General features: G+C 63.2%; 48 protein-coding genes (1 of these 48 running past the window's edge). 37 read left to right on the forward strand and 11 right to left on the reverse strand.

Annotation, left to right across the window (positions count from 1 at the left end):
* The 12 genes from NZ993_07035 to NZ993_07090 all read left to right on the forward strand — a co-directional run.
* The coding region (locus NZ993_07035; protein ID MCS7155543.1) for a hypothetical protein at nt 1-952 on the forward strand (952 nt) is incomplete at its 5' end.
* Between the two features lie 231 nt (nt 953-1,183).
* On the forward strand, nt 1,184-2,650 hold the full coding sequence (locus NZ993_07040; GenBank protein MCS7155544.1) for an NADP-dependent isocitrate dehydrogenase: 1,467 nt from the start codon (nt 1,184-1,186) through the stop codon (nt 2,648-2,650).
* 17 nt (nt 2,651-2,667) lie between these two features.
* Entirely contained in the window at nt 2,668-3,216 is a 549-nt protein-coding gene (locus NZ993_07045) for a hypothetical protein (GenBank protein MCS7155545.1), read from the forward strand.
* Between the two features lie 131 nt (nt 3,217-3,347).
* The gene (locus tag NZ993_07050; protein ID MCS7155546.1) at nt 3,348-4,925 is read left to right on the forward strand and encodes an acyl-CoA carboxylase subunit beta; all 1,578 of its coding nucleotides are present in this window, start codon (nt 3,348-3,350) and stop codon (nt 4,923-4,925) included.
* Nucleotides 4,926-5,012: 87 nt separating this feature from the next.
* Nucleotides 5,013-5,492, forward strand: a complete 480-nt coding sequence (locus tag NZ993_07055) for an NUDIX domain-containing protein (protein ID MCS7155547.1) — start codon at nt 5,013-5,015, stop codon at nt 5,490-5,492.
* 81 nt (nt 5,493-5,573) lie between these two features.
* Nucleotides 5,574-5,963, forward strand: a complete 390-nt coding sequence (locus NZ993_07060; GenBank protein MCS7155548.1) for a 6-carboxytetrahydropterin synthase — start codon at nt 5,574-5,576, stop codon at nt 5,961-5,963.
* Nucleotides 5,950-6,594 (forward strand): 7-carboxy-7-deazaguanine synthase QueE, encoded by a 645-nt coding sequence (locus NZ993_07065; GenBank protein MCS7155549.1) that lies wholly within the window; start codon nt 5,950-5,952, stop codon nt 6,592-6,594. The genes NZ993_07060 and NZ993_07065 overlap by 14 nt, the downstream gene beginning before the upstream one ends.
* A 4-nt stretch (nt 6,595-6,598) precedes the next feature.
* Nucleotides 6,599-7,630, forward strand: a complete 1,032-nt coding sequence (locus tag NZ993_07070; GenBank protein MCS7155550.1) for an acyl transferase — start codon at nt 6,599-6,601, stop codon at nt 7,628-7,630.
* Complete coding sequence (locus NZ993_07075) at nt 7,627-8,697, forward strand: hypothetical protein (protein MCS7155551.1); 1,071 nt, start codon at nt 7,627-7,629, stop codon at nt 8,695-8,697. Before NZ993_07070 ends, NZ993_07075 begins: the two co-directional genes overlap by 4 nt.
* A gap of 17 nt (nt 8,698-8,714) precedes the next feature.
* Nucleotides 8,715-9,530 carry a DUF547 domain-containing protein gene (locus NZ993_07080; GenBank protein ID MCS7155552.1) on the forward strand — a complete coding sequence of 272 codons (816 nt, stop codon included), beginning with the start codon at nt 8,715-8,717 and terminating at the stop codon, nt 9,528-9,530.
* Entirely contained in the window at nt 9,493-9,951 is a 459-nt protein-coding gene (gene bcp / locus NZ993_07085; GenBank protein MCS7155553.1) for a thioredoxin-dependent thiol peroxidase, read from the forward strand. Before NZ993_07080 ends, bcp begins: the two co-directional genes overlap by 38 nt.
* A complete protein-coding gene (locus tag NZ993_07090) occupies nt 9,948-10,568 on the forward strand; it encodes a 4'-phosphopantetheinyl transferase superfamily protein (protein MCS7155554.1) in 621 nt (206 codons plus the stop codon). The genes bcp and NZ993_07090 overlap by 4 nt, the downstream gene beginning before the upstream one ends.
* A gap of 84 nt (nt 10,569-10,652) precedes the next feature.
* On the opposite strand, the gene NZ993_07095 is transcribed toward NZ993_07090, so the two are convergent.
* A complete protein-coding gene (locus tag NZ993_07095) occupies nt 10,653-10,904 on the reverse strand; it encodes a hypothetical protein (GenBank protein MCS7155555.1) in 252 nt (83 codons plus the stop codon).
* A gap of 603 nt (nt 10,905-11,507) precedes the next feature.
* Here NZ993_07095 and NZ993_07100 point away from each other — a divergent pair.
* Genes NZ993_07100 through NZ993_07120 form a run of 5 tightly spaced genes read left to right on the forward strand, consistent with a single transcriptional unit; the run spans nt 11,508 to nt 17,438 of the window.
* Nucleotides 11,508-12,209, forward strand: a complete 702-nt coding sequence (locus NZ993_07100; GenBank protein ID MCS7155556.1) for a ribonuclease H-like domain-containing protein — start codon at nt 11,508-11,510, stop codon at nt 12,207-12,209.
* Between the two features lie 30 nt (nt 12,210-12,239).
* The gene (gene thiL, locus NZ993_07105; GenBank protein MCS7155557.1) at nt 12,240-13,295 is read left to right on the forward strand and encodes a thiamine-phosphate kinase; all 1,056 of its coding nucleotides are present in this window, start codon (nt 12,240-12,242) and stop codon (nt 13,293-13,295) included.
* Nucleotides 13,271-14,299 carry a DMT family transporter gene (locus NZ993_07110; protein MCS7155558.1) on the forward strand — a complete coding sequence of 343 codons (1,029 nt, stop codon included), beginning with the start codon at nt 13,271-13,273 and terminating at the stop codon, nt 14,297-14,299. The genes thiL and NZ993_07110 overlap by 25 nt, the downstream gene beginning before the upstream one ends.
* Nucleotides 14,300-14,356: 57 nt before the next feature.
* Nucleotides 14,357-16,393: an ATP-dependent zinc metalloprotease FtsH gene (gene ftsH / locus NZ993_07115; protein ID MCS7155559.1), complete on the forward strand. Its 2,037-nt coding sequence runs from the start codon at nt 14,357-14,359 to the stop codon at nt 16,391-16,393.
* 7 nt (nt 16,394-16,400) lie between these two features.
* Complete coding sequence (locus NZ993_07120) at nt 16,401-17,438, forward strand: endonuclease/exonuclease/phosphatase family protein (GenBank protein MCS7155560.1); 1,038 nt, start codon at nt 16,401-16,403, stop codon at nt 17,436-17,438.
* Nucleotides 17,439-17,474: 36 nt separating this feature from the next.
* Here NZ993_07120 and menC read toward each other — a convergent pair whose 3' ends face one another.
* The gene (menC, locus tag NZ993_07125) at nt 17,475-18,584 is read right to left on the reverse strand and encodes an o-succinylbenzoate synthase (protein MCS7155561.1); all 1,110 of its coding nucleotides are present in this window, start codon (nt 18,582-18,584) and stop codon (nt 17,475-17,477) included.
* A complete protein-coding gene (locus NZ993_07130) occupies nt 18,538-19,476 on the reverse strand; it encodes a hypothetical protein (GenBank protein MCS7155562.1) in 939 nt (312 codons plus the stop codon). Before NZ993_07130 ends, menC begins: the two co-directional genes overlap by 47 nt.
* Nucleotides 19,477-19,504: 28 nt before the next feature.
* Here NZ993_07130 and NZ993_07135 point away from each other — a divergent pair, with 28 nt between their 5' ends.
* A complete protein-coding gene (locus NZ993_07135; protein ID MCS7155563.1) occupies nt 19,505-20,200 on the forward strand; it encodes a TonB family protein in 696 nt (231 codons plus the stop codon).
* Here NZ993_07135 and NZ993_07140 read toward each other — a convergent pair.
* From NZ993_07140 to NZ993_07155, 4 genes are all read right to left on the reverse strand, one after another.
* Complete coding sequence (locus tag NZ993_07140; GenBank protein ID MCS7155564.1) at nt 20,173-23,010, reverse strand: hypothetical protein; 2,838 nt, start codon at nt 23,008-23,010, stop codon at nt 20,173-20,175. The genes NZ993_07135 and NZ993_07140 overlap by 28 nt on opposite strands.
* Nucleotides 23,011-23,012: 2 nt before the next feature.
* Nucleotides 23,013-24,929 (reverse strand): phosphoenolpyruvate carboxykinase (GTP), encoded by a 1,917-nt coding sequence (locus tag NZ993_07145; protein MCS7155565.1) that lies wholly within the window; start codon nt 24,927-24,929, stop codon nt 23,013-23,015.
* A gap of 118 nt (nt 24,930-25,047) precedes the next feature.
* Entirely contained in the window at nt 25,048-25,437 is a 390-nt protein-coding gene (locus NZ993_07150) for a hypothetical protein (protein MCS7155566.1), read from the reverse strand.
* Nucleotides 25,434-27,950, reverse strand: coding sequence for a carbohydrate binding family 9 domain-containing protein (locus NZ993_07155; GenBank protein ID MCS7155567.1), 2,517 nt, complete (start codon nt 27,948-27,950; stop codon nt 25,434-25,436). The genes NZ993_07150 and NZ993_07155 overlap by 4 nt, the downstream gene beginning before the upstream one ends.
* Nucleotides 27,951-28,189: 239 nt before the next feature.
* Here NZ993_07155 and NZ993_07160 point away from each other — a divergent pair, with 239 nt between their 5' ends.
* The 10 genes from NZ993_07160 to NZ993_07205 all read left to right on the forward strand — a co-directional run bounded on the left by NZ993_07160 (nt 28,190) and on the right by NZ993_07205 (nt 39,483).
* Nucleotides 28,190-31,390, forward strand: coding sequence for a SusC/RagA family TonB-linked outer membrane protein (locus NZ993_07160; GenBank protein MCS7155568.1), 3,201 nt, complete (start codon nt 28,190-28,192; stop codon nt 31,388-31,390).
* A gap of 17 nt (nt 31,391-31,407) precedes the next feature.
* Nucleotides 31,408-32,685 carry a hypothetical protein gene (locus NZ993_07165; protein ID MCS7155569.1) on the forward strand — a complete coding sequence of 426 codons (1,278 nt, stop codon included), beginning with the start codon at nt 31,408-31,410 and terminating at the stop codon, nt 32,683-32,685.
* A 105-nt stretch (nt 32,686-32,790) separates the two neighbouring features.
* The gene (locus tag NZ993_07170; protein MCS7155570.1) at nt 32,791-33,126 is read left to right on the forward strand and encodes a tRNA-binding protein; all 336 of its coding nucleotides are present in this window, start codon (nt 32,791-32,793) and stop codon (nt 33,124-33,126) included.
* Between the two features lie 67 nt (nt 33,127-33,193).
* Nucleotides 33,194-33,931: a glycosyltransferase gene (locus NZ993_07175; protein ID MCS7155571.1), complete on the forward strand. Its 738-nt coding sequence runs from the start codon at nt 33,194-33,196 to the stop codon at nt 33,929-33,931.
* A 105-nt stretch (nt 33,932-34,036) separates the two neighbouring features.
* Nucleotides 34,037-35,698: a S41 family peptidase gene (locus tag NZ993_07180; protein ID MCS7155572.1), complete on the forward strand. Its 1,662-nt coding sequence runs from the start codon at nt 34,037-34,039 to the stop codon at nt 35,696-35,698.
* Nucleotides 35,699-36,021: 323 nt separating this feature from the next.
* Nucleotides 36,022-36,720, forward strand: a complete 699-nt coding sequence (locus NZ993_07185; protein MCS7155573.1) for a MotA/TolQ/ExbB proton channel family protein — start codon at nt 36,022-36,024, stop codon at nt 36,718-36,720.
* 12 nt (nt 36,721-36,732) lie between these two features.
* The gene (locus NZ993_07190) at nt 36,733-36,993 is read left to right on the forward strand and encodes a hypothetical protein (GenBank protein ID MCS7155574.1); all 261 of its coding nucleotides are present in this window, start codon (nt 36,733-36,735) and stop codon (nt 36,991-36,993) included.
* A 21-nt stretch (nt 36,994-37,014) separates the two neighbouring features.
* Entirely contained in the window at nt 37,015-37,593 is a 579-nt protein-coding gene (locus NZ993_07195) for a biopolymer transporter ExbD (GenBank protein MCS7155575.1), read from the forward strand.
* Nucleotides 37,594-37,602: 9 nt separating this feature from the next.
* Nucleotides 37,603-38,037: a biopolymer transporter ExbD gene (locus NZ993_07200; protein MCS7155576.1), complete on the forward strand. Its 435-nt coding sequence runs from the start codon at nt 37,603-37,605 to the stop codon at nt 38,035-38,037.
* A gap of 75 nt (nt 38,038-38,112) precedes the next feature.
* A complete protein-coding gene (locus NZ993_07205; GenBank protein ID MCS7155577.1) occupies nt 38,113-39,483 on the forward strand; it encodes an aminotransferase class V-fold PLP-dependent enzyme in 1,371 nt (456 codons plus the stop codon).
* Here NZ993_07205 and NZ993_07210 read toward each other — a convergent pair.
* Nucleotides 39,480-39,914, reverse strand: coding sequence for a peptidylprolyl isomerase (locus tag NZ993_07210; protein ID MCS7155578.1), 435 nt, complete (start codon nt 39,912-39,914; stop codon nt 39,480-39,482). The two genes, NZ993_07205 and NZ993_07210, sit on opposite strands and share 4 nt — an antisense overlap.
* A gap of 183 nt (nt 39,915-40,097) precedes the next feature.
* Between NZ993_07210 and NZ993_07215 the strand changes: the two genes are divergently transcribed.
* The 9 genes from NZ993_07215 to coaE all read left to right on the forward strand — a co-directional run bounded on the left by NZ993_07215 (nt 40,098) and on the right by coaE (nt 53,563).
* Nucleotides 40,098-41,942, forward strand: coding sequence for a LysM peptidoglycan-binding domain-containing protein (locus NZ993_07215; GenBank protein MCS7155579.1), 1,845 nt, complete (start codon nt 40,098-40,100; stop codon nt 41,940-41,942).
* A gap of 111 nt (nt 41,943-42,053) precedes the next feature.
* Nucleotides 42,054-43,337 (forward strand): tetratricopeptide repeat protein, encoded by a 1,284-nt coding sequence (locus NZ993_07220; protein MCS7155580.1) that lies wholly within the window; start codon nt 42,054-42,056, stop codon nt 43,335-43,337.
* A 148-nt stretch (nt 43,338-43,485) separates the two neighbouring features.
* Nucleotides 43,486-44,631: a cystathionine gamma-synthase gene (locus NZ993_07225; GenBank protein MCS7155581.1), complete on the forward strand. Its 1,146-nt coding sequence runs from the start codon at nt 43,486-43,488 to the stop codon at nt 44,629-44,631.
* Nucleotides 44,632-44,634: 3 nt separating this feature from the next.
* Nucleotides 44,635-46,191: an ABC transporter ATP-binding protein gene (locus tag NZ993_07230; protein ID MCS7155582.1), complete on the forward strand. Its 1,557-nt coding sequence runs from the start codon at nt 44,635-44,637 to the stop codon at nt 46,189-46,191.
* 102 nt (nt 46,192-46,293) lie between these two features.
* A complete protein-coding gene (locus tag NZ993_07235; GenBank protein ID MCS7155583.1) occupies nt 46,294-48,960 on the forward strand; it encodes a valine--tRNA ligase in 2,667 nt (888 codons plus the stop codon).
* A 61-nt stretch (nt 48,961-49,021) separates the two neighbouring features.
* On the forward strand, nt 49,022-50,524 hold the full coding sequence (gene guaB / locus NZ993_07240) for an IMP dehydrogenase (GenBank protein ID MCS7155584.1): 1,503 nt from the start codon (nt 49,022-49,024) through the stop codon (nt 50,522-50,524).
* Between the two features lie 12 nt (nt 50,525-50,536).
* Nucleotides 50,537-51,613, forward strand: a complete 1,077-nt coding sequence (locus tag NZ993_07245) for a Xaa-Pro peptidase family protein (protein ID MCS7155585.1) — start codon at nt 50,537-50,539, stop codon at nt 51,611-51,613.
* Nucleotides 51,610-52,935, forward strand: coding sequence for a glycosyl transferase family 1 (locus NZ993_07250; protein MCS7155586.1), 1,326 nt, complete (start codon nt 51,610-51,612; stop codon nt 52,933-52,935). Before NZ993_07245 ends, NZ993_07250 begins: the two co-directional genes overlap by 4 nt.
* Entirely contained in the window at nt 52,928-53,563 is a 636-nt protein-coding gene (coaE, locus tag NZ993_07255; protein MCS7155587.1) for a dephospho-CoA kinase, read from the forward strand. The genes NZ993_07250 and coaE overlap by 8 nt, the downstream gene beginning before the upstream one ends.
* Here the strand turns inward: coaE and nhaA are convergent.
* The 3 genes in view from nhaA to NZ993_07270 are tightly spaced (at most 16 nt apart) and all read right to left on the reverse strand, a layout consistent with a single transcriptional unit that may run on beyond the window.
* Nucleotides 53,530-54,897 (reverse strand): Na+/H+ antiporter NhaA, encoded by a 1,368-nt coding sequence (nhaA, locus tag NZ993_07260; GenBank protein ID MCS7155588.1) that lies wholly within the window; start codon nt 54,895-54,897, stop codon nt 53,530-53,532. The two genes, coaE and nhaA, sit on opposite strands and share 34 nt — an antisense overlap.
* Before the next feature lie 16 nt (nt 54,898-54,913).
* Nucleotides 54,914-56,230 (reverse strand): MFS transporter, encoded by a 1,317-nt coding sequence (locus tag NZ993_07265; GenBank protein ID MCS7155589.1) that lies wholly within the window; start codon nt 56,228-56,230, stop codon nt 54,914-54,916.
* Nucleotides 56,231-56,233: 3 nt separating this feature from the next.
* Nucleotides 56,234-57,671, reverse strand: the 3' portion of a protein-coding gene (locus NZ993_07270; GenBank protein MCS7155590.1) for a S9 family peptidase. 599 nt of this gene lie beyond the right edge of the window; 1,438 of the gene's 2,037 nt are visible here — the last part of the coding sequence; its start codon lies beyond the right edge, outside the window; the stop codon is at nt 56,234-56,236.

The following is a 57,671-nucleotide window of genomic DNA, read 5'->3' on the forward strand; positions in this document are numbered from 1 at the left end:
GACGAATCGGGATCTGGCGGCTTTGTGTTATGCGTTTTTGGCCCGTTATGAGGCCGCGGTGGCGCGTTCGCCGCAGGAGCGGGCGCAAGTCAACTGGAACCAGATCCTGCAGTGGATCTCCCGAGCCGTGACGCGGGACTATTTCATCCAAGGCGATAATCAGCTTTGGTGGGCCGCTCTGCCCTTTTACGCGCCCCGAGAGCGCACAGCTCGCGTGGACTACAAGGTCATAGGTCCCACCGACGGGTCAACGGGTTACTTAGATTGGCTGAGCAAGCCCGTAGAGCAGCGCACCGAATTCATCTTGCAGCCCGTAGATCGCCGCGTGGGCACCGCGCTTAACGCCCGAGGAGGCCGGATCCAGTTCACCCTCGTGGGGCCCAGTCAGTGGCCCGCCGCGCGCGGCACCTACAAGATGTCCCGCTACATTCACTCTCGCTACTTCTACTTTTTGCAGAACGGGGGGATCGGTCCCATGCCTTTCGTAACCGCGCGCGAGATGCGGCTGTTGCGGGCTGAGGGGCTGTTGCGGCTCAACCAGCGGCTTGAAGAGGTGGTGCAGATCATCAACGAGACGCGCGTCGAAAACGGCGGACTGGCCCCCGCCGCGCTAAGCGATGGGGTGGGCACGCCAGCCGATGGCAATCCGCACAACATCGAACATGTGCGCCGAGGCCAAGTGCGCGATGGCTCCCTGTGGGCTAAGCTCAAGTACGAATGGCGCCTAGAGAATTTTGTCGTAACCTCCGGGCTGGCCTACTTTACGCGGCGCGGCTGGGGTGAGCTCGTATCCGGTACGCCGCTCCATTACCCCGTTCCCGCCAACGAGCTGGAGACGCTCAGGCTCGAGGTCTACACACACGGGGGCAATATCGGTGACGTGGCTCCGCGCGTGCAGGCCAACGTGCCGTATGAGCCCGATCGGATGCGAGGTCCGATTTCCCATCAGTAGAAGTTCAAGCCCTCTGTCCAAGAGCCCCCTGGAAAGGGGGCTTTTTTCGTTTTGGGGAGGTCGGCTATCGGAAGGGGGTGCGACGCGGAATGCGCCATCCAGCCCCTTTCGGCTTGACTAGCCCCCAAAGGCCTCCGTATACTCGCCGGGCTCATCCACCGAGGCTTTGCCCCTCGGATGCTGAGAGATCCTCTGCAATATGCCGACAAGCCTCTGAAGGAGATAGGATCTATGCCGTATGTCACCACAGAATCCGGCAAGAAGCTCATTACCGTCATACCGGGCGACGGCGTCGGGCCCGAATGCATAGAGTCCGCTTTGCGCATCCTCGAGGCCGTCGGTGCTCCGATCGCCTGGGAGGTGCGCGAAGCGGGGGCGAGCGTATTCCGTAGGGGCCTGGAGTCCGGCGTGCCGCCTGAGACCATCGAGTCCATCCGCAAAACGCGCGTTGTGCTCAAAGGGCCCTTGGAGACGCCTGTCGGATACGGGGAGAAAAGCGCCAACGTGACGTTGCGCAAGCTCTTTGAGACGTACGCCAACGTGCGCCCTGTGCGGGAGTTTCCCAACGTGCCAACCCCGTACAGCGGCCGGGGCATCGACCTAGTGGTCGTGCGCGAAAACGTAGAAGACCTCTACGCGGGCATCGAGCACATGCAGACCCCGGGGGTGGCGCAGACGCTAAAACTCATCTCCCGCAAGGGTTCGGAGAAGATCGTCCGCTTTGCCTTCGAACTCGCCCGTGCCGAGGGGCGCAAGCGCGTGCACTGCGCCACCAAGTCGAACATCATGAAACTCGCCGAGGGGATGCTCAAGCGCGTCTTCGAAGAGGTCGCGGCCGAGTATCCGGACATCGAGGCGCATCACATCATCGTGGACAATTGCGCGCATCAGCTCGTAAAGCGTCCGGAGCAGTTCGAGGTCATCGTGACCACGAACATGAATGGGGACATCCTTTCGGATCTAACCTCCGCCCTGGTCGGCGGATTGGGCTTTGCCCCCTCGGCCAACATCGGTAATGAGGTTGCCATCTTCGAGGCCGTACACGGCTCAGCGCCCAAGTACGCGGGGCAGAACGTGATCAACCCGACGGCCGTGATCCTGTCTATGGTCATGATGCTGCGCTACCTGGAGGAGTTCGAGGCCGCCGCGACGATCGAAAACGCCGTCCTGTACACGCTCGAGGAGGGCAAAGTGCGCACGGGAGACGTGGTGGGCTACGATAAGGGGGCGAAAACGACCGAGTACACCGAGGCCATCATCGCCAACTTGGGCAGGCGGCCCCGCACGGCCCGCGTCCGAGAGTACCGGTCCATTCGGCTGCCCCAAGTCCCGGCCGATCCCGTGTCCGTGCGGCCCCGCACGCGCCGCGTCGTGGGCGTGGACGTGTTCGTGGAGACGGAGCTGTTGCCCGAGCCCCTGGGACAGCTCTTGGAGCAAGTGCTCGAAGGCTCGCCCTTCCGACTCAAGATGATATCCAACCGCGGCACCAAGGTCTATCCCCCCACGGGAGCCATCACGGACGTGGTGGACCACTACCGATGCCGGTTTCTGTTGCGCGACGGCTCCCAAGAGGTCACCGACTCGCAGATTCTGGAGCTTTTGGGGCGCATCGGCGGCCGGCTTCGCTGGATGCACCTGGAAAAACTACAGGAATTCGACGGTTCGCCTGCCTTCACCAAGGCGCAGGGAGAGGATTAAGGCGCAAACCGACCACTATGCGGCGAAGTTGGCTTTGGCTCTGCGTTGGGCTCTGGGCGGGCTGTGGGACCCCCCACCTGCTCGAGGTGGATCGCTACGGGCCTCTACATCGGGACGTGACGCTGCGCGCGCGGCGCCAGGAGGCGCAAGTGCGCTTTGCAGACGGACGCCAATGGCGCCTTCGAGGCTTTCAGCTAACAGCCGATTCGCTTAAGCTACCCGACGGGCGCGCATATGCGCTGCGGGAGCTGGACTGGATCCGGTTTCGTAACGCGGCCCGGGGCTTCTGGAAGGGAGCCGCCGCAGGCGCCGGCGTGGGCTTGCTTCCCGCGATGGCTTTACTGGCGCAACTGGCCCGCGACGGAAGCTGCGATGGCCCGGCTTGCGCCCTCCTGGCGCCGGCCGTCATAGTGGTGATCTTCGGAGGAGCCGCCCTGTCGATCGGAGGCGGCGCCCTGCTGGGGGGCTTTATCGGAGCCTGGATCGGAGACCCCGACACGTACTACGTGCGTTCACCGGGGCTAGAAGCCCCGCCCCGTGGGGTTCCCCCTCGGCAGGTTCCATAGAGGGAGCTCTACCCCTTTGCGCCTCTTTTTCGTTGCAAAGGCGGGGTAGAAGTATGTCCGCTTTAGGAACCGAGCTCAAACGCGATCTGGAGGTGGAGATCCGCTTCGATCACCACCGCAACCGCTGGCGTATGCTGCAGGCGATCGCAGAACGCATCCGTCAAGGCGGCGGACAGAGGGCTATCGACCGCGAGCATGCCCGAGGCAAGCTCACGGCTCGAGAGCGCATCCAACGCCTTATCGATCCGGGCACCTGGTTTATGGAGCTGGGCCTGTGGGCGGGATACGGCATGTACGAGGATGAGGGCGGCTGCCCAGCGGGCGGCACCATCGTGGGGATCGGGCGCGTTTGCGGGCGTCTTTGCGTGATCGTGGCCAACGACGCCACCGTGAAGGCCGGGGCCTGGTTTCCGATCACGGCCAAAAAAAACCTGCGCGCCCAAGAGATCGCCATGGAAAACCGGCTGCCCATCATTTATCTGGTGGACTCCGCGGGCGTGTACCTGCCCATGCAGGATGAGGTTTTTCCCGATAAGGAGCACTTTGGGCGCATCTTCCGCAACAACGCCATTATGTCCAGCATGGGTATCCCGCAGATCGCGGCCATCATGGGGCCCTGCGTGGCCGGAGGGGCGTATCTGCCGATCATGAGCGACGAGGCCCTGATCGTAGACGGCACCGGCAGCGTCTTTTTAGCCGGACCGTATTTGGTAAAAGCCGCCATCGGAGAGGAGGTCGACGTCGAAACCCTGGGAGGCGCCACAACGCACTCCGAGATCAGCGGGGTAACGGACTACAGGGTGTCCAATGACGAGGCCTGCATCGCGCAGATCCGACGTCTCATCGACAAGCTAGGCCCCTTCCCTCGAGCGGGCCTCAATAGGACCGAGCCCCGACCCCCCCGGTACGCGCCCGAGGAGATCGAGGGGCTTTTGCCTAAGGACCCCGCCCAGCCATACGATATGTACCAGGTGCTGGCCCGCATTTTGGATGACTCGGAGCTGGAGGAGTACAAAGCCGGATACGGCAAGACGATCATCTGCGGATACGGCCGCATTGACGGATGGGCCGTGGGGATCGTGGCCAACCAGCGCGCGATCGTGCGCAACCGAAAGGGCGAAATGCAGATCGGCGGGGTGATCTACTCGGATTCGGCCGATAAGGCGGCCCGCTTCATTTTAAACTGCAACCAGAAGCGCGTCCCGATTGTGTTCTTTCAGGATGTGACGGGCTTTATGGTTGGAACGCGCGCCGAACATGGGGGCATCATCAAGGACGGGGCCAAGATGGTCAACGCCGTGGCCAACTCGACCGTGCCCAAGTTCACGGTTATCGTGGGCAACTCCTTCGGCGCTGGCAACTACGCCATGTGCGGAAGGGCTTACGATCCCAGGCTTATTTTCGCCTGGCCCACGGCGCAGATCGCCGTCATGGGAGGGGCGCAGGCGGCCAAGACGCTGCTGCAAATTCAGGTCTCCAAGCTGGAGCGGCAAGGACGCCTGTTAAGCGAGGCCGAGCGGGCGGAGCTGCTGCGTCAGATTCAGGAGCGCTACGAGCAGCAGATGCAGCCCACGTACGCGGCGGCGCGACTATGGGTAGATGAGCTGATCTCGCCAGCCCAAACCCGCCAGTACCTGTCGCTCGGCGTCGAAATGGCCGATCACAATCCGGAGATGCCGCGCTTTAATCCCGGGGTGATCCAAACTTAAGGGCGACCTGGGGCGGCGGGATGCCCTTGCGCCTAGGCTTTCCATGGCCCTAAACTCCGGTGCGCGCAACGAGCAGAGGGTCTATCGATGGCGCAAGTTGTGCTGCGCGTAGTGGACGTGTACGTATACCGGATTCCGGATTCCGAACCGGAATACCTGCTGCTCAAGCGGGCCCCTGATCGTCCGTATGCAGGCACCTGGCGCATGATCGGAGGCAAGATCCGGGAGGGCGAATCCGCATGGCGCGCAGCGCTTCGGGAGCTAGCTGAGGAGACGGCTCTAGAGCCACGCCGGTTCTGGAGCGTGCCCTCGGTGAACGCCTTCTACGAATGGGCTGAAGATCGGCTGAATCTTATCCCCGTATTCGCCGCTGAGGTGGCCCCCGAAGCCCGCGTGCGGCTCTCTTCGGAGCATGTCGACGCCCGCTGGTTTCGGCTTGAGGAGGCCGTGCGGCTCTTGGTATGGCCCGAACAGCGTCGGCTCATCCGGCTTGTTCACGAGCTCTTTGCCACCGGAGGGGCTCCAGAGGAGCTCTTCGAAATCCCCCTGGCCCTGGCCCTGGGCTGATTTGCCGATCGGTCTCGGGCTTTTCTGTGCGGCACAAGAGTCCTGTTTGTGCGTAATTTTGCGTAAAGCCCCGAGTATGCTATGCCCCGTTGGCGTCTCTATACAGAGTTCACCATAGAGGCCGCTCACAGCTTGCCGCAATACGAGGGGCCCTGTCGGCGGGTGCATGGGCATACGTATCGGGTGCGCATCGTGGCCGAGTCGGACCGCCTGCACCCGAGCCGATACCTGCCCACGCCGGACATGGTATGCGACTTTCGCGAGCTGCGCTGGGCCAAAGCCGACGTTGAGGCCGGAGGTCTGGATCACGCCTATCTGAACGATATCCTAGAGGCCCCGCCCACGGCGGAGCGGATCGCCGAGTACTTGCATCGGGAGACGAAAAAACGTCTGCCTACGGGCGTTAAGCTCACGGTCACCGTTTGGGAGACGCCCACCAGCTGGTGCGAATACACCGATGAGGAGTCTTGAAGCGCCCGATCTTCTGGAGCCCGCCTTGGCATTAGAGGTCCGCTACTCTGTGGTGGAGCATTTTTACTCCCTTCAGGGGGAGGGCGCTTGGACGGGGCATGCGGCCTACTTTATTCGGCTGGCGGGCTGCGACGTGGGCTGCTGGTGGTGCGATACAAAGGCCTCCTGGGATGCGTCAGCGCATCCGACCGCGTCGGTCTCGGAACTGGTGGAGGCCGCCCAGAGGGCACCTACTCCGATTGTGGTGCTTACGGGCGGGGAGCCGCTCATGCACGATCTGGGCCCGCTTACACGCGCGCTGCGGGCCTCCGGAAAGCGCGTGCATCTGGAGACAAGCGGGGCTTATCCGCTTTCCGGTCACGTCGACTGGTTGACGCTCTCCCCCAAGAAGCGCAAGCCCCCTGTGCCGGAGATTTATCCACATGTGCGCGAACTCAAGGTGGTGGTGGTGAACGCAAGCGATTTTCGATGGGCCGAGGCCCATGCGGCCCGCTGTCCAGAGGGGACGCTGCTGTTTTTGCAGCCCGAGTGGGGCTCTCCGCACATGATCGAGCCGATCCTGCGCTATATCCAAGCCCACCCCCGGTGGCGTCTGAGCCTGCAAGTGCACAAGTATCTGAACATCCCATAAAGTCGTGATCTGGCCCAAACCTGAGCTGCAAGAGGCGGCCGAGCGCTTTTGGGCTCGCTTTACTGACCCGGAGGCCGACTTCGAGGGTCTGGCCCTGGAGGCGTTTCGCCTGCAGGCCCAGGAAAACCCTGTGTACCGAGCGTATCTGAACGCCTTGGGGGTGCGGCCCAACCTCATCACCAGCTGGCGGCAAATCCCGCCCCTTCCTGTGGAAGCTTTTCGTCATGCTCCCGTCTGCATAGGCCCACCTGAGCGGGCCCAAGCGGTCTTCCAGAGTAGCGGCACCACCGCATCCGGTCGCAGCCGGCACTACGTGCAAGATCTGCGCTTCTACGATCGCTCCGCTTTGACGCACTTCGCTCAAGCCGTGGGCTCAGGACCCCTGGTGCTCGCCGCCTGGCTTCCCGGCTACGCGGAGCGCCCCGATGCCTCGTTGCTGTACATGGTCCGGCGCCTCATAGAGGCCTTCGGCCGGCAGGGCTCCGGCTTTGCGTATCCGAGCCTGGATCGACTCCGAGGCGCCATCGAGGAAGCCGACCGCAGCGGGAGTTTGTTCGTGCTCTTCGGGGCGGCCTTTGGGCTGCTGGAGCTTTTGGAAACCCATGGGCCCGTTCCCCTTCCCCCCAAGAGCCTTGTTATCGAGACCGGCGGTATGAAGGGCCGCAGGCGGGAGCTGGAGCGAGGCGAGCTGCACGAGCTACTGGCCCGAGGTTTCGGGCTTGCGCGCCAGCAGGTGCTCTCTGAGTACGGCATGACGGAGCTGCTCAGCCAGGCTTATAGCCGCGGCGGGGAGGTCTTCTATCCTCCCAGCTGGATGCGCTTTCGGGTTGTCAGCCCCGAAGATCCCCTTGGTCCGGAGCTGCCCGAGGGCGAACCCGGAGCCCTGGTGCTGGTGGACCTGGCCAATTACTGGAGCGTATGCGCGATCCAGACCCAGGACCTGGCCGTGCGCCGGGCTGAGGGCTTCGAGGTGATCGGGCGCTTAGAGGGCGCCCCCCTGCGAGGCTGTAACCTGTTGTTGGAGCGCGACCTGTGAGCGGAGCCCTCTGGGAGGCGCTTCTGGAGACGGTTCGCCTATGGCGCAACTCCTCCTATCCCGTGCGCCGCGCCGCCGAGGAGGCGGCCCTCCGAGAAAACCCGTTCTTTAGCCCGGAGACGATCCGCTACAGGTTGGATACGCGCCTGCATGATCTCGAACTTGAGGCGCTCCGGCGCTGGCTGGGACCTGAACTCGTTTCGGATCCCGCTCGGGTGCTGCTGTTGCATCCGGGCAACCTGCCCATGGTGGGACTGGAGGATCTGCTGGCCACGCTGCTTGTGGGTCATGAGGCCTGGTCGCGTCCTTCACGGCGGGATCGAGCCCTGCTTGTGGCCTTCTGCGAGGACTGGCGCCGGCGCTTTCCGGAGCTTCCGCTGCGCTGGGTCGAGGAGCTTGAGCCCGCAATGTCGTCGGTCGACGGCCTTATCGCCTCCGGATCCGATCAGACGGCCTCCTGGGTGCGCGCTCTCGCTCGGCGCGCGGGGCTTTCCCCCGAGCGTCTGCTTGTGCGCGGGCATCGGTTCGGCGTGGCCTGGTCTACGTCCGACTGGGATGAGGCGGATTTTCTCGGGCTGGCCCACGACGTCTGGCTATATGAAGGGCACGGCTGCAGAAGCGTCTCTCTTGTTTGGGCTCCGGCCGGGCTGGATCCCGAGCGGCTGTGGCGGGCTTACGCGGAGTTCCGACGCCGGTTCCCCCCCTCAGAAGCGCTTCTGAAGGAGCTGCGCTCGGAGCGGGCCCTGTACGAGGCGCTCAGGCCTTGGCTCGGTAAATCGTGGTCCGATCCGGGCGGGGTGCTATCCGTAGGTCCTCCGGAGCCGCTTAGGCCCGGGCACTTGCGCTGGGCGGTATACGAGAGCCCGCAAGAGGTGCTCGACTGGCTTGAGTGCCATCGGAGTCGTCTACAGGTGGTGATCGCCCGTTCGGAGCCGCCCCCGGGCTGGGAGGGCCTCTGGGCCCGACCCGGAGAGGCGCAATGCCCGGCCCTGGACTGGCGCCCAGACGGACGAGATACCGTGGCGTTTCTGCGGATGCTACGACCTCGCGCCCAACAGGCGGCCTAAGCTGGGGGCTCAGGCGCATGCGGAGGAGAGCGCTAAGCTGGTGTGCCCTGCTGGTCTTGGGAGGCTTCGCTCAGCCCGGGGCGGCTCAGGGGGCGCACCAGGTCTGGGATCGGCTGCTTAGGCTTTACGTGCGCTCCGATGGAGCGGTGGATTACGAGGCCTTCCGAGCCGATACGGCCCTCCTGCGTCGCTACCTGGATCGGCTAGATCGCTTCTCCTTAAGTCGGGCCTCAACCGCGCAGCGGGCGGCCTATTGGATCAACTTCTGGAATGCGGCCACGGTTTACGCCGTGCTTTTGGATGCGCCCCGACGGTCAGTGCTGGAAGGCCACGGCCTACTGGGGTTGCACATACCCGGGTGGCGCTCCTTTTGGGATGCGCCCCGATTCAAGCGGCTGGGGCGACCCATATCCCTTCGGTCCATCTACGATAGCTTGCGGGCCCTAGAGCGGGATCCGCGCTGGCTGTTTGCCCTGTATCGACCCGCCCGGGGAGGGCCGCCCCTCAGGCCCGAAGCCTATCGGGCTGAGCGCCTAGAGGAGCAGCTGGAGGACCAGGTGCGGCTTTTTTTGCGCCGCTACAACCGCATCCCGGATTCGCCCCGCACGATTCGGCTCTCGCGCCTTTTCGAATGGCACGCGGGGCTCTTCGCCCGGCAGGCGGGGTCCGTACAGCGCTGGCTTGCGCCGTATTTTGAGGGTTCTGTCGCCGCTCGACTGGCTTACGACGGCTACCGGATTCGCTACCTGCCTTACGATTGGAGTCTAGACCAACCCACCAGCCGGAGGGTTTCACATGACGCTGCGCGTAGGAGATCAGGCCCCCGACTTTGAGGCCTATGATCAGCACGGCCGCCCGGTGCGGCTGTCGGACTTTCGGGGCCGTAAAGTGGTTCTGTATTTCTACCCCAAGGACGGCACCCCGGGCTGCACCCAGGAGGCCTGCAGCCTGCGAGATCACCACGAGGAGCTTTTGCGCCGAGGCCTTGTGGTAATCGGGGTAAGCCCCGACGGGGTGGAAAGCCATCGCCGCTTTGCCGAAAAGCACGGGCTTCCCTTTTTGCTCTTATCTGATCCCGAAGGGAAAATCGCGCAACAGTACGGCGTCTGGGGGGAACGCTCCTTATATGGGCGCACGTTCATAGGGGTGCGGCGCACCACGTTCCTGATCGATGAGGAGGGCCGCATAGCGCACATCTTTCAGAAGGTGCGCACAAGTGCGCACGCCGAGCAGATCCTGGCCGTTTTGCCATGAACGCCGAGCGCCTGGGCCCCGCGTGGGTGCTGTGGATGCCCCTTGAGGAGGCCTCCGCGGGGTGGGGGGAGCTCTCGGAGCGCGAGCGTTTGCTATGCGGCGCGATCCGGCATCCGGATCGCGCCCGACAGTTCTGGGCCGGCCGATGCGTGGTGCGTCGGCTTTGGAGCTGGCTGGGCGGCCGCGATTCCATCGAGGTACTGGCGGATGCCGACGGGCGTCCGGTGCTTGTCTGCGCAGGCGATGCCCTTCAAGAATGGACCCTGAGCATCGCGCACACAAAGGGGCTTGTGGTGGCGGCCCTGCGTCGGGGCGGCTCGGTGGGCGTAGATGTGGAGGCCGACCGACCGGTGCCCCTTGAGCTGATGCGGCGGATCGCAGACGAAGCCGAGGCGGCGATTGCGCGCCGGTGGGCCCCCGAGGCGCCGGCTTTGGCCGTTTGGGTTCTGAAAGAGGCCGGTCTTAAGGCGCTCGGATCGGGTCTGCGCCGATCTCCGCGCAAGCTGCGCCTGCTTGAGGAAGCAGGCGCGCTTTTTCTGCACGGCTACGGGGTGCGCTTAAAGGCCCTGTTGCGGCGCCTGCCGGATCGATTTTGGTTGGCGCTGTCCTGGGATTAGGCCTTCGGACGGGCCTAAAGCCGCTGGCGCCCTCGTAAGCCTTGATTCCATTGCTATAGGAAGCTCAGAGGGTAACGTTCTTCCTCAGGAAAGTTCGGATACGGGCACCACAGGAGATCCCGGAAGGTCGATCATAAGACGCCGAGGATCACGGGTATCCCGCAGCGCAGGGCGATATCGGTCCTTTGGCCCGAGCTCTGCTTTTTGGTGGAGGGCGATGCGGCGCCGTCTGAAGCACAGCGCGGTGTCGGTGGCGGCCCACAGGTATCGGCTGCGCACAAGCACAAGCAGACCGGTTCGCTTCCGCAGCCCACTAGCGTAGGAAGGCGACCTCAAGCCCCGCTTTCGCCAGAGTGGGCTGATCGCAGAGGGCAAGCCGCCGAGCCTAAAGGGTCGACTTTCGGTTTCGGGTTTCGGCCACAGCAACCGAACGCCTCTTGCAGAGCAGCTAACGTGTGCGAGTGCCACAGCGCGGATGAACGCAAAGAACGTAGGCCTTCATATGCAAGGCCGAAGTGCGCCGCTCCCGTTCGGGCATGCTCTGTTAAGTAGAGCCTGCGGCTGGCTTTTGAGCTCCTCCTAACCCCTGCTCCAATTTCCTGGGGGTATGGGCTTACCGGGCGCAAGGGTCGACTTTTGGGGCCGGCGCTATCCCTGAAGGCGGGACCCGTAATGCGCACCCCTCTTCGTGCAAGGTTTCAGAGCTTCCCAGTACCGCATCCTGCATCCACGGAGCGCGATCCCCTAAAGAGAGGGTCATCCGCCTGCCCCCTCATGGCTCTGTTCAAGAAGCCGCTCCCTCGTAGGCTCTGCAGGGTATGCTCTCCGCTGCCGAGAGGGCGGCGCGCCAACAGATGCGCCCGTAGATAAAGCGGAAACATCCGGGCTCAAAGTGCCCCGGTCTGGCGCTCCGGTGCAAAGGCGTGTTAATTTACCCGGGTGCGAGCTTCGGTGACCTACATCGCCTGGGATCTTGAGACGTGTCCGCTTCCTGAGTCCCATCTCTCCGATCGTCATCTGGAGCGCCTGCGGCTTGAGATGCGCCGACACGGCCAGCGGGCTCCGGAGCTGGATGCAGACGCGTTGCGGCGCAGGGCGGCCAGCTTACATCCGCTGCTAGGTTGGATCGTGTGCATTTCGGTTATCCGCGCCCCTGATGACCCCGAAGCCCCCAACGAGCCGCGTTCGTATCTGGCCCCTCAGCCGGAGCTGGAGCGGGCGATGCTAGAGGCCTTCTGGGCGGATTTGGAGCGTTTTCCGGCGGATATGCCGATCCAATGGATCACGTTCAACGGCAAGCGTTTTGACGCGCCGTTTCTGCTGGCCCGTACCCTCTATCACGGCCTCAGGCCCACGCGGGCCGATCTGCTCACGAGGCACCGATACCGAAATCGCCCTCATTGCGACCTTTGGGCGCTGTTTGCGGATGCGTCCGTAAACGTAGACCTGGAGGATCTCTGCGCGCTTCTGGGCCTGCCTAGCCCCAAGGCCTATGGGCAGGGCGAGTCCGTCGAGGAGCTGCTGCGCACCGAGGGGATCGAGGCCGTACGGCGTTACTGCGAGGCCGACGTGCGGGCCACGCTGGCCTGCTTTGCTCGCATCCGGCGTTTGTACCCGAGCTTTGTGGAGGGCGGTGAGTAGCTGGATGGCCCCTTAACGGAAAGCATCGCGATGGCGGAAGGAAAGCGCTTCACCCCGATCGCCCAGATCGGGCTACCGGAGCTCATCGAGCGCTTGAAGAGGATGCTTCCGGCGGCAGAGGATCCGGTTCTGGTGCAAGGCATAGGTGACGACGCCGCTGTTTATCGCGTGCACCCGGGTCGGGTGCACCTGCTGAGCGCGGGGTTTTTGCTCGAAGGCGTGCACTTCGATCCGGCCCTTACACCTTTCGCGCACCTGGGGGCCAAGGTGATGGTTGGACCGGTAAGCAACGTAGTCGCTATGAACGGCCGGCCCAGGTACGCGCTCGTCGCCATCGCCGTGCCCAATCAAGTCTCGGTTGAGATGCTGGAGGAGCTTTACCGGGGGCTCCAGCGCGCATGCGCCCTTTATGGGTGCGCGCTCGTCGGTGGCCAGACCGTTCCCTCCCCCCGGGGTTTGGAGTTGGCCATAACCGTCGTAGGAGAGGCGGCGGAGTCGGCTGTAACGTATCGGCGCGGGGCCTGTCCGGGCGACCTGGTCTGCGTCTCCGGGGACTTGGGGGGCGCGTATGCGGGGTTGCAAATCTTGTTGCGAGAAAAAGACCGCTACGAGGCCCATCCGGAACTGGGGCTTCCCGATTTGAGCCCGTATCGGTATGTGGTGGAGCGCCAGCTGGTCCCCTTGGCGCGGCTGGACGTGGTGGTCGCCTTCGAGATGGCCGGCGTGCTTCCCCGAGCGATGACGGACATCTCCCAGGGGCTGGCCGCGGCCCTGCACGCCCTGTGTCGGGCCAGTGGCGTGGGGGCCCGAATTCGGGCCAGCGCCATACCGATTGATCTCGCCACGCGCGCCGTGGCTGAGGAGCTCGATGACGATCCGGAGGTGTACGCCCTGTACGGGGGGGAGGACTACGAGCTGCTCTTTGCGTTAGCGGAGTCGGATTGGCCTACCCTTGAGGCGGTCACACAGGCTGTGACCGTGATCGGCCGTTTCACGGAGGCCTCCGAGGGGATCCAAATCGAGTACCCCGACGGACGGCTTACGGCGTTGGAGGCGCACGGATGGAAAGGCCCGAGCTCGGCGTAGAGGCCGTTCGAGGGCGGCGCATCCGGACTGTGAGGGCTGAGTCGGTGTTGCTCGGCATGGCCGCCGTTTGGGGTACTACGTTCACGGCCGTCAAGGTGGGGCTTGCGTACGCTAGCCCACTTGTGTTTTTGGCTTTTCGCTTTCTCTTTGCCTTGGGGTTTCTTTCCCTCTGGGTACGCCCCTGGCGCATGCGTCTGGACCGCTCGGCCTGGGGCGCTGGGCTGCGGCTGGGCTTCTGGCTGGGCCTGGGCTTTGTGCTGCAAACAGCGGGGCTTTTGTGGACCACGGCTAGCATGTCCGCCTTCATCACGGGCACCTCGACCGCCTTTACGCCCCTGCTGGAGCACCTGCTTGGACGCGGCCTTCCGGGCCCGAGGGCTTTTCTCGGCGTGGGCATGGCCCTTGCGGGCCTATACTGCCTCTCCCTATCCACCTGGCATATGAGCGAACAAGCGCTTGGGGGTTTCGTTCTGATAGGGTTGGGCTTGCTCTGGTTGGCCCGGGTCCACAAGCTCCCTATGCTAGGTGCCCTTTTGGTGGGTCTGGGCCTATGGGCTGTGCTGCGGGCCGAAGCCGTCTCCTTCGGCATAGGGGAGGGGCTTACGCTCGCCGCCGCGTTTGTCTGGGCCGTGTATATTGTGGAGCTGGATCACTATAGCGCCCGCGCACCGGCCGGGGCGCTTACGTGGATGCAATTAGCCGTGGTCGGGGCGATGGCCCTGTTGCTGTTGCCCTGGTTTCCGATTCGCCTGTATCCTCATCCCGCTCTGTGGGGTGGGCTCCTTTATCTGGCCCTAGTGGCTACGGTGTTGACGACGTGGTTGCAGACGCGCTTTCAGCGACAGACCACCCCGACCCGTGCGGCGCTGATTTTCGCCACCGAGCCGCTTTTTGCCGCTCTGGTGGCTTTCCTGCTGCTCGGAGAACGCCTTGGATTGCATGCTTGGTTCGGTGGCGTGCTTATTGTTGGGGCCCTCATGGTTTCAGCCCGACCAGAGGCGTAGAACATTTGGCTGAAAACGCCGTTAAATCGGCGGACGAAGTCATCGGCGATACGATCCATGGCAAACGAGCCCCGCAACCCGTTTTCCTTTAACCGAGACCCTCGCTCCGATGAGCGGAGGCCGGGCAGGTTTCCGATCTGGATCTACGTGGCGATCTTCCTGGGCTTGCTCATCGCGCAGTTTTACTTTTTCACCCCCCGCGAACACAATACGATCCCCTATAGCCAATTCCGGGATTACGTGCGCAAGGGCTACGTAGAGCGCGTCGTGATCGTCAACGAGCGTATTGTGGAGGGACTCTTTACCGAAGCTGCCGTGCGGGAGGGGCTGGTGCGTCTGCCCAGCCCGCGATCTGGGCTTGTGCGGGAGACCGCCCAGCAGCGCCGCGCTTTCCGCACCACAAGGCTGCCGGACGACGACCTGACCCAGCTCCTAGATGAGCATAAAATCACCTACTCCGTTCGCTACGAAGACAATTGGATGACGGGCTTGCTAACCTGGATTCTGCCCCTGGTCATCTTGATCGCGCTATGGCTTTTCATCTTGCGCCGCATGAATCCGGGTCAGCAGGTGCTGAACATAGGCAAGAACAAGGCGATCCTCTTCGACCAAAACGCGGAAAACAAGGTCACCTTCAAGGATGTGGCCGGTCTGGATGAAGCCATCGAGGAGGTCAAGGAGATCGTTGAGTTTCTGAAAAACCCCAAAAAGTTCACCAAGCTGGGCGGCAAGCTCCCCAAGGGCGTTCTGCTCGTCGGCCCCCCTGGCACGGGCAAGACGCTGCTGGCCAAGGCCGTGGCCGGGGAGGCGAACGTGCCCTTCTTCAGCATCTCCGGCTCAGACTTTGTCGAGATGTTTGTAGGTGTCGGCGCGGCCCGGGTGCGGGATCTCTTCCGACAAGCAAAGGAGAAGGCCCCCTGTATCATTTTCATCGATGAGATCGACGCCATCGGACGCAGCCGAGGCCGAGGCATCTGGATCGGCGCCAACGATGAGCGCGAAAACACGCTCAACCAGCTCCTGGTCGAAATGGACGGCTTTCACACGGATAAAGGCGTCATCATCATGGCCGCCACGAACCGCCCGGACATTCTGGATCCGGCCCTGCTGCGTCCCGGGCGTTTCGACCGGCAGATTCTGATCGACAAACCTGACCTGAAGGGTCGATACGACATCTTCCGCGTGCATACCCGGGGCCTGATCCTGTCTCCGGAGGTCGACCTGTGGCGGCTGGCCGCGCAAACGCCGGGCTTCGCGGGGGCCGAGATCGCCAACGTCTGCAACGAGGCGGCCCTACTGGCCTCACGCCGCGGCAAGGAGGCCATCGAACAAGAGGACTTTCAGGATGCGATCGAACGCGTGATCGCGGGCCTGGAGAAGAAAAACAAGCTCATCAGCCCCGAGGAGCGCAAAATCGTCGCCTATCACGAAGCCGGGCATGCCGTTGTGAGCTGGTTCCTGGAGCACTCCGATCCGGTGCTCAAGGTCTCGATCGTCCCTCGAGGATTGGCCGCGCTGGGCTACACGCTGCAGACCCCTCTGGAGGATCGCTACCTCATGACCAAGGAGGAGCTCATGGATCGGATCTGCGCCCTGCTAGGCGGCCGCGTAGCCGAAGAGATCGTCTTCGGGCGCATCTCCACGGGCGCCTCCAATGACCTGGAGCGCATCACCAAAATGGCCTACGCCATGGTGACGGTCTACGGCATGAGCCAGGCCCTGGGGAACCTTTCGTTTATGGACTCCGAAAACCAAAACTTTCTCACGGGCCTGACGGTGGAGAGGCGCTACAGCGAAGAGACCGCCCGGCTCATCGATCAAGAGGTCAAGCGCATCGTCGATGAGGCCTATCGGCGCACGCGGGAGCTGCTGGAGGCGAAGCGCGAGCTGCTGGAGCGCCTGGCTCAGGAGCTGCTTCAGCGGGAGGTGCTCGTGCAGGAGGACATCGAAAAGCTGCTCGGTCCCCGTCCTCACGCCAAGGCCCGCTCCGCCAACAACGTTCCAGACGGCGCGGCTCAGCGGCAGGAGCCGATCCCCTCAGATGAGGGAGCCCACGTAGAACCCTCCACCGGAAGCCTGCCGGCCCAAGCCTAGTCTGCGCATGCGCATATTCCTGTACGGAGCCGCGCTCCTATGGGCAACCGGGGTGCTCGGGGCGTGGGCATCGCTTTACGTGCTGGATTCCCCCTCGTTTTGGGAAGCGCTCTGGGCGCTAAGCCTTCCCGCATGGGCCCTGTTGGGTTTGGGGCTCCTGCTGTGGGCCGCTCTGGCCCGTCGATGGGGGATAGCCGCGCTAGCGCTTCTCTGCGGCGCGGGCACTTTACTTCAGGCCGGTTGGCGACCTTGGGGACCGGAGGAGGTCCGCGATACCCAGGCCGCCTTTGGCGTGTTGAGCTGGAACGTCCACGGCGCTGCTTCAGGGTTTGCTCCTGTGCTGGAGGCGATTCTGCGAGATGAGCCCGATCTGGTCCTGCTACAGGAGGTGCAAAACAGCGGCCCCGCGCTTATCGCGCAAGATCCCATCCGTTACGGAGACTTTCGGCATGCGCTGCGTGCGCACGGCTACCATGTGGCCTTCGCACCGGATCGGCAAGAGGCTTGGGCTAGCTACGGGTTACTTGTGGCCTCGCGCTGGCCTTTTGTGCGGGTGCGCCGGCTGAATCTGGGGGGACGACCCGGCTCCGGGCTCATGGCCGATGTGGCCGTTCAAGGGCGCATCGTGCGCCTGATCACGGTGCACCTCTACACGACCGGCTCAGAAAAGCCCTGGCGAGGAGCTTTTTCCTGGGACCGCTGGCGCACTTGGCTGAGCCAAATGAGATATGGCTGGCGCGCGCGCGGCCGAGAGCTTGAGGAACTCTTGGCCATCGTCAACCGCTCCCCTTATCCGGTGCTGCTGGCCGGGGACTTCAACACCACTCCCTTTGACCGGTACTACGTGCGCCTGCGTCGGGTCTTGCGGGACGCGCATCGGACTGCGGGGTGGGGATGGGGAGGCACCTACAGCGCCGCAAAGCCCCTGTTGCGCATCGACTATCAGTGGTATACGGCGGGCCTTCGGCCCCTGACGCTGGAGGCGAAGCCCACCTGGGCCTCCGATCACCGGCCCCTGCTGGGAAAGTGGACGCTCTGGCCCTGATGCGCCCGATGGGGCACGGCCGTAGAAAGGCTCACCTTAACGCCTTAAGCGTTCTGCGCGCACCTGATAGCGTAACAGCCTGTCCAGACGCACCGAGACCCCCAATCCAGGCCCTTGGGGCAAGCGCATCGTGCCATCCGGCTCCAGCTCAAAGGGCTCCGCGATAAGGTCCTCCTCGTAATAGCGCGATGAGGCCGAAAGATCCCCAGGCAGCGTAAAGCCCGGTAGAGCCGCGAGCGCCAGATTGGCGGCGCGCCCGAGGCCGGTCTCCAGCATACCTCCGCACCAGACAGGCACCCCACGGGCGCGGGCCCAATCATGAATGCGGCGGGCCTCGGTTAGCCCCCCCACGCGGCCGGCCTTGATGTTGATCACCCGGCAGGAGCCGAGCTCTAGCGCCCAGCGCGCATGCCGGGCGCTTTTGATCGATTCATCTAAGCAAACGGGCGTGCGCAGGCGCGCTTGCAGCCGGGCGTGCTCCAGCAGATCGTCTTCATTTAGGGGTTGTTCGATCAGGAGCAGATTCAGCTCCTCCATGGCCTCAAAGACCGGCGCGTCCTCAAGGCTGTAGGCTGCGTTGGCGTCGACCTGAAGGGGCAGTTCGGGAAACGCTTCGCGCACGGCGCGCACCTCCTGCAGATCGCGGCCCGGCTTGATCTTGAGCTTTACGCGGCGGTAGCCCTGAGCGACGAAGTGCTCCACGGCCCGAAGCAGCGCCTCGGTATCCGCCTGAATTCCGATCGAGACCCCCACGGGTACGCGCTCGCGCTCCGCGCCCAGCAGGCTCGCCAGAGAGCGACCTTGCCGCTTTCCCCACAGATCCCAGAGCGCCATCTCCAGCCCCGCCTTGGCCATAGGATGGCCTCGGATCCAGCCAAAGAGCCCACTTGCCTCCTCAGGCCCCTTCCAATCGTGTCGCAACGAAGCCGGAATTAGAAAATCGCGCAGCACATGCCAGGCGGTGCCGATCGTTTCATGCGAATAATCCGGAGCGCTTCCGGCCACGCACTCGCCCCATCCCTCCAGAGAGTCTGATTCCACGCGCACCAGGATCGCCTCGCGCTCCAAGATCCGGCCCGTTGACGTCTCGAAGGCCGCCCTAAGGGGCATCCGGATGTGATAAAGCGTAATGGCGTCGAGGTACATCGAGCCGATCCTCGGGTTCCAAGATGTAGTAGCCCAGCGTTCTGTCAGGAGAGAGCACGTAATCCGTGATGGCCCATCCTCGGGCCAGGACCTCTTCGAAAACGGCGCGCAGGTGCATGCGCCAGGCCCGGTCCCGTCCCGGATCCTGACCCCGAAAATCCCGCATGCGGGCCGGCAGGCAAACGGATATCCGCTCCGCTCGCTCGGGCCAACGCCAAGCAACCGGTTGGGGGACGGGGTGCTGCGCATCGATCTGGTTGATCGGCGGCGGGAGTTTTGGCGGGGGATCTAGGCCGGAAAGGCGAGCCTGCACGCGGGGCTGAGTGATCCACCACTCCACTTCGAGCCGATCCGTGGGCAGGTCGTAGTTGAGCGCGTCCCGGAGCGGGCCGTAAAGGTTGCGCCGGTATCGCCGCACGATCCCCCCGAGCCGACGCAGGTTTAGATAGGCGTTGCGGCTCTCCAAGGGATCGAAGGTCCATGTGATCAGTTCTATACCCTGAGCGCGCACGAAGTCGCGTTGAAATCGTTTCAGCGCCAAGCCCACGTGCCCGTCTCGGTAGGCGGGAAGCACGCCGAGCATGTGGGAGCAGTGTTTAAGCCGCCATCCTCCCTCGGGCTTGGGCTCTAGGCCCGGAAAGCCGTAGACGAACCCAATGGGTTCTTGTCTTTCCGGCACAAAGGCCGCGGCCACGAGCCCTCCGTAGGCGGCCTGGATAAGCAGCACGTGTCGGGGCACCACATCCAGCGCGGAGCCGGGCCAGATTTCGGCCTGCAGGGCCTCAATCCAGGCCATCTCCTCCGGGGTCGACAGCGCCCGCAGCGTATAGGCCATGGCGCGAGCAAGTTGCGTTGGGCGCGTTTGGAACGCAAGCTCGGCGCGTTTGCGCATCTTGCGGAGAGCGCGTTTCTTACTGAACGTGGATCCGCGCACATACAGGCCCAGCACGACCCGCGATCTGGCCGCCTTGGCGCTTGTCTTGGCGCTTTTCTGGGCCATGGCGGAGCTGCCCAGCCCGCGGCGCACCTGGCAGCCGCCGCGCTGGATTCCCCCGCCGGGCTTTGAGGTGGTACCCGTTCCAGAGCCGCGTCCGATTCGAGTTTCCGCCTGGCCGCAGTTTGGGACCGAACCTCCGCCTCCAACCCGCTTCGAGCTCGTCCGGGAGCAAGACCAGGAGCCCCCCAGGCCCGCGCCCGAATCGCCCCAAGGGGATACGGTGTTCGTGGTGGAGGTGTCGCACGAAGAGCACGCCGCGACCGGCCCGCCTCAAGAGGTATTCGTGGTGGTCGAAGAGATGCCCGAGCCCATAGGGGGGCTAGAGGGGATTGCGCGGCGGATTCGATATCCGATCGAGGCCCTGCGGCGGGGCGTAGAGGGCGAGGTGGTGCTCACCTTCACGGTCACGCCCACGGGCCGCGTAGAAGACATCCAGGTGCTTAAAGGGCTGGGATATGGGTGTACAGAGGAGGCGATTCGGGTGATCCGGGAGACGTTTTTCCGACCCGGACGCCAGCGTGGTGTACCCGTTCCGGTTCGGGTGCAGCTGCCCGTTCGGTTCCGCATCACACCCGCCGATACGCTACCCGGCTACCACGGGGCGGACCAAATGGGGTAGCCGCCCTCCCAGCGGCCTGTTTTGTCGTAAAGACGGTATAAGTATCCCAGGCGAACCTCCACGGGAATCACCCAGAGCGTTGCGCGCAGCGCCGCATATAGGCCCAACGAAGTGCGGCCTTCTCGCCAGGAGCGCCCCAGATCCGCAGGCCACAGCCGTCCGCCGTGCTCCAGAAGGCCGTACAGGAAAACGCGATCTACGTAGATCGGAACCGTAAGCAGCCCGTTGTCTACGTACACAAGGGGCACGTAGTAGCGCAACCCGACTTTGTACAGGTGCCGCGCCCCGCGCACGTAATCGGTCCGGTATCCCAGGGGGATATACGGGGCCGCAGACCAAAAGAAGCGCCCCTCCTGCAGCAGCGCGCGCACGTAAAGCTGCGCTGTGTGATGTCGTCGCATCCAGACGGACAGGAACCGCCGTATCTCAACCGAGGCCCAGCGCCCTGTTCGGGTGCCGGCTAAGTCGGCCTCCCCCAATAGGCTCAGCGCCCAGCCCGCATTGGGCGTGATGTCTCGCGCCAAGGCGTGCACCCGATAGCGCGCCTCAACGCCCAGGCCCGCGGTAAGATAGGACCGCCAAGGCTCAGCCCGCTCCAGCGAGCGCACGCGCCGCCCGGCCAGGTAGGGCGCAAACGTCACTTGAGAGCTGTAAACCGTCTCAAGCCCCACCCGGGGCGCCAAGAAGCCCAGCCGGAAGCGCTCCTCCTGTTGCACCTCGCGCGTAGTCACAACGGGCAGGCTGGAGAGCTGGAGCTGCGGATACGGATACGGCCAGGCCAGGCCCATCCAGAACTCCCCCCAGGGCCGACCCCGCACGTAGCGCAGGTCCAGCGCATAAGCCCCCTGACGCAGGGGGTCGGCCCCCTCCAGGCGAAGCAGGCCCGTAAGGCCCAGGTTGACGTCGCGTACGAGGGCGGGCAGCAGTAAGCGGGGCCGCAGCCAATACGCCCAGGCTCGATAGGGGCGAGCCGGAGGCTCTGGGGGGGCCTCCGAGGCTCCGTCATCGGCGGTCGCCCCCGCGTAAGCGTGCGGATCATCCGATCGGGGGGTGAGCGCAAGAGGGTCTGGCGCGATGGGCTCCGCCTGCAGGCTGTCTATGGGCACCTCGGCCAGTTCAAAGCGACCGCGGCGGTAGTGCACGTACACCAGCCAGCGGCCGTCGGGGGATACGGCCGGCTCCATGGCCCCGTAGGCGGAGCGCGTTAGGCGCTCCAAACGCCGATCCGCGAGCCAGAGCCGGTACAGCTCCAGCTGCCCCTCTGGGTCGGCGGAAAAGTACAGCGCCCGTCCGTCCGGGGCCCAGGCCACGTCGTAGACGGCCCCTTGCGGAAAGCCTACAAGCCGCTCCAGTTGAGCCAGTTCCTCGCCACGCGGAACGGGGGCCCAGTACAGGTCCTGACGGCCCTCCTGATGAAGCACAACGGCCACCTGGCGACCTTCGGGGTCGGGCACAAGGCGTTTGAAAAGCCAGGCCCGTTGGGGGCTTCGGGGCCGCCTCTGGCCCGTTTGCAGATCCAGTTCCATCCAGCGGTTATAAGGACCGCGCCCTTCTAGGTACCATAGACGGCCCTCGGGGGCCGGGACGGGGGCGCTGGCGCGCGCATTCCACGAAAGGCGTCGCAGAAGGCCACGTTTAAGGTCCAGCGCAAACAGCTCTGAGCGAACCCGATCCGCTCCCATGGGATCCGGCACGTAAGCAGAGGCCCAAAGCAGGGAGCCGTCGGGGCTTAAGCTGAACAGGAAGTCCTCTGTGGGCCGGAACGTAAAGAGCCGTTGAAGCCGACCCGTGCGCCGGTTTAGGCGAAAAAGGCCGGGTCGGTCGTTTACGCTTCCCCGATAGACGATGAGCGTGGAGTCATCGTAAAAGACCGGGTTGCGGTAGGACGTGTGGGGTTCCGAGGCGAGCAGGCGCGGCTCCTGAAGGGGACCGGATCGCCGCCGAAGCGAGTCCGACCACGCCCGCACTTCCCGCACGAGGTCGCGGTATAGGGCCTCGGGCCAGCGACCGGTTCCGGCCCAGAGCGCAGGGCCGAAGCCTAGAAACGGCAGGGCGTTGTAGAGGCGGATCGTGCGCACCCATGCCCGAGCTCCGTGATGACGCAGCACGTAGTCGGCCAGCAAATACCCCCCCTGATAGGCCCGGTCAACAGGGGTGTAAGTCGAGCCCCGGCGCACCATCTGGGCGAGCGTCCAGGGCGGATCGTGGTCCATGAAAGCCCGATATTGCATACTAAAAAAACTATAGCGCCCTCTGCCCTCCGTGGGGGCCTGACCGGTTTCCACGCGCACGGCCATGCCCTCGGAGAAGCCGTCTGGCGTAGAGAGGTTCAGCAGCACGTTCAGGTCCGGGGTCAGCAGGCGCACTAGCCCACCTAGTCCGGGCAGGGTGGCTTGCTGCAGATGTATGGCGTGCAGCTGCTCGTGCTTGGCCAGTAGATGCAGCCAGGAGTCGTGACCAGGGGGCAGGGTTTTGCCCAGGAACGGGGAGGTGATGAGCTCCATCCGCAACGGGAAGGTGGCCACAAACCCGTTGCCCTGGTCGCTGTAGCCGTTTAGGATGACCGGGATCCGCTCCAGGCGCGGCCGGCCCAGCAGGGCCCAGGTGCTGTCGTGTTGCGCCTCAAGCAGGCGCATAAGGAAGCGGGCCTCGGCCTCAAGCCCCGCATGATAGATAAACCGGTAGCGCGGGGAATCCAGCGTCCACCACTTCAGCCCCGCCGGTCGGGGGGCTGGCCGGTAAAACCCCTGGGGCCAGGCGGCGGGGGAGGCCAGAAGGCCCAATGCAAGCAGCAGCGCGCAACGGCCCATCGTTACGAGTTATAGGCCCCCAAAGGCTCCCATTTTTCCGGGGAGCGCCACAGGCTTGAAAGCAGAAGCTCCCGGATCATGATGAGTTCTTTCGGCAGCCGGTCATAAAGGCGGATGAAGAGCTCCTCGATATGCAGCATCTCCTGCTTCCACTGCTCCCGGTCGATGCGCATAAGCTCGTAGAAGCGCTCCGGACTGAATGCGAGCTCGCGCCAGTCGAAGTCTTCATAACGGGGCATCCAGCCGACGGGGCTTTCGATGGCGTAAGCCCGACCGTGAACGCGCTCTACGATCCAGCGCAACACGCGCATGTTCTCTCCAAACCCCGGCCAAAGGAAGCGGCCTTGTTCGTCTTTGCGGAACCAGTTGACCCCGAAGATCCGGGGGGGATTGGGCAGTTTACGTCCGAGCTCGATCCAATGCGTGAAGTATTCGCCCATGTGATAGCCGCAGAAGGGGAGCATTGCAAAGGGGTCGCGGCGCACGATGCCGACTTGCCCCGCCGCGGCGGCTGTGGTCTCCGATCCCATCGTGGCCGCCAGAAAGACGCCAAAGTTCCAGTTAAAGGCCTGATAAACGAGCGGAACCGTATGAGAGCGCCGGCCGCCGAAGATGAAGGCGCTGATGGGCACGCCGTTGGGGTTTTCCCATTCCGGATCAACCGACGGGCATTGCCTAATGGGGGCTGTAAAGCGCGCATTCGGATGCGCGGCGGGCCGGCCGCAGTCGGGCGTCCAAGGCTGGCCCTGCCAGTCGATGAGCTCCGGGGGCGGCTCATCCGTCATGCCCTCCCACCAAACGTCGCCGTCGGGGGTGAGGGCGCAGTTGGTGAAGATCGTATTGGCCCGAATCGTCTCCATAGCGTTGGGGTTGGACTTATACGAAGTGCCAGGGGCCACGCCAAAGAACCCCGTCTCGGGGTTGATGGCGTACAGCCGGCCGTCGGGCCCGACGCGGATCCAGGCGATGTCGTCGCCGACCGTAGTCACCTTCCATCCCTCAAAGGCGGCAGGGGGGATGAGCATGGCGAAGTTCGTCTTGCCGCAGGCGCTGGGGAAGGCTGCGGCCACGTAGGTTTTTTCGCCTTGGGGGGACTCCACGCCCAAAATGAGCATGTGTTCGGCCAGCCAGCCTTCCTGACGCGCTAGATAAGAGGCGATGCGTAGCGAAAGGCACTTCTTACCCAGCAGCGCATTGCCGCCGTAGCCGCTTCCAAAGGACCAGATCGAGGGGTCCTCGGGGAAGTGCACGATGTACTTGTATTCCGGGTTGCAAGGCCAGGGCACGTCCCGCTGGCCCGGCTTCAGGGGCGCACCCACGGAATGCAGACAGGGCACAAAGAGACCCGTTTCGCCGAGCACCTCCAGCACGGCCCGTCCCATGCGGGTCATGATGCGCATGTTGACCACGACGTATTCGGAATCCGTAAGCTGAACGCCGATAAGCGAGAAGGGCGACCCAATAGGGCCCATGCTGAAGGGGATCACATAAAGGGTGCGCCCCCGCATTGCGCCGCGGAAGAGCTCCTGCAGGGTTTGTTTCATCTCGTCGGGAGGCATCCAGTTGTTTGTAGGACCGGCGTCCTCCCGACGGCGCGTGCAGATGAAGGTTCGGTCTTCGACGCGGGCCACATCGCTGGGATCGGAGCGGGCTAGAAAACTATTGGGGCGCTTTTCGGGGTTGAGCCGAATGAAAGTCCCTTTTTCCACCAAGCGCTCGCACATCCATTGGTATTCGACCTCGGAGCCATCGCACCAATAAATGCGCTCTGGTTGACAGAGCGCAGCCACCTCCTCGACCCAACCGATAAGACCCCGATGGCGCACATAATAAGGTATGCCGTCGTGCAGGCTACAGCGCCCATCTACTTGGACGAGATAGACGTGGCCCGTGGCCACGGTTTTATCGGCGGCTTGCATCGGATGCACTCCTTTTGGGTTCTGGGTCTGCTCCCTGAAAGCAGGCCAAAGTCCACCAGAAAAGTAACGGCTCTCTGCCCGAAAAGGGCAAACCGCGGGCTGGCCGTGCGGGCCGGCTTTAGCGGTTGCGGGTTCGCCGAGGGCGGGGTGTGGCGCTCATGAGTTCCTGGGTTTTCTGGCGGGGCACGGCCACGATGTGGTGAGAGCGCAGATGTTCAATCAGCAACAAAGGTGAGGGGATCTGCTGGCGGTCGTATTCCAGGGCCACGACCTGACGATCCCGACATACGTTTACCTTGTACACCCCGCGGTAGCTGAGCAGGATCTGCCGGATGCGGTCCCAGGTGTCGGGGCGATCCACGATGAGCACATCTAGCACGAGCACGGCGGTGGATTTGCGATCCAGGCGCCCTTCCTGCTGTTTTGGGCTCGCGGGCGCCACATGGGTCGAGTCCGCAGCCGCCAGGCCTGAAAAAAGAAGCGACAGCAGAAGCGCTCCGAAGTTCATCGCATGAACAGGTAGTTGAGTTTGACCATGAACAAGTTAGCGGGCTCAAGCTGGAAGGTGTCCTGTAGGCTACGCCAGTCGCTTACGAAAAACGTCTGGCCGTTACCCTGTCGCTGTTGAGTCCATACGATGTACAAAACCGAACCGGGCCGAAATTCCCAGCGCAATACAGCGTTCAAATTGAAGTTGCGCCGGTAGAAGTCCTCCACTATGGGATAGCCCGGTACGGGCGCAAAACGATCCGGATCGAGCAGCACGCGGAAGGCCTCGTATCGACCTCGAGCCGTGAAAAGTTGGCTGTATAGCTGCAGGCTGAGCTCCCGCGTCAGCAGCACGCTTCCGCGGAGGCTGATGTCCACCTGTCGGGTTGTGCGATCGCTAAAGGTGCTCAAGTAATAACGGCCGTTTTGCACCTGCGGGAGGGCGGCCCCCAGGGCGGCCCGAAAGATCTGTTCCTGCTCTGCATCGGGGAAGGAAAGCCTGTAGCGGGTGCGACCGCTTTCGATGTGCCAGCCCGAACTGGGCTCATACACATACGTGGCATTGCGCACCCAGGCCTCGACGCGATCAAGCCGGCCTAGCGACACCTCCGGTGAAAGCTCTAGGCGCGTGCCCAAGCGCAGGTTCAGATCCAGGCCCACTTCCCATTCCCGGCGCTGCTTCATGTCCCGGCCGTGTGCGGCGCTAAGCTCCAGCTGAATCGGACGTCGGGGGTCTGTTCGCACCTCCGTGCGGACGCTCCAGCTCATGGGGGGGCGGTAGAGCCCATTACCCCGGCTTTCCCGGTCGTCGTAGCCTCGAAAGAGGTTGTTCAGACTCAGGTTCAGGTTGGCGTTCCAATAGTTGTGAAATTCCCCGTTCAGGTTTGTGTTAAGGTTACTGCCCAGGGGCCGGCGCGCGAAGTTCCACGAATTCCAAAAGAAAGCGCGCATGCTGGCCCGACGGAAGGGGCCGAAGGGTTGGTTGTTGTTGACCAGATGGCCTAGACCCAGGCTCAGGTTGATCAGATCAGGCCGCCGCAGCCGGCCCAGGTCATTGGGGTTGAAGTCGGGGGAGTACATGCGAAACCCGGAGAAAAAGGTCCACACTCCGGAGCGTTTATCAAAACCCGTATGCAGGGCATAGCCGGTCCGGCGTCCGCTTCCCACCTGACGATCCGTAAACGCCGCAGCGCCCGTAAACTGATACCGGTTCTGCCAGAGCCGAAAATCCCAATCAAACCCACCCGCCACGTTATGTCGCCAGGATGCTCCCTGGCTTTGAGGCAGCTCAGCGTAGCTTGTGGCCATAACTCCCACATAGGCGTTTCCGAAGAGTTCTTGCTTGAGCCGAAGGGCGGCGTAGTTCTGAGCGGGCTTGAAGCGATTGCCTGTTACGGCTTCGATGAGGCCGAAGGAAAAACCACCGGCTGAACGGCCCGTGAGCTTAGCCGCCCCGATGATGGGGGCTTTGGAGCCGATGCGGCGCGTATACAACAGGGCGTCCCCCAACCCCCCGAAGGTGTAGTCGAAAATTTGCACCCCCTCCAGAAAGAAGGGGCGCCGCTCCGGAAAGAACGTTTCGAAGGTGGTCAGGTTCAGCTCGGCGGGATCGGATTCGACCTGGCCGAAATCGGGGTTGAGGGTCAGATCCAAGAGTATGTTGCTGGCCAAGCCCAGCTTCGCATCTACCCCTCCGTCGTAGCGCACATCCTGGGGCAGCCGGGTCGGGACGGCAGGCTGCGTCTGGAGTTTGGAAGAGGTATACGGCAGGAGCTGGGCGATGCCTCTCGGCTCAATCTGGCGGATCCCCTCCAGTAGGCCGAAGTGCGAGACGTATCCGCGGACCGTACGGGGGACCATCACCCATTCGGAAACCTCAGCCTTGCGGGGGATCTGGCGCCGGAAGTTGATCCCCCATGTATGCTGCGCTAGCTTTGGGAAACGCAGCTGGCTGTAGGGGATGCGCATTTCAACGGCCCAGCCCCATTCGTGTAAGGCTACCTCCGCCTCCCAGACCGCATTCCAGCTGCGATCCATGCTGCCGAATCCGCCCGGGCCACGTCCCCCGCCCTGGCCGTCGTTGGTGATGATCCCGTCGGCGAGCGTGCCCGCGGCGTTGACGCCGAACACGTAAGCGGTGCGGCGGTCCAGGTAGCTGTCGATGGCCACGTAGAACCAGTCGGCTTGCACCCAATCGTCGCGACGACCCAGCCGGCGCACGATGCGAGCCGGTTCCTGATCGTATAGCCAGGCCGCTATGTAAAGGTTGTTGTCGTCGTAGAGCAAACGCACTTCGGTCCGCTCCGTGGCCGGAGCGCCCTCTACAGGCTCGTATTGAATAAAATCCGTGGTTGGGGGAGCCTCTTGCCAGATGGGCTCCTCCGGTTTGCCGTCGATGCGAGGCGCCGTGGCCGTGCGCACCGCCTGCACGGTCCGTTGGGAGGAGGCGGAGGCGTTTTGCTTGATGCGGTCTGCCTCGCCTGTTAGCAGAAGGGACAGGATGATTCCGTAGATGCCTTGAATGCTCATCATAGGGATCGCGTAGCTAAAGGGTGCACAAAAGTACACGCGGAATTCGCCCCGTATACGCTCATCTTTTCGGGGGCGATCCCGAGTTACAACAAAATTGCAGCTCGAGCCTCAGAGGCGCAAAAAAGAGACTATAGCTACCGAGTCGTCTCTTGGTAAGCTTTTGCGAACAGCCTCCGTTGCGGAGGAGGCCATAAGGCCGTAGATTTTGCTTGGTGCGTAAGCGAGGAGGTTTTCCAGTCATGCTACGGGTTGGGGTTGTCCTGAGCCTGCTGGGCCTGGTCGTGTCGACGGCTTGGGCGCAGACGGGATCGATTCGAGGCCGCGTTGTGGATGCCACCACAGGTGAGCCGCTTCCGGGCGTAAACGTGCTCTTGCGCGGCCTCGGGATAGGCGCTGCCACCGACATCGAGGGCCGTTATAGCTTAGAACGCGTCCCCCCTGGAGAACAGACGCTGGAAGTGCGCTATGTGGGATACCGGACGCAGACGCGCACGCTGCGCGTCGCGGCCGGGCAAGTGATAACGGCTGATTTTCGGCTTGAGCCCACGGCCTTGGAGCTAGGCGAAATCGTCGTAACCGGCGCTGGGGGGCCGGTTGAGAAGCGTAAGCTCGGCAATACGATTGCCACGATCGACGTTGCCGCTCTGCGTGAGGCGCCGATCAAGTCGTTTTCCGACCTGCTGCAGGGTCGCGAGCCCGGCCTCATCGCGCTGCCTTCAAGCGGCATGACGGGTGAGGGCGCGCGCATCCGCATTCGGGGCTCGGCCTCCATGTCGCAGAGCAACGAGCCCGTGGTCTACGTCGACGGGGTGCGTGTGGACAATGGGGGCGGCTGGCCGGGTTTCGTCGGTACCGGCGGCGGGGGATCGCCTTCGCGCCTGGATGATATCAATCCGGAGGCCATCGAGCGCGTGGAAATCCTCAAGGGCGCCGCCGCGGCCACGCTCTATGGAACCGAGGCCTCGCGGGGTGTCATCCAAATCTTTACGCGTAAGGGCGCCGTTGGCCCTCCTCGCTTGAGCGTGCAGTATCAGCAGGGGGCGCTTTTCCCCATCAAGCGTTTCCCCAAGCTGGTCGGTTTCGCCCGGACACAGGCCATCGCGGATACGATGAGCAAGTACTACGGCCGGACGATCCGGCCCTACGAGTTTGTGGCGGACGACTGGCCCAACCGGCTTTTCGAAACGGGTCGCACCTCGACTTTCTCCATGGCCCTATCCGGGGGTACGCCCGGGGTGACGTATTTCCTGAACGTGCGCATGCAGGACGAAGACGGCGTTATGACGGGCAAAAACCTGCCCTACCCGCCGGGCTTCGGGCCCCGGGCCAACGATCTGCTCCGCCGCATCCAGGCCACCTCCACCGTAAATGTCTTCCCCACGGATCGCTTCCAAGTGCGGGCCACAGCGGGCTATACGGATACGCGCTACGAGGTTCCGGACAACAGCAACTCGATCTACGCGCCCCTATCGCGGGCCAACTTCAGCCGTCCGGATCTGGTGCGCTACAACAACCCGACGGGCGTATCGGCTTTCGCTACGGTGCCAGAGGGCTTCCAGCTGCAAATCGCCCAGAATGCCCGGCATTTCAACGGGAGCATTGGACTCAATTATCGGCCTCTGGAGGGACTGACAATAGACGGAACTTTCGGAGCTGATTATTCTGCCACCTTCTCGGAGGAGTTTTGGCCCTTCGGTTGGAATGTCAACCGCTACTCGGGCACGGACGTCGAGGGGCTGCGGGATGTATCCGATCGGAGCCGGCTGGAGCTCACCTTCGATCTAAAGGCCTCTTATCGGCGCCTGCTCACGCCCCAGCTCGAATCGCTGACGATCCTGGGCACCCAGAGCTTCCGCACGCAGACCCTTGTGCGCAGCGGCCGCGGCCGTCGCTTCCCCGGGCCCGGTTTTGAGGTGACGGGCGCCGGGGCCGAACGCGATGCTGCCGAGTTCTATGAGGAGGTCATCAACGCCGGCCTCTTCGGGCAGCAACAATTCGGCTGGGCTGACTTCGCCTTCCTCACCCTTGGAGGGCGCTACGACGCCAATAGCGCCTTCGGCTCCGAGTTCAAGGGTGTTTTCTATCCCAAGGCCTCGCTCTCGATCGTGCCCTCGGATGCGGCCTTCTGGCGGCCCCTGGGTCCGGTCTCCTCACTGCGCCTGCGCGCGGCCCTGGGCCGGTCAGGTCTGCAGCCCGGAGCCTTCGATGCGCTCACCACATTTGGGGCCCTAGCCTCTAACCGGGGACCTGGTGTAGTGCCCCTAAACCTGGGCAACCCCAAGCTGAAGCCCGAGGTTTCAACAGAATGGGAGCTGGGGCTGGATCTGGGCCTGTGGAACGATCGCTTCTCGATTCAAAGCACGTATTGGGACCGGACCGTGCGCGACGCCCTGGTGCCGCGGCAGTTCCCCGTCTCCGGGGGCTTTAGGGCTACGCAGCTAGACAACATCGGCAAGACCCGAGCTCGCGGGGTGGACCTGTCCCTGAACGCCGTATTGGAGCTAGGCCGACAAAGCCAGGCAAACCTATTCGCTACAGCCGCATACCTGTGGGAGCGCGTGATCTCCCTAGGCGGCGCCCCGCCCATCAAGGCCGGGGGAAGCTATCCGCGCTACCGCAATTTCGTCATCGAAGGCTATGCGCCAGGTGCGCACCTGGGACCCAAACTCCGCCCCGTTCCTGCGGGCCGCTACCCGATCGACACCAACCGAGACGGACAGCCCGATACACGTGAGGAGCTGCTCGCCTACCTAGGAAGGCTTACGCCGACGACGGCCCGCCTGGACAACCTGAACGCCTTCGTACTGCTGCTCGATGAGGACGGAGACGGAGACTACCTGGACCATTATCTGGGCAAGCCGCTTCCGGACTGGCAGGGCACACTGGGTGCCAACCTCACGCTCCTGGCCAACTGGCGCCTCTCGGTGCTCTTTGAGTATCAGGCCGGCAACTTCTACGTAAACAACCTCCTGTATGCGTTCCGACAGGCCAGCGCCGCCTATCGGAACCTGCCCGGCGTGGCCGAAGCGGAGCGCGACTTCATCACGGGCGGTGTGGACGCCAACTACCAACCTCAAAACAACCCCGAGGTGCGGCTTAAGGCCCTGGAGCGCTGGCTGTATGAGTTTCTGGACCTGTCGCCCTTCGATGGGCTCAATACGATCAAGCCGGCTGACTTTCTGCGCTGGCGCGAACTTTCGATCGCCTATACCGTTCCCGGCTCATGGGCAAGTCGCATCGGGGCGCGCAGCCTGTCTGTTTCTGTTGCGGTTCGTAACCTATGGCTCTGGACTCGCTACAATGGGCTAGATCCCGAAGTGAACGTCATCGGCCGTGGTTCAGGGGGCAATACGCGCGATGATAACTTCGTCATGGGCGTCGATTACGCGCTGCCGCCCCTTCCGCGCACGGTGCTGTTTACGGTTCGGCTGGGCTTCTAGGAGGGGAGGAATCCGGTATGCGACCTTGGGCTCTATTGGCGGTTGTGATGACGCTCGCAACAGGGTGTGACCTTACCGTCAATAATCCGAATAACCTTTTGGAGAGCGAGCTCGATAACCCGGCCGTTGCCACCTCTCTGGCTAATGGGGCCGAGGCTACGGTCACGCGCGCCCTGGGGGCGATGCTGGGCCCATATTCGACGGCCACCGATGAGCTCACCTGGATCGGATCTCGTCAAGGCTGGCAAGAGCTCGACGAGGGCGGAGTGGATAACCCGTTGAACGAATTCTCGGACGCCGCCTTCCCTTACGTGGCCGAGGCCCGTTGGACGGCTGACGAGGCCATCCGGAGGTTGGAGCGCTTTCAGGCGCAACGGCAGCTCGCCACGCCTGCCGATCTGGTCTGGGCCTATCTGATGGGCGCGATCATCTACACGGCGATCGCGGACATGTTCGACGACTTCGTGCTGGGTGACAGGCAAGAGCCCAAGCCCCCCGTGGGCAAAGCGAACATGCCCACGCTCTACGACAAGGCCATCGAATACACGAGCAAGGCCTTAGCGCTAGCCCAGCAGCTCGGGAACCGCGACCTGCAGCGGGCCGCCCTGGCTTTGCGCGCTCGGGCTCGTTTCAGCAAAGCCCTCTGGACGAAAGCTCGCAACCCCGGATCTAGCCCGCTTGTGAGCGACGCCGGCGCCGATCAGGATGCGCAGGCTGCCTTGGCCCTCATAGGAAACGAGGACTACGCCTTCCGGCTCGTACTGAGCTCGGCCTCTCCTGCCCTGATCGATGGAAACGTAACCTTCACCTCGAACATCAACAGCCGTTTTGAGATCCGGGTGGGAAATAGCTACATCGTGCCTACGGCTGACAATCGGCGCGTGGCCAGTATCCGCCTGCGCGATCCGATTGACAACGTGCCCGATCCCAAGCTTACGGCCGAGATCAACGCCCTTGTGGCGGGCGGCATCTACGGGACGATCACGGTCGCCTCGGCCCGGGAGATGCGCTTGATCTTGGCCGAATCCGCCCTGGCCAAAGGCGATGAGGCAGGCTTTCGCACGCACATCAACGCGATCCGGGCCTTGGACCGACTCAGCCCCTACACGGGACAGATCCCGGCCCTTACGCTGCTTCGGCACATGCGGCGCGTCAACCTCTTTCTGCAGGGCAGGAGGCTGGCCGATCATTATCGATTCGGCGAGCCCTCCCCCGAATGGACGGCTCGCGCCAAGCCCGGCGTTTTCTTCCCCATTACGATCATCGAGCGCCGGGCCAATCCGTACGTACGCTAAATGGAGGGCTTCCGTGCGGCTCGGGTCGGCCTCCGTACCAGGTCAGGCCGGCCCGGGCTGCTGCGATTCGCGCATCCCGCTCTTCTTAAGTATGGGCATCACAGCATGAACATATCCTGGGAGGACTTCGCGAAAGTTGATCTGCGCGTCGGGCGCGTGATGCGCGTTGAGGCCTTTCCCGAGGCGCGCAAACCCGCCTACAAACTCTGGGTCGATTTCGGCCCGGAGATCGGGGTCAAGACCTCCAGCGCGCAGATCACAGACCTCTACGGGCCTGAAGAGCTCCTAGGTCGACTCGTGGTGGGGGTCGTCAACCTGCCCCCGAAGCAGATCGGGCCTTTTCGCTCCGAATGCCTGATTACCGGTTTCCCGGACGAATCCGGACGCGTGGTGCTTTGCGTGCCCGAGCGGGCTGTTCCCCTAGGAAGCCGGCTGTTTTGAGGGCTCTTCGATCGGATCGGAGCGTGGGCAGCTGTAGACCCCGTGGCAGCGCGCGCAATCGCCCGCGATGGGTTTGTCTTGGGTGCGAATAAGCCTCATCATCCCGGTACGAGACGAGGCGGCCTACGTGGAGCCGCTTCTGGAGGCCTTGGACCGCCCCTGGCGCCGTCGATGGGGCCTGGAGGTGATCGCGGTCGACGGCCAAAGTCGGGATGGGACGCCGGATCGGGTGCGTCCTCACGTGGAGCTGCTGCTTGAGCAGGACGGGCAGGAGCCGCCGACGATCGCCGCTGCCCGCAACGCGGGGGCGCGTCGAGCGCGTGGTGCGATCTTGTGGTTTCTCAACGCAGATGTGCGCCTCCCACAGGACCGAGACGGTTTTCTTGCGGCCGCCTTGAAGGCCTTGCAGCGGCATGAGGCCGCCGTCGCTCCGGTTGAGGTGTGGCCGGAGGAGGCCTTTTGGCAAGATCGCCTGATCATGCGGTTTCTTGATGCGTACTATCGCCTGGCCAACCGCATGGGGTTGGGCACGGGCCGCGGGGAGTGCCACTTTGTGCGGCGAGATGCCTTCGAAGCCGTAGGCGGTTACAACGCCGCCTTGGCGGCGGGCGAGGACTTCGATTTGCTGCGCCGATTGCGACGCCGCGGCCCCATCGCCTGGCTCACGGGATGGGCCGTCTACGAATCCCCCCGCCGCTACCGGGCTTGGGGTTACGGCCGGGTGCTGGGTTGGTGGCTATTGAACTCCCTCTCCATCCTCCTGCGGGGGCGCTCCTTCTCCCGGAGCTGGGATCCGGTGCGGTAGCTTGGCGGGTTGCATGTTGGAAAAAACCGGCCCAACTTCTCTCGTGGAAACGCGCCCAGGCGGCGCTGCGTTACAGGCTTGAACCAAATTGGGGGTTTCGTTCTCATGCGGCGATCTTGGTTTTGGGTGTCCCTGTCCGGAGCCCTCATCTTCGGGGTGCTGCTGGGCGCTCGAATCGCGCCCGTCATATCCGGCGACAACACTTTCGAGCAGCTGCGCAAATTCGAAGCCGCCTTCAGTCTGATTAAGCGCAACTATGTAGAGGATATCGACTCGGCCCGGCTTATCGAGGGGGCCATCAACGGGATGTTGGAGCAGCTAGATCCCCATTCCGTGTACATCGACGCAGCCCGCATGCGCTCGGTGCGCGAAAGTTTTGAGGGCAGCTTCGAGGGTATTGGGGTGGAGTTCAACCTCCTGCCCGGGCCCGGAGGCCGGGATACGATCATCGTAATGTCCGTCATACCCGGAGGGCCCAGCGACAAGGTCGGGGTGCTGGCCGGAGACCGCATCGTGGCGATCAATGACTCAAGCGCGATCGGCTATAAACAAGAGGACGTCATCCGCACCTTGCGCGGGCCCAAGGGCACGAAGGTCAAGATCACCGTACGTCGTCCGGGTCTGAGCAGGCTGCTGGAGTTCACGATTGAACGGGATCGGATTCCCTTGTTCACCTTAGATGCGGCCTACATGCTGGATCCCCAGACCGGCTACATCCGCATCAACCGCTTCGCTCGCACTACGCATCAGGAGTTTGTGGAGGCGCTTCGGGAGCTTAAGGCGCAGGGCATGCAGCGGCTTGTGCTTGATCTGCGCGACAATGCCGGCGGGTACCTGGATCAAGCCGTGGAGATCGCCGATGAATTGCTGCCCGCAGGCCGCAAGATCGTCTATACCCGCGGCCGGCTGCGGCAGTTCGAGCAGGAATTCCTCTCTCGGGGCGGTGGCCTCTACGAGTCCGGTCCTCTGATCGTGCTCGTAAATGAAAACTCCGCCTCCGCCTCGGAGATTGTAGCAGGTGCCATACAGGACTGGGATCGAGGCCTGATCGTAGGCCGTCGTACCTTTGGCAAGGGGCTTGTGCAGCAACAATACGAGCTGCCCGACGGTTCGGCGATTCGGGTGACCATCTCGCGCTATTATACCCCCTCCGGGCGCCTCATCCAGCGCTCCTACCAAAACGGCAGGCAAGCCTATTACGAGGAGATCTATCATCGCGGTAACGCGCTGCTCGACGTAAAATCCTTCGCGGAGCACGTGCCGGATTCGTTGAAGTTCAAGACCGCCAAGGGTCGTCTTGTTTACGGCGGTGGTGGGATCCTGCCCGATTATGTGGTGCCCCAAGACACGGCCCGGCTCTTGGTCCAGGCCGATCTCCGCAACAGTCTATCCTATGAGGCCGCGCGCCGGATCGTAGATGAATCGGGTCCTGAGTTGCGCCGACAGTTTGAGCGCGATTTGCGCGCCTTTGTCGAGCGTTACCAAGTGACCGAGCGGGAGCTCCGCATCTACCGACGGATCGCAGCCGAGAAGGGCGTACAGATCGGGGGCTCCTCGGCCGATTCTGGTCCGGATAGCAGCCGGACGCGCTTCTCCGAGGCCGAATTTCAGGCCGCCCTTCCGATAATCAGCACCCGGATCAAGGCCTTCATCGCCCGCCAACTTTGGGGCGTAAGAGCCTGGTATCCGGTGATTCGGCCTCTGGATCGGGATCTGGCCGAGGCGATGCGGCTCTGGGATCAAGCCCGAGCCCTGGCCAGCAACTAGCCGCGCCACCGCCAGAGAAGGGCTGGTCAGGGAGGCGGGGGCTTTAGCACAACTTGCAACTTTTTTGTTCACCCCGCCTCGCGGGGAGGCGTGCTCTTTGGCGCTTGCGGTTCTAAATGTGGGTCATAAAAGCCGAAAAGGGGCGATTGGGGCTTATTTTTTAGCGGAAGCGCACTCTAAAAAGTCGTCTTCACAAAACCGGAGCCTTCTCCGCTCCGCGACCCGTAAGAAGGTGCGGACGTTGACAATCCGGATGAAAAGCGCTATAATGGGCCGCCCAAAGCGAAGCGACCGCTAAAAAACCCAAAACGGAGGAGTTCTTCATGAACCTCACGCCGCTGTTGGTCCTGCTGCAGGGGACCGCCCAGGAAAGCACCATGAACATGCTGGTCCGGTACTTCAACGAAGGAGGGGATTTTATGTGGCCCATCCTCGTCTGCTTGGTACTGGGCCTGGCGATCTTTCTAGAACGCCTCATCAGCTTGAACCTAGCCGACATCAACACGCGCAAGTTCATTCTCAAAGTCAAGGACGCGCTCGAGCAGGGTGGGGTGGATGCCGCCTTGGAGGTCTGCGCCAAAACCCGAGGCCCGGTGGCGAGCATCTTTCAGGCTGGTCTGCTGCGCAGCAACGAGGGCATCGAGGCCGTGGAAAAGGCCGTCATCTCCTACGGCGCCATTGAGATGAGCTTTTTGGAGCGGGGTCTAGTCTGGATCAGCCTCTTTATCTCGATCGCCCCGATGCTCGGTTTCCTGGGCACCGTGATCGGCATGGTGCAGGCTTTTGACGCCATCGAACGCGCCGGAGACATCTCCCCCTCCCTGGTGGCGGGCGGCATTAAGGTTGCGCTTCTGACCACGGTCTTCGGCTTGATCTCGGCCATCATTCTGCAGTTCGCCTACAACTACTGCACCTCCAAAATCGATCGGATCGTCCTGGACATGGACGAGGCCTCTATTGAGCTCATCGACACGCTCGTGCTCATGCAGCAGGGCAAGGGCGTAAAAGAGGCCAAGGCCTAAGGAGGGGTAGACATGGTACAAATCGCCATCTACGTGGCTTTGGCGCTGCTGGGGATCGTGGTCGTGAGCACGATCGCGATGGGCCTCTGGAGTCTGAGTAAGCGCCCATTGAGCCCCATTAGCTTGGTGCCCTTGTTTTCGCCCTTCCTGCTCTTCGGGATTCTGCGCGGGATCGGCTATGAGACGGTCTCAGCGGCCATCTTGACCTTTCTGGTGCTGCTGGCTATCGTAATTTTGACCATGTTGCTCTTCGGGATACGTCGGGCCTTCTAAAAACACAAGGGGGACCTAGGGATGCCGCTAGGAGAACGCCGCAAGCGAACCGAGCCCGAGATTCCCTCGGCCTCGCTAGCGGATATCGCTTTTTTGTTGCTAATCTTTTTCCTTGTGGCCACTACGATCGATATCGACTCAGGTATCGGCATGGTGCTGCCCCCCAAGCTGGAGGAGAACCAGCAGCCGCCACCCATCAAAGAGCGCAATATGCTCAAGATCCTCATCAACGACCAGGGTCAGATCCTGGTTGAGGATCGGCCGATTGTATCGCTTCGGCAGATCCGGGATGAGGTCAAAAAGCACATCATGAACAACGGCCAAGACCCCAACTACGCCGAATCCCCCGAGAAAGCGATCGTCTCGGTCAAAACGGCCCGCAACACCCCGTATCGGGTCTATATCGATGTGCTCGATGAGGTGAAGCTGGCTTACCGTGAGGTGCGCGACATGGTCGCTCGCCAGCGTTTCGGGATGGATTATTTGACATATCGCAACCGTTTTGCCAAAGACGATCCGGAGAAGGATGAAATCCGCAAACTGATCCCACAGAAGATCTCTTTAGCCGAACCAGACCCCGGGACCGGGGGAGGGCAATAGGAGGGCGAGATGGCAACATTCAAGCGCAAAGCCCAGCTCAAACAGGCCATCCCCACGGCTTCGCTGCCGGACATCGTTTTTCTGCTGCTCATCTTCTTCATGGTCTCCACCAAACTGCGCGAGGTCAATCTGCTTGTAAGCTTGATCATGCCCCAGGCCGAGGAGATCGAGAAGATCGAGCAAAAGCGCCTTATTTCCTACATTTGGATCGGCAAGGAAAAGGGCACCGGACAGTATCGCGTACAGATCGACGACGCGCTGGTGGAGATCCCGGAGATCCGGCATATCATGTACAAGAAGTTGCTTGAGGAACCCCGCCTGATCGTCTCGTTGCGCGTGGACCGCGACGCGCCCATGGGGCTTGTAACGGACGTGCAGCAAGAGCTGCGCGAGGCGGGCACGCTGCGAATCAACTACTCCACCAAGCGTCAGGCGGCCACGTAAAGGCGGCGTTGAGGAACGGAACCGTTAGGGCGAACCGGAGTGGGTTCGCCCTTTTTTTCGTATGTGTGAGGGGCTATGTCGCATCTCGAGCTTTTGCCCATCCTACAGGAAGCTCTGCGGGAGCTCATGCGACGGTGGACGGAGGGGCTGCCCCCTGAGGCGGAGCATGCTAGCCTGGTGCCGACTGAGCCAGCCTCAGAGCTTTTACGGGAGCTCGCCTTGCGCTTGGCCGATTCTTATCCCTTTGGGCATCCGCATTATGCTGCGCAGATGCTCAAACCTCCCCACCCCATCGCGTGGGCGGCCTACGCGCTGGCGATGGTCGTTAACCCCAACAATCACGCCCTGGATGGAGGACCGGCCACCACGTATCTGGAGCGGGAGGCGGTTGCGCAGCTGGCCCGTCTAGTGGATTGGCCCGAGTTTCTGGGCCATCTTACCGGAGGGGGCACGGTGGCGAACTTGGAGGCGCTCTTCATCGCCCGGGAGCTCCATCCGGAGCGCGCCGTGGCCGTCGGGGATAACGCCCACTACACGCATCGCCGCATGGCCCACCTGTTGGGCCTGCCGGTTGCGGCGATCCCCATGGGGGCTGACGGGACGATGGCTCTGGAGGCCCTAGAGGCGGCGCTCCGAACCGGGCGGATCGGAACCGTCGTCGCCACGCTGGGCACGACCGGCATGGGGGCTTTGGATCCCATCCATGAGATCTTGAGGCTCGCCCGCCGCTATGGGGCTCGGGTGCATGTCGACGGCGCCTACGGGGGCTACTTTGCGCTGCTGGCCCGCCGGAACCCGCCCGAGGTGGATCCAGAGCCCTTTCGGGCCCTTGTGGAAGTGGACTCCTTTGTCGTGGACCCTCACAAGCACGGCCTTCAGCCCTACGGATGCGGGGCCGTCCTGTTTCGCGATCCCAGCGTGGGCCGGTTTTATCGGCACGACTCCCCATATACGTACTTCACCTCTCGGGAGCTGCACCTAGGAGAGGTGAGCCTGGAGTGCTCCCGAGCCGGGGCCGCGGCCGCCGCCCTGTGGACCACGCTGCGGGCTTTTCCGCTGGAGCCCGATCGCGGCATGGGGCCTGTTTTGGCCGCTTGCCGTCGAGCTGCGCAAGCTTTTTACGAGAAGCTGGAACGCTCCGAGCGGCTGCGCCCTGTGCTTCGCCCCCAGTTGGATATCGTGCTATTCGGGCTGCGCCGAAAGGGAAGCGCCTCGGAGCTCAGCGCGGCTCATGAAGCTCTTTTTCAGAACGCCAGCCATAGGCGCCCTCCCGTCTATGTCGGATTGTACCGAGCGCCCAGCTTATGGCTGCGGATGCACTGGCCCGATTTAGAGCCCGATGCTCCGGAGACCCTCGTGCTGCGCGCCGTGCTCATGCGACCGGAGCAGGAGCAATGGATCGGCTCGCTGCTAAGGGCCCTGGAGGCCGCCGCGCCCGAGCTTTAGGGTCCCTCAATGGCCAGAAGCTCGATCTCGAAGGTCAGTTCTTGTCCCGCCAGGGGATGGTTAGCGTCCAGCACTACGTACTGATCCGTAACCTCCAGCACCGTTACAAGGAAGCTCTGCGTCTGGGCTTGCAGTTGGAGCTGTTGCCCCGGGTATACCTGCAGATCCGGGGGTACCTGGGAGCGGGGCACGTGATAGATCAGATCCTCGTCATACGGCCCGTAGCCCTCTTCAGCGGGTATGGTGACCCGTTTTCGCTCCCCCACTGCCATTCCCAAAACAGCTCGTTCAAATCCGGGGATCACCTCCTGAGCGCCGAGTAGAAACTCCAGGGGAGGGCCGCCCAGGGAGGAGTCGAATATAGATCCGTCTTGTAGGGTGCCCGTATAGTGGACCCTCACGCGGTCTCCAAGCTGCGCAACATGGGCCATTGGGAAAGGCTCCTGTTTGGGTTAAGGGGTGATGCCGAAAGAAACGAAAAAAATCGCGATAAAGCGAGCTATGCGCTTTGTTTTGCAAAGGGAATATCCAATCGACCTGCCTTGGTTGCATTTTTCGGGGACCTTGTTCTATTGTTAGACGTTTCCGCCCAAGAAAAGCCAGGAGGTGCGCCCATGCAACGTCAAAGGCTTCGGGGAGGTCTGTTTTTTGTGCTGCTTCTTACCACCACCGCCGCTGGGCAACGGCCGCTTTTCTTGCCCCTGAACACCGTCGCGCCCCCGCGGTCGGATACGGTGCGTACGCCCACGCCGGTCTGGAGTGATGCCGAAATCCAACTACGACTGGCTCACTTGTATCGGCTCTATGCCAACGTGCTTACCTATCGGGCCTCTGGCAACGTGGAGCAGGCGGAGCTGTTTCTGGAGCAAGCCATGGAGGCCCTGCGGCAGCTGGCCAAAGCTCCGGGCATCGAGCAGGACCGGCGCTTTGGCGAGGTGTACCGGGCGATCGTGGCGGAGTATGAGGACTACTACGGGCCGGATTCGCTGCTGGAACAGCGAGGGGATATCTACGCGCTCCGAGATGCGCTCTTTGAGGCGGTAGAAAACAACCTGCCCGCGGATTGGATCGAGACGTTGCGCATTCCAGAGGAGGGCATCTGGCGACGCTCCCAGGTACCCCTGGAAATCAACTGGCAGGTAAAACAACACATCGCCTACCTGCTGCGTACCGCTAGCCGGCATCTAGAGCACTGGCTGGTGCGTATGCAGACGTACTTTCCTATGATCGAACGTATCTTCGCCGAAGAAGGGGTGCCGGATGAGCTCAAGTACTTGGCCTTGATAGAGAGCGGGCTAAACGTACATGCCCGTTCCCGGGCTGGGGCCGTAGGGATGTGGCAGTTTATCCGCAGCACCGGTTTTCTATATGGGCTGCAAGTGGATCACTGGGTTGATGAGCGTCGAGACCCCGAAAAAGCCACGCGAGCGGCCGCTCGACATCTCAGGGATCTATACGCCACGTTTGGGGATTGGCATCTGGCGATCGCGGCCTACAACTCCGGCGTGGGCAACGTACAACGGGCTATCCAGCGCGGCGGGGTGCGCAACTTCTGGGCCATTCAGCCTTTTCTGCCCCGGGAGACGCGCAACTACGTGCCCGCCTACATTGCGGCAGCTATACTATGCTCCCAGCCCGAAGCCTTCGGATTACGGGCCTCGGAGCGAGGGCCAGCCTTTCAATATGACTGGGTCCAGGTGGAAGCCCCCCTTCCGCTTACTATCCTAGCAGAATGCGCGGGAACAGACCTAGAGACCCTTCGCTGGCTCAATCCCGAGCTGTTGCGCGGTCGCGTTCCCCCAGGTCGCCTCAATTACGCGCTTCGCATCCCCAGTGGTCGGGCCTCAGCCTTTCAACAGGCCTACGCGCAGCTACCGGAATCGCTTAAGCAGGCTATGCTTGTACACGTGGTGCAGCGCGGAGAAACCATCGGCCGACTGGCCCGGCAATACGGGGTCACGATTCGGGCCATTCGAGAGGCCAATGGATTGGAGCAGACAAGCCGGCTCAGCCCCGGACAGCGGCTGCTGATCCCGGCTAGCTCCTCAGAGTCCCCGTTTCGATTGGCTTCCTGGGAGGTTAGCCCTGCCACAACAGCGTCCGCCCCAGAGTCCGCCCCAGAATCCCAGGTTCGCCACCACACGGTCCGGCGCGGAGAGACCCTCTCGGCAATCGCTCGGCGTTACGGGGTCTCCATAGCCCAGCTGCGTCAATGGAATGGGCTTGCCTCCAACAGGCTGCGCGTGGGTCAACGCCTTCTGATCGCCCCCCCCGAGGAGCGTTCGCCCTCGGCTAGCCGGAGCTCCGGTCAGCTGGTTCGCTATCGCGTCCAAAGAGGCGACACGCTGCTGGAGATCGCCCGCCGCTACGGGGTCTCGGTCGAGCAGCTCAAAGAGTGGAACAGGTTGCGTGGCAACCAGATCCGCGCCGGCCAGCTGCTGCGCATCTACCGCAGCTAACGTCTCTGTAACGATTCCGTCGCGCCCCCGGGGCCGATTGCTTCTGTCGGCTAAAGGGGCTACTTTTACTTGTTGCCGCATGAAAAGACCGCTTAGCGGTAGGAGGAAAGCGTGATACACCGCACATGGAGAGGCCTCGCGGCCCTGATGCTGGGGGGTCTCGTGCTTCTCGGATTCGGGGGCTGCTCCGGTGATCCCAACGTCGAAGGGGCCAAACTCAACCTGCGCCAACAGGATTATGCTAAGGCCCTTGAAAACCTAGACAAGGCGCTCCAGAAAAACCCCCAAAACGCAGAGGCCTGGAGGCTTAAAGCGCAGACGCTAGTGGAATTGGCTCGGCGTGAGCAAGACTTCAACAAGCACTTCGAGCTCGCCACTCAGGCAAAGGAGGCGCTAGATAAAGCCAAGGAATTGATCCTTCAGGATCCCAAAGCCGCAGGGCTAAAACAGGAGGTCGATAACCTCTACAAGATCGCCTGGGCCTACGAATTCAACCGGGCCGCGCAGGCCTTTCAGCGGGGCTCGGCAGACAACCGAGAACCCTTCATAGAGGCCGCGCAGGGCTTCGAGCTGGCCGCTATGTGGCAGCCAGACAGCACCGTCAACTACATCAACGCCGCCTATGCCTACATCAACGCGCAGCGGCCGGAGAAGGCCATCGCCCCGCTGGAGAGGGCCCTCCAGAAGGGGGAGAAAGATCCCCAACTGCTCATGCTATTGGCTGAGCTGTATGTGACGGGGGGTCGTGTGGAGGATGCGATTCAGTTCTTAAAAGCCCAGCGGGAGCGTAATCCGGATAATGCGGATCTGCTCACGGCCCTGCTAAACGTTTACATCCGCGCCGATCGGGTGCACGAGGCCGTGGATCTCTTCGCCGACGCGGTGCGGCGTAATCCGCAAAACGCGGTCTACCGCTACAACTACGGCACACTCCTGCTGCAAATGGACCGTTACGAAGACGCCATCCGCGAGCTATCTGAGGCCTTGCGCCTGGACCCGAACTACGAAAACGCTTACTATAACCTAGGGGCGGCTTACCAAAACCAGGCTGCGGAGCTCTTCCGGCAGGCCGAAGATCTGGAATCCGAGGCCCGAAACAAGCTGCGTGAGGAGCTGGCGAAACCGCGCCTGACGGAGCGACAGCGCCGAGCTGCCGAGCAGGCCTTTGATGAGCAGGCCAAAAAGGCCGAGGCGCTTCGGCAACAGGCGGATGAGCTGCTACGCAAGGCGCTGCCCTACCTGGAGCGGGCCCATCGATTCAAGCCCGAAGATGAGGGCATCTGTTTAGCCTTATTCCGCGCCTACGCGCGGCTCAACATGCTTGACAAGGCTAAGGAGATGGCCAAGTGCGCCAAAGTGGACATCGAAAATCTGGAGGGGGGGCGCAATAATTAGGTGAGCCCCATAGGGTGCAGATCCCCTCGCTCTCATAACAGACCCCGCATCCGCAGGATGCGGGGTTTTTTGCGGCCTTTTGAGTTCTCGCGCCAGGATCGATAAACTTCCTCGCGATCTCTCTGGCAATAGCAGAAGGAGTCCGGCTATGCAATTCGCCACCAAGGCCGTGCACGCAGGGCAGCGTCCAGATCCCACGACGGGCGCCATCATGACCCCAATCTATCAGACTTCAACCTACGTCCAAGAGGCCCCCGGTGTGCACAAGGGCTATGCATATGCGCGCGTAAGCAATCCCACGCGCACCGCACTGGAGGAAAACCTGGCCGCTTTGGAAGAGGCGCGTTTTGCGGCCGCCTTCGCCTCCGGCTGCGCCGCCATCGATGCCATCTTAAGGCAGCTCAATCCGGGCGATCACGTCATCGCCACCGATGACCTGTATGGGGGCACCTACCGGCTGTTTCGCACCGTTTACGAGCGCTTCGGTATCACGTTCGGCTTCGTGGACATGACCGACCCTGCGGCCTTAGAGGCCGCCTGGAGGCCCAATACGCGCCTAATCTGGGTGGAGACCCCTACAAATCCGCTTTTAAAACTCATCGATATCGCGGCCATCGCCCAGATCGCTCGCGCCCGTGGGGCTGTTGTCGTCGTGGACAACACCTTCGCCACCCCCTACTTGCAGAATCCCCTGACGTTAGGGGCCGATCTTGTGGTGCATTCTGCTACGAAATACCTCGGGGGGCACTCCGACGTCATCGGAGGGGCCGTTATGACAAATGACGAGCGCTGGATCGAAGGCCTGCGCTTTCAGCAGAAGACCACGGGCGCCGTGCCTGGACCTATGGACTGTTTTCTTGTGCTGCGCGGCGTGAAGACGCTGCATGTGCGCATGGAGCGGCATTGCCAAAACGCGCAGCTTATCGCGGAATTCTTGGCCCATCACCCCAAAGTGGCCTCGGTGCGGTATCCGGGCCTGAGCTCCCATCCGCAACACGAGCTGGCGCGGCGTCAGATGCGCGGCTTTGGCGGTATGGTCTCTTTTACGCTCAGGGACGATAGCCTAGAGGCCGCCATCCGGGTGCTTTCGAGCACAAAGCTCTTCGCGTTGGCCGAAAGCCTAGGTGGGGTGGAATCGCTCATCGGACATCCGGCTACTATGACGCATGCCGCGATTCCGCGCCAAGAGCGGATCCGGGCCGGGCTCACGGATTCCCTGATCCGGCTTTCGGTGGGCATCGAGGACGCAGAGGACCTCATCCGAGACCTGGATGAAGCCCTAAGCCGGGCCTAGAGCGTGGAGTTGCGCATAGAAGGGCTTTCCGTCGCGCTGCCCACAGCCGCAGGCTGGAAGTGGGTGCTGCGCGAAATTTGGCTACGCATCGGCCCGGGCGAACGCATAGGCCTTTGGGGCCCATCGGGAGGCGGCAAATCCCTGTTGCTGCGCGCCGCTTTAGGGCTTCTGCCCGAGGGCGCACGGTGGGAGGGAGAGGTGTACTGGGACGGTCGCCCGCTGCGCCTGCTTTCGGCCCGGGAGCGATGCGCTTGGTTGGGCCGCCGCATTGGGGTGGTCTTTCAGGAGCCGCTTTGGACGCTCGATCCGGTTCGGCGCTGCGGGGCGCAGCTTGCCGAGCTTGTGCGGCTTTACAAGGGTCGGCTTTCGGGGGCACGCCTGCGCCAAGAGCTTTACAGGCGCCTGGCGGAGGCGGGACTGGAGGAGCCGGAGCGCATAGCGCGCCGCTATCCGCATGAGCTCTCCGGTGGCCAGCGGCAGCGCTTGAGCCTGGCTTTGGCGCTAGCCGGTGATCCGGAGCTGCTTGTGGCCGATGAGCCGACCACGGCCTTGGATGTGCTGGCGCGTGCGGCTTGGCTCAAGGCCGTCGGGGAGCTCGCCCGAGGACGGGCCATGAGCCTATGGGTGGTTTCGCACGATCCGGATGTGCTGCGTCGGTCCGTTGAGCGCGTTTGGCGCCTTGAGGAGGGAAGGCTCATTGAGGAGCGCCCGGCCCGAAAGTTGCCGACCGTGTTCACGGTCGAAGGCCGGCGGCCGGAGGAGCCCTGGCTTCCTCCTAAATATCCGTTATTGCAAGTGGAAAACCTACACGTTCTTTATCCCGCACATCGCGGCTCACCTGGAGCTGTGCACGCTGTGCGCGGGGTCAGCTTTAGTTTGGGCGCAGGCGAAATACTGCATCTTGTAGGGCGTTCCGGATGCGGCAAAAGCTCCCTATTGCGGGCCATTCCGCGCCTGATCGAGCCCTCCAAGGGAGAGGTGTGGCTGCGCGGATGTCCTGTGCGCGCTCTGGAGGGAGAGGCTTTGCGCGCTGCGCGGCGTCAGATGCCGATCGTTTTTCAGGATCCGTACGCCTCTCTAAATCCGCGCCTTACGGTGTGCGAGCAGCTCCTGGATCCCATGCGCGCCGCCCGCATAGGGCGTTCCGAGCGGGAGCGCCTGGCTCGGGCCGAGGCCCTGCTTCTGAGCGTGGGCCTGGAGCCCGAGATGCTCAACCGCTATCCCGATGCCTTTTCCGGCGGCCAGCGCCAGCGCTTGGCCATCGCCCGGGCTTTGGCCACTGAGCCGCCTTTTTTGCTCTGCGATGAAGCCCTGAGTGCTTTGGATGCGGAGCTACAGGAGCAGTTTGTGGCCCTCTTCAGCAGGCTGCGGGCTGAGCGCAGGCTAAGCCTGCTTTTTGTCACGCATGATTTTCGGTTGGTGCGCGCCCTAGGCGGGCGCGTGGCCGTGATGGCCGATGGCGAACTGGTGGAGATGGGTCCGGTTGAGGCCCTATGCGCTCATCCCCGCCATCCGGAGACGCAGCGGCTTCTAGAGGCCGCTCGCTGGTTGGCCGCCTAGTTCTAGCGCGGAAATGGCCTTGGGCGTTATTTTTGGAGGGCCGAAGATCAGGTTCATCGCCTCACTTCTTGGGCTCAATACCCCAGACAGCAGGAAACGCGCATGGAGAGCACAACCCTTCCGAAAACCTACGAACCCCTTCAGGTGGAGCCGCGCTGGTATCGCTTTTGGAAGGAGGGCGGGTTCTTTCGGGCCGTTCCGGACCCCTCCCGGCCCGCCTGGGCCGTGATGATGCCCCTTCCGAACGTGACCGGCGAGCTTCACATCGGGCATGCGCTCAACAACACGCTTCAAGACGTTCTTACGCGCTTTTACCGCATGCGGGGCTATAACGCCCTCTATCAGCCCGGCACCGATCATGCGGGCATCGCCACGCAGAACGTGGTCGAGCGCTGGCTGGCCCGCCAAGAGGGCCTTACCCGGGAAGACCTGGGCCGGGAGGGTTTTCTGGAGCGGGTCTGGCAGTGGGTCGAGAAATACGGCGGCATCATCTACGGCCAGCTGGAGCGGCTTGGGGCCTCCTGCGATTGGGAGCGCAAGAAGTTCACCTTGGACCCGGACTACTACGATGCGGTCCTGGAGGCTTTTGTGCGGCTCTACGAGAAGGGCCGCATCTATCGCGGCAAGCATATGGTCAACTGGTGCCCCCGATGCCGCACCACGATCTCGGACCTAGAGGTAGAGTACGAGCCCACGCAAGCCGAGTTGTACTACGTGCGTTATGCGGCCGCCGACGGCTCCGGGGATGCCCTTTGGGTGGCCACGATCCGACCCGAAACGATTCCGGCCGACGTGGCCGTGGCCGTCTCTCCAGAGGACGCGCGCTACCGCTCCTGGATAGGCCGCGAGCTGATTGTGCCCCTGGGGGGGCGACGCGTGCCCGTGATCGCGGACCGACGCGTGGATCCGAGCTTCGGCACCGGGGCGCTTAAGATCACCCCGGGACACGATCCCCTGGACAACGAAATCGGTCGGGAGCACGGCCTGGAGTCGCTGGTCGTGATCGACGAACAGGGGCGCATGCTGCCGGAGGCCGGACCGGAGCTAGCCGGACTAGATCGCTTTGAGGCCCGCAAACGGGCTGTGGAGCTTTTGCGGGCCCGGGGGGCGCTGTGGCGCCAGGAGCCCTATCAGACGAACGTGGGCACTTGTGATCGCTGCCACACAGTGATCGAGCCCTACTTAAGCGAGCAGTGGTTTTGCGATGTCTCCGAGATGGCCGCCCGCACGGCCGAGGCCATCCGCACAGGGCGCGTGCGCTTTTATCCGGAACGCTGGGCCCGGGTGGCGCTGGAGTGGCTGGCCGGCATCCGCCCTTGGGTCATCTCGCGTCAGCTTTGGTGGGGGCATCGGATCCCGATTTATACTTGTTTGGCCTGCGGCCACCGGATGGTGCAGAAGCATCCCCCGGCGCGGTGTGCCCGCTGTGGCGCCTCGGACTGCGAGCAGGATCCGGACGTGCTGGACACCTGGTTTAGCTCCGCGCTCTGGCCGCTGGCTACCTTGGGGTGGCCGCATGAGCGCGAGGAGCTGCGCTACTTCTACCCCACGAGCGTGCTCGTAACGGGCCGCGATATCCTTTTCCTCTGGGTCTGCCGGATGATCATGTTCGGGCTGGAGTTCCGGGGCGAGGTGCCGTTTCGAGAGGTCTACATCAACCCGACGGTCATGGACCTACAGGGACGGCGCATGTCCAAGTCCCTGGGAACGGGTGTCGACCCGATGGAGGCGATCAACAAGTACGGGGCCGATGCGTTGCGCCTGGGGCTGCTCGCTCGGTGCTCTCAGACGCAGCAGGATCTGCGCTTCGACGAGAAGATGATCGCCGACATGCGCACCTTCGCCAACAAGATCTGGAACGCTTTTCGGTTTCTGGCCCTGCACATGGAGGAGGGCCGTCTTTATCGACGCGAGCGCTCCTTTGCGGAGCTGGAGCTGGTAGAACGCTGGATGCTGGACCGGCTCAACCGGCGCATCCCGGAGCTCACGCGCGCCCTTGAGGAGTATCGCTTCAACGAGGCCGTGCACCTCCTCTACGAGCTCATCTGGAACGATTACTGCGACTGGTACCTGGAATTGATCAAGCCCCGGAGTTTCGAGCCCATGGAGCCGGACCGGCTGGCTCTGGCCATAGAGATCTTCGAGTCCCTCATGGCGCTTCTGCATCCCTTTATGCCCTTTGTGACCGAGGAGGTCTGGCAGCGGCTAAGGGTTCGGTCTGCGGGGGAGGCCCTCATCAGGGCCTCTTGGCCAGAAGCGCGGGCCGAGGAGACGGATGCCGAGGCGGCCCGGCGCTTTGCGCAGCTGCAGGAGCTCATCTCGGCCCTGCGTGCGCTACGGGCCGAGATGGGGCTAGCCCCTAAGGCCGCTATAAGCCTGTATGTGCGCACACGAGCCGATGCGGTTTTTGCTGAGGTGCTGCGTCAACACCGATCGTACCTGGAGCGCTTGGCCGGAGCCCAGCTGCTCGACGTCGGTCCAGAGGTGCGGCGTCCGCCTGAGAGCGCCCTACTGGTCTTGCGCCGCAGCGGGGGGCATGAGGCCTATGTGCCTCTATCGGGCCTAGTGGACCTGCGCGCGGAGCAAGAGCGCATCCAAAAGGAGATCCTACGCCTGGAGGGCCTGTTGGCTCAGGCGAAGGCTAAACTTGCCAACGCCGACTTCTTGTCCAAAGCCCCCGCGGAGGTTGTGGAGCGGGAGCGACAGAAGGCGGCCAGTCTACAGGAGGCCCTTGAGCGGCTACGCACCGCTTATGCGCAGCTAAGCTAGCCCGCGTTGCCTGCTGCCCTCTATCCGCCGTAGTTTGGCGAAAAGTGAGGAGTCAAGGCACGTGGACGCGCGCGCGTACGCAGAGGAAATTCAAGCCGTTTGGACGCAGAAGCTCATCGGCGAGGCGCTCACCTACGACGATGTGCTGCTGGTGCCGGATCGCTCGGCGGTCATGCCGCGCGAAACGGACGTTTCCGTGCAGCTGACCCCTGAGATTCGGTTGAACATCCCGATCCTGAGCGCGGCCATGGATACGGTCACGGAGGCCGACTTGGCCATCGCGCTTGCCCGCGAGGGGGGTATGGGGGTGATTCACAGGAACCTTTCGATCGCGGAGCAGGCCGAGCAGGTCCGGCGCGTCAAGCGCAGCGAATCGGGCATGATCGTCGATCCCGTCACCTTAGGGCCGGAGGATACGGTTCGCCGTGCCCGCGAGCTTATGGCCCGCTATCATATCGGGGGGATCCCCGTCGTGGAGGGAGACCGTCTAGTGGGGATCGTCACGAACCGGGATTTGCGCTTTCAGCCCAGCGCGGATCTACCCCTGCGACAGATCATGACCCCTATGCCGCTTGTCACCGCTCCGGTGGGCACGACCCTGGAGCAAGCCGAACGTATCCTGCAGGAGCACAAGATCGAAAAACTGCCCGTTGTGGACGAGGCCGGCCGGCTTGTGGGGCTCATCACGTTCAAGGACATCCAGAAGAAGAAGCGCTTTCCGAACGCCTGCAAGGACCCTCTGGGGCGTCTTCGCGTCGGGGCCGCTGTGGGCGTGGCCCGCGACACCTTGGAGCGCGTGGCCGCTCTGGTGGAGGCCGGCGTAGATCTTATCACCGTGGACACGGCCCACGGGCATTCGGAGGGCGTGCTTCGGATGGTGCGCCAAATCAAGGCGGCCTTCCCCCAGGTGCCTCTCATGGCGGGCAACGTCGCCACCGCCCAGGGAGCGATCGATCTCATCGAGGCCGGAGCGGATGTGGTGAAGGTGGGCGTGGGGCCGGGTTCGATTTGCACCACGCGCATCGTCACGGGCGTGGGGGTGCCGCAGCTGTCGGCCGTCTTGGAGGCCGCAGCCGCCGCGCGCGCCCACGGTGTGGCCATCGTGGCCGACGGGGGCATCCGATATACGGGCGACATCGCCAAAGCCCTCGCAGCCGGCGCGACGGCCGTGATGATCGGTAGCCTCTTTGCCGGAACCGAGGAAAGCCCAGGCGAGACGATCCTCTATGAGGGTCGCAAGTTCAAGGCTTATCGGGGCATGGGCTCCCTGGACGCGATGCGCGCCGGAAGCTCCGACCGCTACTTTCAGGACGCCGAGGACGATCTGCACAAGCTCGTACCCGAAGGCATCGAAGGCCGTGTGCCCTACAAGGGGACCCTGAGCGAGGTCGTCTACCAGATGATCGGAGGGTTGCGGGCCGCCATGGGATACTGCGGCTGCGCCACGGTGGCGGAGCTGCAACAGCGGGCCCGTTTTGTGCGCATTACGGCCGCTGGATGGCGCGAAAGCCATCCCCACAGCGTGATCATCACCAAAGAAGCCCCGAACTACTACCTGCGATAGGAGATCCTGAGCGTGTCCGGTGCGCGCGTAGACCGAATCCAGGCCCTGCTGCAAGAGCGCGGAGCAGAGGCCGTTTTGCTCACGCATCTGCCCCACATCCGCTGGGCGGTGGGCTTTACGGGCTCTAACGCGCTGCTGTTGATAGGGCGCGCGGAGGCTCACTTTCTCTCTGACCGGCGCTACGAGACCCAAGCACGGGAGCAAGTCCGGGGGGCGTATGTGCACACCCCCGGTTACCAGCTTGTCGAATACCTGCTCGAGGCGGGTCTACTAGCCCCCTACCGGCAGGTGCTGCTTCAAAGCGAGCACCTGACGGTGGCGCAACTCGAGGAGCTGCGTGCTAAATTGCCTCAGGTGGAGTGGGTGCCCGTTTCGGGCTTGCTAGATCGGGAGACGGCCGTAAAAGATGCAGAGGAGCTAGATGCCATCCGGCAAGCCGTGGCGATCACGGATCGCGTCTTCTCGGAGATCCTGGAATTTGTGCGGCCGGGGGTGACGGAGCGCGAGCTGGCCGCCGAGATCACCTACCGTCAGCTGCGCTATGGGGCCGACACGACGAGCTTTGAGCCCATCGTGGCCTCCGGACCCCGTTCGGCCCTACCCCATGCTCGCGCCTCGGATCGCATCTTGCGCCCGGGTGACGTCGTGGTACTGGACTTCGGCTGCGTCTACGGGGGCTATTGTTCCGACATGACCCGGACGGTTTCCGTGGGGCGGCCCGAGGATGCGGAGTTTGCGCGCGTCTACGAGATCGTACGCGAGGCGCAGATGCGCGCCTTGGAGGCGGCCCGAGCGGGGATGCAGAGCCGAGAGCTCGACGCTGTCGCGCGCCGCATTATCGAATCCCAGGGCTACGGATCTTACTTCGGCCATGGCCTGGGTCATGGCGTGGGCTTGGAGATACACGAGTACCCAAAGGTGTCGTTCTTAGCCGATTACGAGCTTCCGGCGGGCTCTGTGGTCACGATCGAACCCGGCATATACCTGCCCGGTCGCTTCGGGGTGCGCATAGAGGACATGGTCGTGCTTAGCGCAGACGGCGCGGAGGTGCTGACGCGCTCCCCCAAAGAGCTCCTGCAGGTCGGATGAGCGCACCCGGATTGCTGGTCCTGGCCTACTACTTTCCCCCGATGGGCTTAAGTGGGGTGCAGCGGACGCTGAAGTTCGTCAAGTACTGGGCGGACTTCGGCTGGCGCCCTATAGTGATCACGGTCGAGCCCGGCGGCTATTTCGCCTTCGATGAGACGCTGCTCGAAGAGCTCGAGGGCCGCGCCGTGGAGGTGCGGCGCGTGCCCTCCTGGGATCCGACGCGTCTTTTCGGATCCCGCACCGTCGTGCAGATGCCGGAACGCCGTCGGGCGCGCTGGAGCCGCTGGAGCCAGTGGCTTTTTGTGCCGGATAACAAAATAGGCTGGCTATGGCCCGCTGAGCAGGAGGCCGAGGCGCTGATCCGACAGGGGAAGGTGGCGGCGATCTACAGCACGGCCCCTCCTTATACGGCGCACTTGGTGGGGTTGCGCCTAAAGCGGCGCTTTCCGCACCTGCCCTGGGTGGCGGATTTCCGGGATGATTGGGTGGGCAACCCCCGTCACGTCTACCCCACCGCCTTGCATCGGGCCCTGCAGGAGCGCTTTGAGGCCGAGGTGCTGGCCTGGTCGGATCTGGTCTTTACGATTAACCGCCGCATCAAGGAGTCCCTGATCGCCCGGTATCCAGAAAGACGGCGTCTGGATTACGCCCGGATTCGGATCGTGCCGCAGGGTTTCGACCCTGAGGATTTTCGCGTCGCACCGGAGGCGCGCACAGATGAGCGGTTTCAGCTGCTCTACACGGGGGCCTTTTACGACCGGCAGACCCCGGAGCCCTTTCTGCGCGCGCTCGCCCGCTGGCTGCAGGAGCATCCAGAGCGCCGCCAGCGCATCTGGGCGCGCTTTATCGGCCTCTGGCCCGCAGAGTATACGGAGCTCGTCGAGCGCCTGGGGCTTGCGGACGTGGCGCAGATCGAACCCTATCGGCCTCATCGGGAGGTGATAGCGGCTCAGCGCGCCGCGGATGTGCTGTGGTTGATCATCGGGCGTTACCCCGGGGCAGAGGCCATATCCACGGGCAAGCTTTACGAATACTTCGGCTCGGGCAAGCCGATTTTGGCCCTGCTTCCCCCCGAAGGCATAGCGGCGCGCGATTTAGCCCGCTACGGGGCGGCTGAGGTGGTCGATCCCGAAGACCTAGAGGGGGCTGTGCAGGCCCTGGAGCGGCTTTTCCTAGCCTGGGAGGCGGGCCGGCTGCCCAGCCCCGATCCCCGCTTGATCGCCGAGTTTGACCGCCGTCGATGGGCGGAGCGCACGGCCCGGTGGATGCTTGAGCTATTGCACGTCGAAGAGCAGGTCCATCCCGCGATGCGCTATGCTTAAGGTGGGGCTTACGGGCGGGATCGGAAGCGGCAAATCCACCGTGGCCCAGTGGCTGGCCCAGGCGGGGGTGCCGGTGCTGGAAGCCGACCAGGTGGCGCGGGAGCTTCTGGAACGCGACCCCGAGCTGCGCGCTGCGCTCTGCGCTTGGCTGGGCCCGCGGGCCTATGGCTCTGACGGTTCTTTGAACCGCGCCTGGATCGCGGAGCGGGTCTTCTCGGACCGGGAGGCCTTGGCCCGCCTCAACAGCTTGGTTCATCCCCGGGTGCTCGAGCGAGCGCGCGCTTGGATTCGGGAGCGCGCCCTGGAGGGCCAACGGATCGCCGTCGTAGTGGCTGCTCTCCTAGTGGAGTCGGGCCTGGCCCGGGAGCTTGACCGGCTTGTGGTCGTGGCCGCCGATGAGGCTGAGCGCATACGACGCGTCATGGTCCGGGACGGGGTTGATGAGGAGGCCGTGCGCGCGCGCATGCGGCATCAGCGCCCACAGGAGGCCCTGATCCGAGAAGCCGATTACGTGCTCTGGAATACGGGTACGCTTCAAGCGCTACGGACCGCCACGGAACGGCTGCTGGCTTGGCTGCGGGCCCAGCTTTCGGATCAGGTCCGGGAGGCCGCCTCGGGCTCCTCCTGAGGGCGTTCCTCTTCCGAAACCGCCATCCGCCGCAGCATCGCGTAGCCCATAAGCCCGCTTAGCAGGGAGGCGAGCAAAATCCCGAATTTGGATCGCTCCAGGAGCTCTCCTTCGCCGAAGGCCAGCCCGCTGATGAAAAGCGACATGGTAAAGCCGATCCCCGCCAGGCAGGAGGCCCCGTATAAGTAGCGCAGCACCTCGGGCTTCCAGGGAAGAAGCGTCAGGCCGGCGCGCACAAGCAGGGCACTAGAGCCGAAGATCCCGATCTGCTTGCCCAGGAAAAGCCCCAGCACGATACCCCAGGTGAGGCTGGAGTCCCAGGCCTCCTGAATCGCCTCTAGATTGATCGTGACGCCGGCGTTGGCGAAGGCGAAAAGGGGCATGATCCCAAAAGCCACATACGGATGCAGTTTGTGCTCCAGCCGGTGTAGCGGGGATTCGGCGGCTACGATTACGTCTTCTAGCTGATTTAAGGCGGTCTCCCGCAGCTCTTTTTGCTCCTCGGCCGAGATCTCCGTAAGCGACTTGCGAAACAGCAGCACCCCTTCCTCGGCTAGCCGCAGCGCATCGGGCAGTTTGATCAGGCGCGTTGCGGGGACAGCGAAGCCCAGCAACACGCCGGCGATCGTGGCGTGCACCCCGGACTTGAGCATGGCCACCCAAAGCACGAAGCCAAGCAATAGGTAAGGTCCGAGCGTGTGCACGTTGCGCAAGTTGAGCGCGACAAGGCCCGCCAAGCAGAGCGCGGCCACTCCGAGCGCTGACCAGTTAAGCGTGCTCGTGTAAAAGATCGCGATCACGAGCACCGCGATCAGGTCATCGACCACGGCTAACGACAGCAGAAAGATCTTAAGCCAGCTGGGGATGCGTCGACCTAGAAGCGCTAGCACCCCGACGGCGAAGGCGATATCCGTGGCCATCGGAATAGCCCAGCCGCGTTCGTATGGCGTGCCGGCGTTGAGGCTCATAAACAGCAGCGCGGGCACGAGCGCCCCTCCCACGGCGGCCGTCACGGGCAGCATGGCCTGCCGGGGATTGGAAAGCTCCCCGAAGCGCAGCTCACGCTTGATCTCCAAGCCGATGAGCAGGAAGAAGATGGCCATGAGCCCGTCGTTGATCCAGAGCAGTAGGGGCTTATCGATCAACACGGGCCCGAAGCCCAGGCGAATCGGCACGTGCAAAAGCGCCTGATAGGCGCCCGCTAGGGGGCTGTTGGCGGCGATCAAGGCCAAAACCGTGGCCAAGATCAGCAGAAGGCCCGAGGCCGCCTCATGCTCCAAAAATTCCTGAAGCGGCGAACGGGGGCGTTCCCCCTGACGGGTGAAAAGCAACATCACGCTTTGCCCATTATCATGGCGCGTTCGTCCATTGACGGGCCTCTGCACGGGCCTGGGATGGACTAAGGATGGCCAAAAAAACCATCCCGATCACCAAAAAAACAAGCAAAGACAAGATGGCCGCCCGAGAGGAACCTGTCGCGGTGCGCACGAGGGCGAACCAGAGGGGCCCCCAGATGGCCGAGAAGCGCGAGAAGACCGTGTAGAATCCGAAAAACTGGGCGCTAGCCTGAGGGGGGATGATCTGGCTGTATAAAGACCGGCTGAGCGCCTGACTGCCGCCCAAGACCAGGCCAACCATCAGGCCCAAGCCCAGAAAGCCCGGCGCGTACCCGGAGGGCAGCAGGTAGGCGCCCAAGATGATGAGCACCCACACGGCCAGGCTCAAAAGCAACGCCGGCTTTGTGTTCCAGCGCTCTCCCAGAAGTCCAAAGAGCCGAGATCCGCCGTAGGCCACAAACTGCACGACAAGAAAGGTGCCCATGATCGCGCTGGGTTCTAGCTTCAGCTCCCCGGCTCCGTAGGCGGAGGCCATGGCGATCGTGCTCTGAATGGCGTCGTCGTAGAACATAAACGCCACCAGAAACAGCAGCAGGGAGGGAGCTCGAGGCAGGCGCCTGAGCGTGTCCCGTACCTGCCTCCAGCCCGCTTTAACGTAGGCACCCCAGCTGGGCTCAGGGGCGGTCCCGAGGGCGTTGGATTCGGGTAGTTCTAGCAGAGGCCACAAAGAAAAGACGGCCCACCAAAGCCCGGCCATGAGCAGGGCGAGCCGAACGGCCTCTTCCGTCTGCAGGCCAAACCAAGTCGGCTGCGATACGAGCACAAGAGCGCAGGCGAACTGCAGCCCCCCGCCCAGATAGCCCATGGCGTATCCGCGGGCTGAGACGCGGTCGTGGTGGTGGCGCGTCAGATGCGGCAGAAAGGCGTCATAGAAGACGTTAGCCGAGATAAAGCAAATCTGAGCCAACGCGTATAGGCCAAGGGTCAGCCCCACGCGTCCGGCTTGAGCGAAGAAAAGCAGGGAGGCGAAAAGGCTTCCGGCGTAGGCGAAGCCCATCAAGAAGGCCTTCTTGCGGCCCGATAGATCGGCCACCGCTCCCAGGAAAGGCGCCAACAGAAAGGCCACTAGCGAGGCCGCGCCCGTCGCCAGCCCCCACAGGGCCTCGCCGGACCAGATGAGGCCCAGGGCGCGCACGCCCTCCGGAGGCACGACAACCTGCACGAAGTAGGCCGGCAGCAGCGCGGCCGCCGTCGTGGTCACGTAGGCCGAGTTGGCCCAGTCGTACATGGCCCAGGCCCAAATGGCCCGGCGCCGCGATCCCAAGGGCATCGCTTAGCGCGACTCCAATCCGGCCGGAACGCCGGACAACTCCAGGGGAGGTAGCGTCCGCTGTCGGCGGAGCAGAAAGTGATCGAACCAGTCCATCATGCGCAGGCTATAATCCAGGCGGGCTGCGGAGCGCACCAGCCCATGTCCCTCGCCGGGGTAGAGCAGAAGCCGCACGGGGACCTCCGGCCGTCGCACCTTAAGATGCCGGTAAAGCTCCAGAGATTGGCTGGGATGTACGCGCGTATCTTCGGCCCCATGCAGGATCAACAGCGGCGTGCGGGCTTGATCTACGTGGTATATGGGGCTGCGGCGCAGGTAATCGAGCCACTTGCTGTCGCTTTCCCAGAAGCGCGTGCGCGAGTGCACCAGGTACAGCTCGTTCGGAATGTCGCTTGTGCCCCACTTAGAGAGGTTGTTGCTGATGCCCACGAACATCACACCGGCCGCAAACCGATCCGAGTAGCGCGTGCTCATCCAGGCCGTGGCGTATCCCCCGTAGGAGCCGCCCGTAACGCCCACGCGTGCCGGATCCACGATGCCTTGGGCGATGAGGTAATCGACTCCGTCGACGATGTCGTCGAATTCCTTTCCGGCCAAGTCGGCTTGGCTGCTCATGGCGAAGGCCAGGCCTCGGCCCGTGGAGCCGCGATAGTTGGGATAGAAGACCGCATAGCCACGCCCCGTGGCCATCTGGCCAGGCATGGAGTAAGTCGTCAGCCAGCCGTTGGAGTAGTGCGCCTCCGGACCGCCGTGCACGACTACGATAAGCGGCACCCTGCGACCGGGCTCGTAGCCTACGGGCAGCATCAAGATGCCCTCGATCTCGTAGGCGCCGTCGCGCGTTCGATATCGCACCACGCGCTGCTCGCCCAGGCGCACCTGGGCAAGCCAGGGGTTGTGCTCGGTAAGGCGTTCCGGCTGCGCCGTGCCCGGCCTCCAAAGGTAAAGCTCGCTGGGATGCCGAGCCGTGTTGCCCACCAGCGCCACTAGGCCACTAGAGGCGCGATCGAAGCTCATCCAATTGGCCAAGCCCGGCGCGACGAGGTAGCGAAAACCGCTTCCGTCGGCCCGGATCGTGGCGAGGGCCTTTTCTACTCCTACGCTTACGAGCACGTACAGAAGTTCGGGCTCAGCCCATAGGATCTGCTCGAACTGCCCCTCGAAGTCGCGCCACACGTTCCGGGGCCGGGCGCCCTCTTGGACCTCGACGATCATGAGCCGCCCATCGATGGGATCATGCAGGTGATCGGCGGCTTTGAGTGCCAGCCGGCGCCCGTCGGGGCTCCAGTGGATGGAGCCGATTTTGCCCTCATTGGCTATTTGAAGCAGGACCTGTCCGGTCTCGGCGTCGAATACGTGCACGCGCTGGGCCATGTACATGTCATCGACCAACGGCGTGGGGGCTACCGAGGCGGCTATTCGCCGGCCATCCGGGCTCCAG

This window comes from Bacteroidota bacterium (assembly GCA_025059945.1).
GTDB lineage: Bacteria > Bacteroidota > Rhodothermia > JANXDC01 > JANXDC01 > JANXDC01.

Excerpts from the sequence above, each read along its gene's own strand:
- bcp (MCS7155553.1), top strand. The coding sequence starts at position 9,493 with ATGACGCTGCGCGTAGGAGATCAGGCCCCCGACTTTGAGGCCTATGAT.
- NZ993_07055 (MCS7155547.1), top strand. The coding sequence starts at position 5,013 with ATGGCGCAAGTTGTGCTGCGCGTAGTGGACGTGTACGTATACCGGATT.
- NZ993_07210 (MCS7155578.1), bottom strand. The coding sequence starts at position 39,914 with ATGGCCCATGTTGCGCAGCTTGGAGACCGCGTGAGGGTCCACTATACG.
- NZ993_07140 (MCS7155564.1), bottom strand. The coding sequence starts at position 23,010 with ATGGGCCGTTGCGCGCTGCTGCTTGCATTGGGCCTTCTGGCCTCCCCC.
- NZ993_07190 (MCS7155574.1), top strand. The coding sequence starts at position 36,733 with ATGGTACAAATCGCCATCTACGTGGCTTTGGCGCTGCTGGGGATCGTG.
- NZ993_07060 (MCS7155548.1), top strand. The coding sequence starts at position 5,574 with ATGCCCCGTTGGCGTCTCTATACAGAGTTCACCATAGAGGCCGCTCAC.
- NZ993_07265 (MCS7155589.1), bottom strand. The coding sequence starts at position 56,230 with ATGCCCTTGGGATCGCGGCGCCGGGCCATTTGGGCCTGGGCCATGTAC.
- NZ993_07080 (MCS7155552.1), top strand. The coding sequence starts at position 8,715 with ATGCGGAGGAGAGCGCTAAGCTGGTGTGCCCTGCTGGTCTTGGGAGGC.
- NZ993_07050 (MCS7155546.1), top strand. The coding sequence starts at position 3,348 with ATGCTGCAGGCGATCGCAGAACGCATCCGTCAAGGCGGCGGACAGAGG.
- NZ993_07180 (MCS7155572.1), top strand. The coding sequence starts at position 34,037 with ATGCGGCGATCTTGGTTTTGGGTGTCCCTGTCCGGAGCCCTCATCTTC.
- NZ993_07175 (MCS7155571.1), top strand. The coding sequence starts at position 33,194 with ATGGGTTTGTCTTGGGTGCGAATAAGCCTCATCATCCCGGTACGAGAC.
- NZ993_07195 (MCS7155575.1), top strand. The coding sequence starts at position 37,015 with ATGCCGCTAGGAGAACGCCGCAAGCGAACCGAGCCCGAGATTCCCTCG.
- nhaA (MCS7155588.1), bottom strand. The coding sequence starts at position 54,897 with ATGTTGCTTTTCACCCGTCAGGGGGAACGCCCCCGTTCGCCGCTTCAG.
- NZ993_07170 (MCS7155570.1), top strand. The coding sequence starts at position 32,791 with ATGAACATATCCTGGGAGGACTTCGCGAAAGTTGATCTGCGCGTCGGG.
- NZ993_07130 (MCS7155562.1), bottom strand. The coding sequence starts at position 19,476 with ATGCGCAAACGCGCCGAGCTTGCGTTCCAAACGCGCCCAACGCAACTT.
- NZ993_07065 (MCS7155549.1), top strand. The coding sequence starts at position 5,950 with ATGAGGAGTCTTGAAGCGCCCGATCTTCTGGAGCCCGCCTTGGCATTA.
- NZ993_07215 (MCS7155579.1), top strand. The coding sequence starts at position 40,098 with ATGCAACGTCAAAGGCTTCGGGGAGGTCTGTTTTTTGTGCTGCTTCTT.
- NZ993_07040 (MCS7155544.1), top strand. The coding sequence starts at position 1,184 with ATGCCGTATGTCACCACAGAATCCGGCAAGAAGCTCATTACCGTCATA.
- NZ993_07145 (MCS7155565.1), bottom strand. The coding sequence starts at position 24,929 with ATGCAAGCCGCCGATAAAACCGTGGCCACGGGCCACGTCTATCTCGTC.
- ftsH (MCS7155559.1), top strand. The coding sequence starts at position 14,357 with ATGGCAAACGAGCCCCGCAACCCGTTTTCCTTTAACCGAGACCCTCGC.
- NZ993_07045 (MCS7155545.1), top strand. The coding sequence starts at position 2,668 with ATGCGGCGAAGTTGGCTTTGGCTCTGCGTTGGGCTCTGGGCGGGCTGT.
- NZ993_07205 (MCS7155577.1), top strand. The coding sequence starts at position 38,113 with ATGTCGCATCTCGAGCTTTTGCCCATCCTACAGGAAGCTCTGCGGGAG.
- NZ993_07225 (MCS7155581.1), top strand. The coding sequence starts at position 43,486 with ATGCAATTCGCCACCAAGGCCGTGCACGCAGGGCAGCGTCCAGATCCC.
- NZ993_07120 (MCS7155560.1), top strand. The coding sequence starts at position 16,401 with ATGCGCATATTCCTGTACGGAGCCGCGCTCCTATGGGCAACCGGGGTG.
- NZ993_07250 (MCS7155586.1), top strand. The coding sequence starts at position 51,610 with ATGAGCGCACCCGGATTGCTGGTCCTGGCCTACTACTTTCCCCCGATG.
- NZ993_07090 (MCS7155554.1), top strand. The coding sequence starts at position 9,948 with ATGAACGCCGAGCGCCTGGGCCCCGCGTGGGTGCTGTGGATGCCCCTT.
- NZ993_07165 (MCS7155569.1), top strand. The coding sequence starts at position 31,408 with ATGCGACCTTGGGCTCTATTGGCGGTTGTGATGACGCTCGCAACAGGG.
- coaE (MCS7155587.1), top strand. The coding sequence starts at position 52,928 with ATGCTTAAGGTGGGGCTTACGGGCGGGATCGGAAGCGGCAAATCCACC.
- NZ993_07150 (MCS7155566.1), bottom strand. The coding sequence starts at position 25,437 with ATGAACTTCGGAGCGCTTCTGCTGTCGCTTCTTTTTTCAGGCCTGGCG.
- thiL (MCS7155557.1), top strand. The coding sequence starts at position 12,240 with ATGGCGGAAGGAAAGCGCTTCACCCCGATCGCCCAGATCGGGCTACCG.
- NZ993_07235 (MCS7155583.1), top strand. The coding sequence starts at position 46,294 with ATGGAGAGCACAACCCTTCCGAAAACCTACGAACCCCTTCAGGTGGAG.
- menC (MCS7155561.1), bottom strand. The coding sequence starts at position 18,584 with ATGTACCTCGACGCCATTACGCTTTATCACATCCGGATGCCCCTTAGG.
- NZ993_07185 (MCS7155573.1), top strand. The coding sequence starts at position 36,022 with ATGAACCTCACGCCGCTGTTGGTCCTGCTGCAGGGGACCGCCCAGGAA.
- NZ993_07160 (MCS7155568.1), top strand. The coding sequence starts at position 28,190 with ATGCTACGGGTTGGGGTTGTCCTGAGCCTGCTGGGCCTGGTCGTGTCG.
- NZ993_07110 (MCS7155558.1), top strand. The coding sequence starts at position 13,271 with ATGGAAAGGCCCGAGCTCGGCGTAGAGGCCGTTCGAGGGCGGCGCATC.
- NZ993_07200 (MCS7155576.1), top strand. The coding sequence starts at position 37,603 with ATGGCAACATTCAAGCGCAAAGCCCAGCTCAAACAGGCCATCCCCACG.
- NZ993_07155 (MCS7155567.1), bottom strand. The coding sequence starts at position 27,950 with ATGATGAGCATTCAAGGCATCTACGGAATCATCCTGTCCCTTCTGCTA.